Below are 54,499 nucleotides of genomic sequence, written 5' to 3'. Positions count from 1 at the left end.
CAAGATGAACAGCACGTTCGGCCGCGCCGGTCGCTCAAGGCCCGCCACGGCGCGGAAGGGGCGTTCCTGCGCGGACGCGGCGCTCGCCGTGGCCGCCGGCGCGGCGAGCGCCGCCGCACCGACGGTCAGTACGGCCCTTCTGCTGATTCCAGTCACTGGATCTGCCCTTTCGTCAAGGAGTTCGTCAAGGGCCAGAGCGTGGCGGAGTCGCTGTTTACTCTCCGTTTCCTACGCGGCCCGCAGAGTGTCGCCATCGCGCACCACCCATGAACGGCCCGTTCTGAAATGTGGGCGAGGGCGGAAACGGGTGAGGGCCGCCTCTGGCGAGACGGCCCTCACTGCGCTTTACCAGGCGAAAGGCACACCGTACTCGGCGTAGACCTTCTGCTTGAGCTTCCACGCCTTGGGCTCGTAGGCGGCGTAGAAGTCCTCGCCGCACTCGAGGTCATCGAGCGCGGCCTTGATCTCCTTCTTCAGCAGCGGCTTGACCTGCGCCTCGGACACCTTCGGGATCAGGAGCTCCTCCTGGTCCGGGCCGGCCACCCCCTGCTTCTCAGCCATCTCCGTACGCGCTTCGATGACCTCCTTCCGCTTGGCCTCGGCCACGTCCGTCGGCTTGGCGGCCTTCTTGATCTTGAGGCAGGAAGCGAAGGACTTGCTCAGCTTCGCGAGCTTGACGTCCTTGTTCAGCTCCTCCTCCGCCTCGGTGATGGCGAGGTCGATCTGCTTCTCATAGTCCTCCTTGGAGGCCACGTCCTTGTTGAGGACGGTCTTGACCGCCTTGACGAAGCACTGCTCCTGGGCGGCCTTGTATGCCTTCAGCTTCGCCGCGGGCAGGCTGTCGATGATCTTGTCGTTCGGGTGCTCCTTCGTCTCGGCCTCGGTCACCTCCGACCAGATGCCGAAGCCCTCCTCGGCCCGCAGCTGCCGCATGGCCTTGACATCGCCGTTGAGCGCCTTGCGCTCCGTCTCGGTCCGCACCGACTTGACGATGTTGTCCGGCAGGTACTGAAGACCGGCCGCCTTCATGCACGACGCCTGTACCTGCTCCAGCTTCACCGCGTTGCTGTAGGCCAGCTCGTACTCGGCCGGCGGGGCAGCGGGGGCGACGGTCACAGCAACCGCCAGCAGGGCATTGACCAACATGATGGGTGTTTCCTTTTCGGATCGGGAACCAAGGGCGACGGTTCGGCAAGCGCCTCGGCGGCTCCGTCTCAAGCGGAGCGACGGCGCTCGACCGCGCCCTGTCGCATCCGTTGTATCGGCAGCGCGGTTTCGGGACCGTATCGCCGATTCGTCATGCGATCCTTCAGCCCAGGCGGACCGATCCCACGCCTGGAAATGCCTGGCCGTTCTCCTGTGCACGACGGCAGGCGGCGGCCATCCGCGTTACGACGTACGTGCTGAGATGTTCTGCTCCGGCAGTCCGCGGCGGCCGGACCGGGTGAAACGTTCCCGAAACCGCCGCTTCTGTATACCTGTCGTATGAAACGTCCGTCGAAGGGGAGCGATGCCGCGGCTCACCGTACGCCGGCACGTCACACCCCGACGCGCTGACCCTCAACCACCGTCTGCTCCACTCTGACGGCCGCCCAGATCGTTCCGGCGCCGGAAGCAGCACTTCCAGCATCGTCTCCTGCGGTCTCGGCTGGACCGAACCTTCCCCTTCGCGACGGATCGCTTCAGGTACGGCGGGCAGCTACGGGAAGCGTCCGCCGATCACATCCTGTCCTCAGTTAGGAGACTTCATGTTCAAGAAACGTCTCGCGGTGCTCGGCGCGGTGGCCGTACTCACCGTCACCGGCCTCGGTGGCGCCGCTCTGGCCGACGACCACGCGCCCACCGCCGGCACGAAGGTGACCTGCACGACGCCGGATGGCACGACGGTCGAGAACCCCCCCGCTCTGCCGGAAGGCGCCGAGATCGGCTTCAAGCAGGGTGTCGTCGTCTCGCAGGACGGCAAGGTGACGCGTCTCGGCTCGAACGAGACTGGTCAGCCCCAGTCCGGCCTGCCCGGGAAGCCGAACCTGACGACTCCGTCCGACACCCCTGACGTGACGATCCTGCCCGACGGCTCCGAGCAGGCGGCTCCTTCCGGGGAGCCGAACCTGACGGCCCCTTCCGGCACCCCCGACGTGACGATCCTGCCCGACGGATCCGAGCAGACGGCCCCCTCCGGGGAACCGAACCTGACGGCCCCCTCCGGGGAACCGAACCTGACGGGCCCCTCCGGTGAGCCCAACCTGACGGCCCCGTCCGGGAACGGCACCGACGAGCCCGCCAACGTCATCTGCATCAAGTCCGCCGAATAGGAGCCCCGGGCCGGCGACCACCGGCCTGGATGCCCCGTGAGTGACGTGATCGCGCCAGATGAGCCGGTCGAGTCCGAAAAGGCTCGGCGGCGTCACCGACCGCATATCGGTGGTGACGCCGCCGGGCCATTGTTTCCCCCGATGCACATTGCGCATCGGGGCTTTTCCGTTGCTCGTTCCATGCCCGATCGATGAACCGGGCGAATTTGAGACCGCCATCGTTCTCATGCAAACACAGAGGAAACACGTCCTGCTGTAGGACTGTCGCATAACGTTCTAATGTCAGGCTCGGAAAGGGAGAATTCATAATGATGGGCCGAATGAGAGTGGCCGGGCTCGCCTCGGTGGCGTGCGCGGCACTGATCCTGGGCGCGGCCCCACCCGCCACCGCCTCGGCAACCGCCGCCCCCATCAAGGTCGGGGACGTGCAGAAGGCGATGGAAGACCTGGTGAAGACCGGCCACATCGTGGGAGCCATCGGCGCGGTGTACGTGGATGGCAAGCAGGTGGGGAAGGGATCAGCCGGCTCGCGCCTGCTCGACGGCAAGGGCGGCGCGATCCCGGCGACCGCCCGCTACCGGATCGGCTCGCAGACCAAGTCCATGACCGCCACCGCGGTACTACAACTCGTCGAGGACGGCAAGCTGAGCCTGGACGACAAACTCAGCAAGCTTCTGCCGGAGGTGGCGGAGAAGGACCTGGTGGAGCGGGCCGACGAGATCACCGTACGCAACCTGCTCCAACTCACCTCCGGCATCCCCGACTACGTCGGCCCGGACACCTCCGACCCCGACCGCAACTACCGCCCCATCGACCTGGTGGCCGCCGCCCGCAAGAAGGCCCGGCCGGTGGATGTCGGCACCTTCAACTACTCCAACACCAACTACATCCTGCTCGGCATGATCATCGAGAAGCTGACCGGAAGGTCGCTGGCAGCCGAATTCGACCGGCGCTTCTTCTCTCCACTCGGCATGCGCCACACCTACCTGCCCACAAAGTCGAGCGAGGGCATCAAGGGCCCGCATGGACACGGCTATGCCCCGGATGAATCGGGCACCATGCGCGATGCCGACCACATCAACGCCAGCACCCTGCTCGGCGCAGGCGGCGTGGTCTCCACCACCCACGACATCAGCGCCTTTCAGCGCGCCTTCCGCCAGGGCAAGCTCATACCGGCGTCCCTGATGAAGGTGATCACCGACCCGGCCCCCGGCCAATCCCCGCCGCCCGCCGGCGGCCCCTGCGGCGGCAAGCCCGAGTTCGCCGCAGGAGGCGGAGGCAGCGCCCCCGGCTTCACCGCCGCGACCCTCACCTCATCCGACGGCCGCGTGCAGTTCGCCGTCTCCGTGACCCTCGCCATGGACAACGCCGAACGCGGCACCGTATCGACACGCATCACGAACACTCTCAAATCTCTGTTCTGTCCCACGGCATAGCACGCCGAGCACCCGCCTGGCCGCCCGCCGCGGCCAGGCGCCGTGGCGTGCCCTCATTTGGCGGACTTGGGCAAAGCACGTTCGGAAGCAGCGGTTCGAATTGTCATCCGCCGGGACGCGAGCCGTTTCAATTGAGCCATTTCCAGCTTGCCGAACCACGAATTACGTCTAAGATTCCCGGCCATGGACTGGACCCCGCAAATAACAGCTCTCTGCACTCAGCTCATCAATCACTACGTTTTTCCCAAGGTGGCCGAGGAAATCGCCAGGACGCTCCGCAACCGGCTGGTCGAAGGTTTCTACGATGCGATCACCACCGACGAGGCCTTCGCGGCAGCAGTGACCGCGGACCTTCAGCTGATCAACGGCGACAAGCACCTGCGAGTCCTCCACAGCGTGACCGAGGTCCTGGAGGACGACCCCTCCGACGCCGCGCTCTACCGTCAGGAAGTCGCGCTGTCCGGATACGGCATCGCCCGCGTCGAGCGACTGCCGGGCAATGTCGGATACCTCGACACCGTCATGTTCGCCTTGCCGGAATTGGCCGGAGAACGCGTGATAGCGGCCATGACCTTGGTCGCCGACACGGACGTGCTGATCGTCGATGTGCGCCGCAACCACGGCGGAGCACCCGGCACGGTGAGCCTGATGTGCACCTACCTGTTCGGCGCCGGGCAGGAGCAGCAGACGCACCTCAACTCGATCCGCTACCGCTCCGGCAAGACCCAGCAGTTCTGGACTCTTCCCTTCGCACCCGGCCCCCGCTTCGGCCTGGGCAAGCCGATCTACGTGCTGACCAGCGCAACCACCTTCTCCGGCGCCGAGGAACTCGCCTACGACCTGCAGTCGCAGGGTAGGGCCACAGTGGTGGGCGAACGCACCAAGGGCGGCGCCAACCCCGGCGGGCGCTACTGGCTCGGCCCTCATCTCAAGGCGTCCATCCCGTCGGGCAGTGCGACCAACCCGATCACAGGCACCAACTGGGAGAGTGTCGGCGTGATCCCCGACATCGAAGTGCCCGCCGGCGATGCCTTCGACCGCGCCTACGCACTCGCGCTGCGGCATGTGTTGGACCTCGGCGAGGCAGGCTACCGGCGCATCGTCGCCGGCGAGGCTCGCCAGGCCCTGAACGCGCTGTCCGGGAACGCCTGAACGCCTTCGCCAACCCCTTCGAAGGTCACCTGACGACTCCGCTGACCGTGGACGACCACACGCGATCATCTGACCTGGACACACGTCCTGAAGCAGGACGATACGCCGCCGAAACCGCCTTGCCGATACAACAGGCGACCATGGACGATCCCATGAGACTCATCGACCGTGTCTATCTCCTACGTCGCTCGTCCAGGGCCAGAAAGCAGCTGATCGTCGTCGTGGCGGTGTGCTTGGGCGCGATGGCGGGCTTCGCCGGCAGCCCGAAGGCGGACGCCGTGGACGCGCAGCACGCCGCCGCCGAACCCTGCGCCGCACCGGCAGGACCACCAGGAGCGCTCAAGCCCACCACGGTCAGCACCGTCGAGCAGGCCTTCGCCTGCATCCTCGACAAGTCTTACAGCGGGAAGAAGCTGGATCACCGTCTGCTGCTGCAGGCGGCTTTCTCCCGGCTCACTCACGAACTGCACCGGAGGGGGCGTGACGTGGCCGAGGCCACGATGCCCGCCCTGACCGGTGACCGCCAGAAGGACTGGGCCGCGTTCGCCGCCGTCTACGAGCGTGTGATCGACCGGCTGTCCGATGACACGCTCAGCCAGGCGATCGGCGCGGCCGCGATCAACGGCATGGTCGGCGCCCTGCATGACAACCACGCCAGATGGGCCCGCAGCGAGCCGCCGGCCGATGCCGCGGACGCCGTGTACGGCCTGGGGTTCGACACCTCTCCCTTCATGGGGCCGATGCTCAGCGCGCCGTACCAGACCACAGGCCCCCTGTACGTCTCCCGTGTGCTGGGTGGCCCTGCCGCCAAGGAAGGGCTGCGGCCCGGGGACGTCATCCAGTCGATCAACGGGGCGCAGCCGTTCCCCGGAGGCGTCCTTGCCATCGGCGCCGTCACCCCGCTCTTCCAGAGCTACCCGGACCACGATCCGGTCCGGTTGCGCCTGACCCGCCCGGCCACCGGCCGCACCTGGACGGCGACCTTGACGCCCTCCTCGTTCACGGTGGACAAGGAGCACCTGCCTCAGGTGACCTCGCGCCTTGAGGGTGACGTCGCCTACGTCAAGGTCCCCGACTTCGGCCAGGGCAGGGCGGATGCGGCCCTCAAAGCGATCTCCGATCTTGAGGCGACGAAGGAGCTGTCAGGTGTCGTGATCGACGTCCGAGGCAACACCGGGGGCTCCCCCGAAGAGCCCAACCGGCTGTTGAGCGCGTTCGCGCACGGCAAGGTCACCGCCTACCACTGCGACATCGAGGACTCCTGCACGGCGACGCGTACCGACGACACGGTGCCGCTGCTGAACCTGCCTCTGGTGGTACTGGCTGACCGCGACTGCGCATCGGCCTGCGACCACTTCACCGCCGCCGTCAAGGATCTCGAGCTCGGACCCATCGTAGGCACTCGCACCTCCGGTGTCGTCGCGGGCGCCGCGGCTCCATTCCTGCTCGACGACAACAGCATGCTCATCATGCCGCCCCTGCATCACCAGGGGCCCAACCACGAGGTCGTCAACGACATCGGCGTGGCGCCTGACCACTATGTTCCGCTGACCGCAAAGGACATCTCCACCGGAAAGGATCCCGGCCTGGCGAAAGCACTCACCTTGGTCAAGTAACGACAGACATCGAGCCACTGCGCCCCGGGACCCTCTCCTTGGGGCGTGGTAGATCTCGACCTCGTCACACTCGGCGCGCATTCCCAGGCACAGGCACGGGTCGGATCACGGAAGCGGAACCGTGCCCGCCCGTACGGGGTCGCCGATGAGCATCGGGCCAGCGAGTCAGGTGCCTTGGAAGGCTGTAACTGTGCCGTCATGGAGTGCACGCGATGGTGTCGGACCAGGTCAGGATCCCCTGCGTCGTGGTAGACGCGCGAGAGGCGAACGCCCCGACGCTGTGACAGGTCGCCGGGCAACAACCTGGGGAGCCGATTGATGAGGCCAGGTCCGCGTGCGGCTACCGCGCCGGAGAGGTCGCGGAGGGCGGCACGGTTGCGGTTCCAGGTCGCCGGCGCGCCTCGGCCCCACGGCTCAGTGGACGCGGTGCCGATCTCGGTGTCGGTGACATCGGCGAGTGGCCGGTCGCGGCCGGGTCGCTCGATGATGCGATCGATGGCCAGGGCGTAGGGGCGGTGAGTGGATATCAGAGCTCAGTATCACGTACATGGGCCTCGGCTGGCATCGTCACAGACCGCCGGCCGTACGGCCCGGACGGAGACGGAGAGCGCCGCCAATTGTCGAGTGTGGTCGCCACAAGCGCTCAAGATCAAGCTTCTGAAAGGGTGGTTCGCGGGGCGCCGGTGTAGGAGACGCGTCGATACCACTCGTTCGCCAGCATCTGAGCGCGGGCCTGCTCCGGCAGCGACGTGAGCAAGGTCATCGACGCGCCACGACCGACCTCGGACGCGTGCGCATGCATGGCCGCCCACTTGCGCTCGGCCCACTGCCCGACGTCGAGGTGGGTGGTGACCTGCTCGTCGGGGACGCCCGGCAGCTTCTGGTCCGGTGAAGGAAGCGTTCCGAACACCGCCTGCCAGTGTGACACCACGACGGACCGCGGGATGGTCGCCAGATAAAGTGCCCGCGGCCTCCAGGGATCGCCCAGGTCTCGGTAGAGCTGGTCGTACCCCGCCGCTTCGACCGCGGCCATGCTCACCCGGTGGACCTGCATGTGGTCCGGATTTCCGTACGAGCCGTAGCCGTCGTAGGTGAGCACGACATCAGGCTTGAACTGCCTGATGTGCTCAACGACCCGGCCCACCGCCTCGTCGAGCGGCACGTCCAGAAAACGCGGGCTGCCAGGCGCGGAAGCGGGCTTGCGGGCGTCGGCGTAGCCGAGCAACCTCGGTTTGCCGGCGCCGAGGATGTCCAGGGAGCGCTCAAGCTCCGCGGCCCGCTGGGTTCCCTGGGCCCATGTGCACGTGACGACGGCGGTCCTGGCACCCTCGTCGGCGTACTTGGCCAGGGTTCCGCCGGTCCAGATCGCCTCGTCGTCCGGATGCGCATGCACGCACAGCATCCGAAATTCCACTTGCACCTCCATAGTGATCAGCGGCCGGTCATCGTAGCGCCCATGGACCCACTCACATGAGCCGCGGGGCGGGCCTCTCCGTCCGACGACGACCTCTCACATGATCACGAACGTGGAGCCGGATCTGCGGTCGCGGGTGCGTCCCAGATCATGGCGTGCGGGCCCACATTACGGAAGCGGGCGGTGGGGAAGACCTCCCGGTAGGCCCGCTCGAACTGTTCCCGGCTGAGGTAGCGGTCGCTGACCCGATGATCCAGCCACGCTCCGGTGGACAGCCGGAAGATCTCCCACGCCTGCGCCGGGTCCCGCTGGATGAGGTTGCGGAGAAGCTTGCGTACCGCGCCCCCGTAGAGCCACCAACGCGGGTTGGCGGGCCGCGGCGAGACGGTGTCGACGAGCACGGCCCGCCCGCCGGGTGCGACCAGCGTCTTGATGTGGTGCAGGGCGGCCCGCAAGTCAGGAACGTGGTGCAAGGTCGCGACACTGAGCACGACGTCGTAACGGCCCATGCCCTCGACGTCGAGAAGATCCGCTTGCCGGTAGGTGATGTTGTCCCGGGCGCGTTTGGCCTGGGCCAGGGCGATCATCGGACCGGAAAGGTCGACGGCGTCGACGTGCGCGAACCGCTCAGCGAGGACCACCGTGTGCTTGCCCGTGCCACATCCCAGGTCCAGCGCTCGCCGGCCGCCGGCCGGCAGAACTTCCGGCAGCCATTTCCCCCGGTCGTCGCCCTGAAGCTCGTGCAAACGCTCGTACTCTTGAGCGACCCTGTCGAAGGATTGCGCATCGGCGCGGTTGGTCATCCGTGATCTCCTGTCAGCGGCTCGCCCGGTCACTCGGGAGCCAGGGCGGCGGTCCGGTAGAGCGGCTCTCCGATGTCGAGCCGCCAGCGGAGTCCGGTGGCGGCCCTGCTCCCCCGTTCGGATTTCTGGGGCCGCGGCGAGCGACCGGACCCTCAAACGCTCGCGCGCCCCCGCAGTCTCCGAGGGCGCGCTCACTGCTACCGGCCCCACACACAGGTGAGGTGAACGATGCGGTCCTTCCAGTGCTTGCCCTTGACCTTGACCACGTGAGCGGGCAGTTTCCTGCCGGGGACGCTGAGCGACAGCCGGTTCTCCGGCACGACCACGACGCCGTCCTCGACGACGGTCTCGGCCTGCTCAGGGTCGATGACTCTTTCTTCGATCAGCTCGGCCACCTTGGCCTTGGACAGCTTCACGAGCTTGCCGTCGCTCGTCCGGCACGTCAGCCTGCCCTGGAACCGGACATGCTTCTCGTGCGGCTTGACGTGCACGTCGCCGGGCCCGCCGGATCCCGGAACCGGACCGTCGGCGGCCAGCGCGGTGCCGGCCGTGCTGGCGAGCACGCCGCCGAGTCCGAGCGTAACGGCAGTGGCGATGGTTGCGAGACGTTGCTTCAACATGGTTTCCTCCAGACTTTCGAACGGTTTCGACGATGGCCCGCCGTAGCTGAAGCGAGCCTTGAGGCAGCCGAAGTGACCACACGGAGGAATGGCCAACGACCATTCCTCGAGGTACACCGGAACTGGTCAGAGTTGAGCCGGATGGGACACCGCCGAGCCCTCTTCGGCGACCTTGGTACAGATGACGGTGGCCGGCCCGTCAGTGCCGTCCTCGGGCAGGACCGTCACCTCGGAGGTGTCGGACGGGGACGTCATAGTGGGCGTGCCGGACTTCTCCGACAGCCCTGGCATGCTGGACGGAGCAAGCTGGTTGGGCGCGCCCTACGGGGCAGGTTGGGTTCGGACTCGTCCGAACCCAGGTGCGACACTTCGCTGCCGGTCGAGACGACGGCCTCTCGGGAGTCTCCTTTCTGAGGGCACTAGGCCGGCCGGCCCCCTCCAAGACCGGCCCGCCATACCTGAGGCGGTCCAAGGGCGCTGGGGATGGGTTCGGTGAGGCCGCAACGCAAGTGGACGGTGCTTGCGGCGTCGCAACGATCTCGGCGGAGCGGCGGCTGCACATGACACATCATGATCAGCCTTGCGGCTCGTGCCGGCCCGGCACCCGACGGGCAGCGGCATCGCTCCCCTTCGACTGACGTTCATACAACAGATATACAAAGGTGCCGGTTTCGCGAACGTTTCACACGCGCCGGCTTCCTGCGCTCGCGTGCCGACGACCCTACTGGCCCGCGGCTTCAGCCGCCGGTGAGGGCTGCCGCAGGTGGGCGGGTTCGCTGATGAAGCGGGTGCCGACGGCCGAGAGTAGGCACAGCAGGGCGGATATCGCGACGATGGGCCAGACGCGACCACCGGACCAGCCGTCGAGCCAGGCCGCCACGAAGGGGATGCAGCCGCCGACGACGGCGCCGGTGATCTCCCGGGTGAAGGTGACGCCGGTGTAGCGGTAGCGGACGTCGAACAGCTCCGACATCATCGTGGCCTGCGAGGCGAGCGTCAGGTCGTTGCAGAGCGTGAAGATCATCACGAAGGCGGCCCAGATCACGACGGGGGTGCCGGTGTCGAGCATGAAGAAGAAGGGGTAGAACAGCACCGCCGCCGCGACCGACCCCGCGACCATCACCGGGCGCCGCCCGTACCGGTCGCACAGCCAGCCGGCGGTCGGCACGGTGACCAGCTTGACCAGGTTGGCGATCACCACGCCCATCAGGCCGACCCACGACTCGGCGCGCACGTGCGTGGTCAGGTAGGTCAGGGCGTAGACGGACGGCAGGTAGCTGATCACGTTCGGCGCGACGCTGATGAGCATGCCCGGCACGATCTTGTGGCGGGAGGAGGCGAACAGCGCCCGCAGCGGCGCCTGCACCTGCTCGCCGCTCTCCTTCGCCGCGCGGAACTCGGGCGTGTCGGAGATCTTCAGCCGTACGATCACGCCGGCCACGCCGACGAACACGCTGAGCAGGAACGGGATGCGCCAGCCGTACTCGACGAAGGCTTCCTGCGGCATGACGGCGGAGACGAGGAAGAAGACGCCCGTGGCGACCAGCGAGCCGACGGCGTTGCCGAGGGTCGGCGCGCTGGCGTTCAGCCCTCGGGCCCGGGTTTCGGCGTGTTCGGCGGACATCAGCATGGCGCCCGCGTACTCACCGCCCGCGCCGAGCCCCTGCACCACGCGCAGCGCCACGAGCATGACCGGCGCGGCCGGTCCGATGGCGGCATAGGAGGGCAGCAGGCCGATCAGCGTGGAGGCCGCCGCCATCAGCAGCAGGGTGACGAACAGCATCGTACGGCGCCCGATGCGATCGCCGAGGACGCCGATGACGATGCCCCCGACGGGCCGGGCGAAGAACCCGACGGCGAAGGTCGCCAGCGACGACAGCGTCGCCGCCACCGGGTCTCCGGAAGGGAAGAACACCACGGGCAGCACCAGTGCGGCGGCTGTACCGTACAGCGAGAAGTCGTACCACTCGAGTGCGGTGCCGACGGTGGAAGCGATCGTGGCCCGGCTCAGCCGCAGCGTCATCGGTGACTCCTCATCCCAGCTTGCTGTTTGCGCCCCGATATTCGGACCATTAACGTTAATGTGGCGGACACACTACGAGTGGCCTGCTCAGCAGGTCAAGAGTTTCGGCAATCAGGTGCTTACGTGAGCGCTAACGAATGAGGAACAGGCATGGGGCAGCAGTGCGATCCGCGGCTTCCTCTTCCTGGTCCCTGCGCTCATCTCGGTGGATGGGTGACGACGATGCGTGGCTGCTGGTGCGCTGCAGCGTTTCCGGCGAGGCCGGATCGGCTGCCAGACTGCGGATCTACGTGGTGGGCAAGAGCTGAGCCGGAGGGTTGACGGGATGACACGTTCGCAACGGGTGACGCTACGGGACGTCGCCGACCAGCTGGGCCTGTCGGCGAACACCGTCTCCCGGGCACTGGCCGGGAAGGACCAGGTCAGCGAGAGCACAAGGGCGCGGGTGGCGGCCGAGGCCAAGCGGCTCGGGTACGTTCCGAACAGCCACGCCCGCTCGCTCGTGTCCGGCCGGACCATGGTCGTCGGCCTGGTCATCACCAACCCGTCCAACCCGTTCTACGCCGCGCTGATCTCCGCGATCGAGCGGCAGTGCCGCGCGGGTGGCTACTCCGTGCTGCTCCTGGTGACCGAGGACTCCGCGGAGAACGAGGAACGCGCGGTGCAGGAGCTCCTCCGGTTCGGCGTGGACGGCGTGCTCGGCGTCGCCACCGAGTCCAGGAGCGACGTGTGGGACGGGCTGAGGGAGGCCAACATCCCAGTGGTGCAGCTCAGCCGTGACATCGCGGACCGCGGGCTGGACTTCGTCGGCATCGACGTGGAGTCCGCCATCCGCGACGCGGTGGTCCGGGTCGCCTCGTCCGGCACCCGCCGGATCTGGCTGCTGGAGGAGGATCTGCGCGTCAGCACGGTCTCCGCCAGGATCGCGGGTTTCCGGCGCGCGCTCGACGACCTCGGGATCGCCCACGACCGCTCTCCCGTGCTGAAGGTGCCCACTCGCCGGACGAACGGCGCCAGCCTGCCCTGGCGGCCGGATGACGCCTATGCCCTGGCCGCCAGCCTGATCACCCCCGGCAACCACCCTGACCTGGTGATCACCGCGAACGACTACTTCGCGCTGGGCGTCTACCGTGCCATCCGTGAGTGCGGCCTGACCGTACCCGGCGACGTGCGCGTCCTCGGGTACGGCGACCATCCGTTCGCCGCCTACCTCGAGCCGGCCCTGACCACGATCCGGCTGCCGGCCGACGAGGTGGGCACCACCGCGGTCGACCTCCTGCTGCGCAGGATCGTCGACCCGGACGGTCCCCGGGCCTGCATCCGGCTCCCCGCTGAACTGATCGAGCGCAGGTCGACGGGGTGAGAGGCCCCACCGGGGAGATGAGCTGCGCACAGGGCGGCTGCACGGCGGTGCGGCGTCTGCGGCTCGGCGGGGCCCCTTTCAACGCGGACTGCGCTGGGACGCTCGACGCGAGCAACGCTTCGTGCCCCGTACCGGCCGCGAATCGTGGCACGTGGCCGGTTCCCGGCGCGCACTCATCTCGGGGAGATCTCTGAGGGCTCGTGCCGCTCTTCATACAAGGTGCGCGTCTCGAAGAGGCGCATGGCGATGGCCGCCAGCTCCCGGCACAGTTGGTCGGCTCCCAGCGCGGCGCTCTGATGCACGGCGGCGAGGATCGCCACGTGTTCGGCATCCACCCAGGCCAGCGGATCGTGACGAACGTCGCCATCGACGACCTGCGCCTTGGGCCACCAGAGCGGGCTGCGGCCGTACTGCAGATGGCGTTCACCCCCGCACAACTGGAAGTGCGCCTGCCGGGCCAGGGCCAGCCAGCCTCTCAAAGCACGGAGCAGGGCCGCACGGCGATCGGCCTCGGCCTCGTCACACTCGGCCCGTTCCCTGGCATAAAGGCGGGTCAGGTCATGGAAGCGGAAGCGTGCCTGCCCGTGCGGGGCGTGCCGGGCGACGTCGAGCAGCCGGACGTCCACCAGCTCGGCTACGAGATCCTCGGCCTCGGTGCCGGGCACGTCGAGCAGGGCGGCAGCCACCCAGGTGGCGAAGTCCTGCGCGTCCAGCACCCCGAGCAACCGAAACAGCCGCCGGGCTGGAGCCCGGAGGCGGTGGTAGCCCACCGCGAGGCTGGCTCGCACCGCCTGGGAGCCGTGGCAGAGCTGGTCCAGACGGGCGCGGGGGTCGCTCAGCCGGGTGACGATCCGCGCCAGGTCCCAGTGCGGCCGCGCGGCGAGCCGGGCACCGGCGATGCGCACCGCCAAGGGAAGGCCACCGCACAGCTGGACCAGCACGTCGGCGTCCCGGGGCGCCCTGTCCGTGCGGTCGGCCCCGATCAGGCGCCGTAGGAGTTCCAGCGACTCGCCGGGGGACATCATGGGGAGCTCGATCAGCCGGGCCCCGGGCGGGGAGGTCAGCCGGTACCGCGATGTGACGAGCACCGCGCACTCCGGCGTGCCCGGCAGGAGCGGCCGTATCTGCTCCTCGTCAGCGGCATCATCGAGCACGACCAGGTAGCGACCGTTGGCCAGCATGCCCCGGTACAGCTCCGCACGCTCGTCGAGTCCTGTCGGAACGGCAGCGCTCTCCACGCCGAGGGCACGCAGGAACCGCCTCAGTACCTCCTTCGGATGCGTGGGGCGATCACCTGCGCCGTGCAAGTCGACGTAGAGCTGCCCGTCAGAGAACACCTGCCGGAGCCGATGGGCGACATGCACGGCGAGAGCCGTCTTTCCGACACCGGCCTGGCCCGAGACAACGCACACGGGGACGGCCTTGCGCCCACAGGCCGAGTGGAGCGCCTGGACCATCGCCGCCACCTCTGCCCGCCGACCGACCAACTCGGCGATGTCCGGCGGCAACTGGCACACGCTGCCACCTCCGCCGGCAGGGGACGACCCCTGGCCCAGGGAATCGCCGACCACCTCTCGCCCACGGCCAGGGCCCGGCTCGTCCGCCGGCATGGCGCCGGAGAGGAGGGCGGCATGGAGCCGTTGCAGCTCCTCACCGGGCTCCACCCCCAGCTCCGCGACGAGCACCGAGCGCGCGCGCCGGAAGGCCCCCAAGGCTCTGTCGCGTTGGCCGGCTCGTGCGTGGGCGAGCATGAGAAGTCGCCAGGCGCGTTCGTTCAGCGGGTGCTCGGCGATGAACGGGCGGAGCTCTTCGATCACTTCTGCGGGCTGGCCGAGAGCGAGCTTCACCTTGGCCCAGTCGAGTTTCACCGCGGCGAACCGCTCTTCGAGCTCGGTTACTTGGGCGAGCATCGGGCCGGCGAGCCTGGTGCCCTCCGCAGGCCTGCCCCGCCACAGGCCAACAGCTCGCCGGAACTGCCCGTCCGCGGCTTGGAACCGGCCCTGGACGACGTGGTCACGGGCATCCCGTATCGCGGCCTGGAACTGCAGCAGATCCACCTGCTCGTCGCCGCCCTCAAGGAGGTATCCCATCTCGTGGGTCAGCAGCCGGTGGCCGGAGGGCAGTGCCTTGCGTACCTGGGCGACATAAGTGTGCAGGTTCTTGACGGCCGAGGCGGGCGGGCTCTCCCACAGCGCCGCCACCAGGCGCTCCTTCGACACCCGTGTGTTGACGTTGAGAAGCACCGTGGCGAGCACCGCACGTGGCTTGCCGCTGAGATGAACCTGTCGCCCATCGGTCCCGCATACCTGCACCGGTCCCAGGACTTTGAGGATCACATCAGCCACATACGATTCCTCCCAGTACATCGGCTCTCGGCGTCTGCAGGGTGATCACGGTGCCGCGCCGCGGTCAGGCCGACGCGCCGGTAACCCGCCTTCGCCGAACACACGGGTCCAGCCGAAGGCAGGGCTGTGCATGTCCTCTGCCATGGCCAACAGGTGTATCCCGACAACGGTTTCAGGAAGGTATCGCCCTGAATAGGTGGCGGGGCCGACACGGGGAGTGCCATGCTGAGGCCGAAAAGGATGATCAACATGGCCTTCGAAATCGCAGCAGTCGCGGCGCTTTCTTTCCCCGGCCTACGGACACGCTGCGACGCATGCGACCATTTGCAAGATACGGGTGATAGAGCAGCATCCCGTGCTGGAATGGAAAGTGATCCGTCGCTGACCCGGTTATTCCCCGCGGAATCGATTACAGCGGTCGACCGTGAGGACAATTGTACGTTCGAACCATCAAACCCGGTAGTCATTAGTTGACGGATCCTGAACCGCTTCCAGTTTGTTGAGGACCACAAGGCGCTCTACGAAGTGAAGCGGTTGTGCTGGGTGCTGCAGGTGTAGCGCTCAGGCTTCTACCGATGGCTGAACGGCGCCGCGGCGCGGCTGGCCCGCTGCCAGGCCGACGCGCAGCTGGCCGAGCAGGTGCGGCGCATCCATGCCGAGCATGACGGCACTTACGGGTCGCCCGGGTGACGGCCGAGCTGCGCGGCCGGGATGACGGTCAACCACAAGCGGGTGGAGCGGGTGATGCGCGAGTACGGCATCGCCGGGCTGCACCTGCGCAAGAAGGTCCGCACCACGATCGCGGAGGCGGACGCCTCCCCGGTGTCGGACCTGCTCCAGCGGGACTTCATCGCCGAGCGGCCCAATACCCGCTACGTCGGCGACATCACCTACCTGCTCGCGGGCGGCGGCTGGTTCCTCTACCTGGCCACCGTGGTGGATCTGTGCTCGCGTCGGCTGGCAGGCTGGTCGATCGCCGATTGCATGCGCGCACCGAGCTCGTCGTCGACGCGCTGTAGGCCGCGGCGCAGACCCGGGGCGGCCGTTTGGACGGCGCGGTGTTTCACAACGACAAAGGGGCGCAGGGCTGCTCGCGGGCCTGCCGCCGACTCGGCGTCACCCGCTCGCGCGGCGCGGTCGGCACCAGCGCCGACAACGCGGCGGCCGAGTCCTTCAACGCGAGCCTGAAACGCGAGACGCTGCAGGCGCACACGGCTGGCCCGAAGCCCACACCGCCTGCCTGGCCGTCTTCTGCTGGATCATCCGCAACAACACAGTCCGGCGGCACTCCCGACTCGGCCAGCTCAGCCCAATCGACTATGAGGAGACGGTGGAGCCTGCCGCCTGAAATCGGTGTATGCGTTCGAGGGGGAAGCCCCGTCATCCTCCTGGCGAAGTTCATCGCCACACGCCAGCCTGACCGGCTATTCCGCAAAGACTTCGCCGCCGACTTAGACGAGATTGGGCGATGGCTCGGCGAGCCCTATCCGCCCAGGCCAACGCTCGGGGATTCCATCATGCGCTGGCTCCGCCAAGAACATGACAAGTGCGTTGAGCGGCCCGGTAACGTGGAGGCGTGTCCATGAATGCCGTTTGGCGCCGGATGCACCACTGGCAGGCGACCTTCATATCAGAGATCCTCGTACCGAGAATTGTCCGACGTGTGCTCAACGGCGAGACGCCACAGCCCGGCTGGCTCCCTCGCCGGTTGCTGACCGTGATGTCGTATGACCTTGATCTCCACGCAGGTGTCGGCGCGATCTGGCTTGTGTCAGTTCCGGGATCCGCCAGAGCGATAGAGCACACTGCGCTGATCGAGCGCTGCGGACAACAGTGGCGGTGGATCGGCGGCGGCTCGGGAACAGCTGACCTGCTTACGGAGAGATTAGCGGCAGGCAGCCCAGGTCAGATCGGCATGATGGAGATCGGCGGAGGATCAGGCGTGGTGAGCCTCGCCCATCGCCTGCGACATCCACATCTCGGCAGTGCCCCGTGGGTGCGATCCAGCGAGCTTCGAGTGGCAACCGAGGTGGACCATCTCCTCCTGGGCGAACGACGGATCGAGGTACCGGCGCACGGCGCGCTCATCGTCGTCTGGAAGTCCCCGAGGGTGTCGGTCAGGATGCCGCGTTTACGGCCGCCGATCTTTTGGCTTTATGACGGCCCCGTCATAAGGGTCGGCACAACACGAGCTTCGCCCCTCGTGCCAATCCGTGACCATAGCGCACCTGGGGTCCCGGGTAAGCCGGCATGACGAGATTCAGCACGCTCTTTTGTCCCGCCGGCGGGACAAAAGAGCCGGGGAACGGTCCAGGAAAGGACGCGTCCTTTACCTCACCTACGGACCGACACCAAGATCGGCGATTGCCGGGCGGAGCCTGCCCGGCGCTCCTGCCACACCAACAGCCGAAAGCAACCAGATGATTTCGTTTCGCAAGTGGCGCGGGACCGCCGTGTTGACGGCGGCCTTGCTGATCACGGCCAGCGTCGCGACCACCGGACCATCGGCTGCCGCCGTTGCCAGACCGACCGGTTCCACCGTCGAAGGGCCACTGCCGTTCGACCTTCCGGCCACTGGCACGCTGCGCGCCTCCGACAAGAAGGTGTTCGCGCACTACTTCACCCCGTACCCGATTTCCCTCGACAACAAGGAAAGCAGCGCCGACTACTACACCCGCAACTACCTCGCCCCGGACGGCGAGAGCGGCAAGCATGCCGCCTACGGCGGCTTGCTGCGCGACCGGCCGCTGCCGCGCGCGCCGCTGTCCGGCGACTACGCGTTCCAGGACATGCAGACTGAAGTCCGTACGGCCGCCGCGGCCGGCCTGGACGGGTTCACCGTGGACATGCTCTCGCTCACCAGCACGAACTGGACGCGGTTGAAGACCCTGGTCAAGGCCGCGGAGTCGGTCGATCCCGGCTTCGTGATCGTGCCGATGCCGGACATGACGTCGCTGACCGCCGACGCCACGACCCTGGCCGCCTCCCTGGCCGAACTGGCCGCCTCCAAGTCGGTCTACCGGCTGGACGACGGGCGCATGGTGCTCTCTCCATTCAAGGCCGAGGCGAAGTCCGTGGCCTGGTGGAGCGAGCTCATCGGCATCCTGAAGAGCGAGCACGGCATCGAGGTCGCGTTCGTGCCGACGTTCCTGAACTTCTCCGCCAACGCCTCCGCCTTCGCCCCGATCAGCTTTGGCTTCTCCAACTGGGGCAACCGCAGCCCGGCCGGCCAGAGCGGCATCACCGGCAACATCACCAAGGCGCACGGCCTGGGCAAGATCTGGATGCAGCCGGTCTCCGTACAGGACGAACGTCCCAACCAGAGCATCTACGATGAAGCGCTCAACACTGAGAACCTCCGTACCACCTGGGAGAAGTCCATCTCCGGGGGCGCGGACTGGGTACAGCTCACGACCTGGAACGACTTCTCCGAAGGCACCCAGTTCACCCCGTCGGTGCACAACGATCACGCCTACCTGGACATCTCCTCCTACTACCTGACCTGGTTCAAGACTGGCAAGGCGCCGGCGATCGTCCGGGACACCCTTTACCTGACCCACCGCACCCAGCCCGCCGCGGCCAAGCCGACCGGCGGGCAGACGAAACTGATGGCTCCCCGCTCGGGCACCAGCACACCACGAGACAGCGTGGAGATCCTGTCGTTCCTGACCGCCGCCGCGACCGTCAACGCCTCCATCGGCGGCACCGCCAAGACGTACGCGGCCAAGGCAGGTGTGCAGGCCCAGCTCTACCCGCTGGCTCCGGGCGCCAACAAGGCATCCGTGATCCGTTCCGGCAGCGCCACCGCCACCGTCACCTCACCGTGGCAGGTGGTCGCCTCTCCCGTGGTGCAGGACCTGCAGTATCACGCAGTGAGCAGCGGCCGATGAGGGAGCCGGACCAGCGCATCGCGGCTGCCTCGTCACCGACGGCCGGCTGCCCCGACCGTTCGACTTCGCCGTGCTGGTGGCCCGCATCGGTGCGCTGGCCCGGCGCGCCCACCCCGCACGGTGTCCAAGTCCGGCTATCGCGTCTGAGGGGTACATGTCTGTGTCATGTTGGAAGAGGCACAGGATCCGCCGTCCTCGCCGTAGCATCCGGATGCGGCTGACGCTGGTCTATGGCGTGCTCTTCCTGCTGTTCGGCACCGGTCTTGTCGGCATCACCTACGCCTTCGTCGTCCATTCCACCAGCGCGCTCGTCTCCGAGGGCCAGAACGACCTGATAGCCGCCGCCGGCAGCGCTCCGCGAGGCGGGCGCCGCCTGCTGGAGATCCCGGAAGGGCTGACCGCGGAGCAAGTCCGGGCCCAAGCCGAAAGTTTGCGCACCCAGGCCACGCGCCGGCACGAAGGCGAGTTGCGCTCGCTCCTCACCCAGTCGGCCATCGCGCTGGCCATCTTGTCGGTCGTGTCCGTCGTCCTGGGCTGGATCGCGGCGGGGCGTGTCCTGCGCCCCCTGCGCACCATCACCAGAAGCGCTCGCCGGATCTCCGCGACCAGCCTGCACGAGAGGCTGGCGCTCGGCGGGCCCGACGACGAGCTCAAGGAACTCGGCGACACCTTCGACGACCTGCTCGGCAGGCTGGAGGCGTCCTTTACGGCCCAGCGCCAGTTCATCGCCAACGCCTCACACGAACTGCGCAGCCCGCTCACCCGGCAACGAACCGTGGTGCAGGTCGCCCTTACCGATCCCGACGCCCCCGCCGAACGGCTGCGCGCCGTCTGCGAACGGGTGCTGGTGGCCAACGAGCAGCAGGAGCGCCTGATCGAGGCGTTGCTCACCCTGGCCTGTGGCGAGACGGGGGTCGACCACCACGAAGTCTTCGACCTGGCCGAGATCACTGGTCGCGTCCTGCACACCCATCGTCTCGAGGCTTATCGCCAGAAGATCTGTATGGACGCCGTTCTCCTGCCCGCTCCGGCCTCCGGCTCCCCCCACCTCGTAGAGCGCCTGGTGACCAACTTGGTCGACAACGCCGTGCGGTACAACGTGCCCTCTGGCACCGTCCACGTCAGCACCGGCAAGGTGGGCGGTCACGCCACTCTTGCGGTAATCAACACCGGCCCCGTCGTTCTCGAAACCGAGATCGAGCGGTTGTTCCAGCCGTTCCAACGAGCCGGCACGGCCCGGGTCGGCCAGGACGGTGGGCTCGGCCTCGGCCTGTCCATCGTCAAGGCCATCGCCACCACTCATGGCGCCCGTCTCGACATCCGGCCGCAACCGCAAGGCGGCCTGCATGCCACCGTGACCTTTGACAGCGTGGCTCTCTGAGCAATCGGCTGTTCCCACACGGGTTCAGGAACACAAAGGAAGCACCGGGTGCGAGGTGCAGCGAGTGATCGATGAGCTCCCCCGCTCAACCTGGTGATCGTCATCGAGAAGCTCACCGGCAGGACGCTTGGCCAGGAACTCCAACGACGGCTGCTTCACCCCCCGCGAGCTACGCGACACTGACGGCATCAACGTGACGGACTCGTCGGCGGCCGGTGGCGCGATCTCCACCGCGCACGATGTGTCCGCCGCCTTCTACCGCGTTTCCAGCGGGGAAAGCTGCTGCCCGAGGACCTGCGGAAATCCCTAGGACGCGCCCCGACGGCCAACCGGTGGGCCCCGCACGATGTGCCGACTCGTTCCTCGGCGTCGGCCCCGGTTCCTCTGCGCGACCACCGCCTCCCCCGACGGCCGCCTGCAACTCCCCGTGTCCGCCGCCTTCTCCGCCGACCGGCCCAGCCTCGGGCAAGCCCATCGCCGAGACCTCCCAGCTGCACGAGGTGTAGGGCGGAAGCCGGCGTTGCGCCAGGTGATCGCCCGCAGATCGCCGGAGCCCGCGCCGAACGGAGTCCCGCCGTCGGGACAACGGGCCGACTGCGGGAGAGCGAAGTCCGTACTGTGCCGTTCACGTGCTCGTTGCGGGCCGAAATTGTGCCGCGGTGTAGAACCATGGGGCCGCCACGACGACCTGTGGAGTGCATGTGTGAATGCGGTAGAACGCCGGGCCGGCCAGGGGCAGTCGCAGATCCTGGTGACCCGGACCGGCCTCAAGATCCCCGATAGGACGGCCTTCGAGGCGTGGCGGGAGGCCGGGCTGAGGCTCGCGCGGATCGCCGACTCCTCCGTTTGGTGCCTGGGTGATTGGCTGGTGTACGGCCAGGACAGGTACAGCGGTCGTTACCGCGAGGTCGTGGATCTGGTGGGCCTCGACTACCAGACGTTGCGCAACTACGCCTGGATCGCCCGCAGGTTTCCGCTCGATCGCCGCAGGGAGGAACTCAGTTTCCAGCATCATGCCGAGGTCGCCGCCCTGGCTCCCGAACTACAAGCCCAATGGCTGGAGCGGGCACACGCCGAGGGGTGGTCTCGCAACACTCTGCGCAAGCACCTGCGGGGACAGCGCGACCGGTCCGCTACGCCGTCCCTGCCACGTCTGGACGTCCCTCCTGAGCAGGTGGCCCGGTGGCGGACGGCGGCCGCGCAGGCCGAGCGTGACTTCGGCGCATGGATCGTGGACACCCTCGACGCGGGCGCGGCCCACATTCTCCGCCCGCACGACGAGGAAACACAGCGCGGACCGCACTTCGGAACGTGATGGATCCGCGCCGGCAGTGGTGCTTCGCGGGTGAGCCGTGGTTCGTCTTCTGGGACGGCCCCCGCCTACCGCCGTCCGCAGCAGCAGAGCGCGCAAGGCCAGGAAGGCCTTCACCAGGTTGTCCAGCATGACGTAGATCGGGGCGCCGTCCGGGTCGGCGGCCCGGATCGAGCGCAGGGCCGCCCGGGTTTGGTCGATTCCCTTGCGGGCTCGGTTGACGCCCCGCAGGAGGTGCCGCTGACGGAGTAGCAGTCGTGGAAGCAGGTGACGCCGTGGGGTGCGACGGTAGTGGCCGGCAACCGATCCGGGGCCCAGCCCGATCCGGCGGCCGGACGGATGCCAAGCGGCCCGAACGCGTCGAAGGCGAAGGTGCACTCGGTCCGGTGTGCCAGCGCGTCCTCGTGGCGGTGGTGGCCGCCCTCGCGACGAAGTCTTCGTCGTCAGAGCTGAGCTAGCGGGGGCGGCCCTCCTGCCCGCTGAGAGTCCAGGCAGGCCAGCCTGATCTTGGCCTGCCCTGGAACGCGACATGCTCCTCGTTCGCCTCAATCTGCACCTCGCCGCGACTGCCGGCGCCGAGCACACCGCCGAGTCCGAGCCTGAACCGGCCGAACAGACCTCCAGGTGCGGGACCTCGGTGGGCAAGCGCACCGGCCGCTGTCCTCCGGCACCTTGAGCCCGCACTCCTCCAGGGCGCGGGGCGGGCCACGCGGCGCGGAAAGCCCGGCCTCGGCCATGAACCGGTGCTGGCCGCCGATTCTCCCGCGCTCCCGTGTCCGCTGACCGTTCAGCTCTTGGCGGTGAGGTAGATGCGCAGTTTCGCCGACGGATTCACGCCCGCCACCGTGCCACGCAACCGCAGCCATTGACCGAACTGGCCGACCGGCCAGGTCACCAGGCCGGGGCCGGTGACGACCTGCTCGTCGCCGTCAAGGTCGCACCAGGTCAGGCCGTCGGGCGAGATCTGGGTGACCAACCGCACCGAGACGTCGTCGCCGGACGCCGCAAGGGTGTGCACGAACCACCGCGCCTCACCGGCCCACGCCACCTCGTACGGCTCTGTCGCGAAGTCGGAAACGAACGTCGTGTCCCGTTCGAGAACCGCCGTCTGCACCTGCCGCATAAACGTCACCACTCCGTGGAAATGAGTACCGAATCGAGGAACAGGAAATTGCGGACCGTCGAATGGGTCCGTACCGAGAAGTAGAAATTCAGCAGGTTCTCCAGGGAGTCGTAGCGCTCCTTGTACGGCGGGACCGGCACTTCTGACATGTCCATGATCCGGTCGTTGACCTGCAGCTCGACGTTACGTCTGGCGGCGGTGTCGATGACCCAGCGCAGATAGTGCCAGTTGACCTTGGTGGGCACCTCGTTGTAGCAGAGTTCCTGGGGTTCGCCGAACGGACGCCAGTCCTTCGGGTCAGGTGCGGTGAAGTCGGCCCCGTAGGCCAGTTTGACCTTGCCCTCGAGGTGCTCACGCGGCGTCGGTTCTGGCACGATCGGGTACACCCACTGCCGGGACAACGTGTTGTCCAGCGTGGTGTTCAGGTAGCGGGCCACCGTGTGGTAGCGCAGGCCGCCGTCGCCGCACAGGTCGGTCGCCACCGTGAAGCAGCCGAACTGCGCTTCCGACGGGTGCAGGTTGCCGTCCCAGGTGATGTCCCCGAACTGGTCGCCGGCGCTGCCGTCGATGGTCGCCTCGGCCTTGTAGGCGAAGTACGCCTCGATCTGCAGCAGGCCGCGCCCGCTCATGGTGAGCCGCCGGATGGCGGTGGCGGTGTGTCCCCGGTAGGCCCGGGTGGCCAGTTTGAGCGCGTACGACCCCGTCATCGCGCCATGGGTGCCGATATCGAAGAACGTGCAGTTCGAGAGCTGGGGCGGGCGGAAGTCCCGCATGTGGTCATCGACCGTGGACAGATCGCCATTGCCGTTGTAATTGCCCAGCAGCTCGGTCCAGCCGTGGCTTCCTGAGTTGAAGTCGTCGTAGGCCAGAATACGCCGAAGCGGCACGAATTTCGACAGTCTCGGATCCGCCGACAAAATCGCGGCGCGAAGTTCTGCGGCCAGATCGGGCCGCTCCATCATCGTCATACCGAAAGGCTCCCGAGGAGGGTTCAGGCAATACAGAAGTGGCGCATGTCCACGCCGACCCATCCGTTGAGTTGAGTCGCGCGTTGGACGGGGACATTAACGTTAATGTGAGATCATCGTCAACCCTCCCGGCGGCTGGCGTGAGCCGACCTCACCCGGGACCGGGCAGTTCGGTGAGCCGTTCAGGTCCATCGTTTTACCAGGCCACACCCGGTATGCATGAGCCACCGGGCGAGCGTTACCGGTAGCAGTCGCCGACCGGAGCTTGACGGCCAGGACCCTCACCCCTAGCATCAGCGAGCAACCACATTAACGTTAATGTGACTGGCGGTCGGCACACCGCTCGGCTAGCGGCTGACGGCCTGCCTCCTCCGGAAATCACCTCTCCGGGACCGACCCCATGTCGGCCCTTCTCGACCCCTCAACCCGTCACCGCCAGACGTTTACGGCGTCATGGCTCACCCAGGAGTTGCCTGGCGATGCTGAAACGGGACGCCGACCGACAACGATCGGATCGGCCATGACCGCGTACTTCATCCGACGCGCACTGTTCGCCGTCTTCGTGCTGTGGGGCGCCGTGACCATCGTGTTCCTGGTGCTCCGGCTGGTTCCCGGCGATCCGGCGCAGCTCATCCTCGGCTCCGACGCCACCCAGGAGGAGATCGCACAGCTACGCGACCAGATGGGCCTGAACCGCCCCGTCATGGTGCAGTACGGGATCTATCTCAGCGATGTGGTCCAGTTTGACTTCGGCGATTCCTACCGCTACCACGGTGACGCCCTGGGGCTGGTGCTGGACAGGTTTCCGCTCACCCTTCAGCTCGCCGTCGTGGCGATGGTGATCGGCCTGGTGCTCGGGGTCTCGCTCGGCGTGGTCGGCGCGTTGCGGGTGAACCGGCTGGCCGACCGTGTGGTGTCGGTGTTCGCGCTGCTCTCGCAGTCCATGCCGTCGTTCTGGATCGGGATCATGTTCATCCTGGTGTTCGCCAGGCAGCTGCACTGGCTGGCCAGTGGGGGGCACGGCGGCTTGGACCGGCTGATCATGCCGGGGGTCACCCTCGCCCTGCCGCTGATCGCGGTCCTGATCCGGCTGACCCGCAGTGGTCTGCTCGACGTCGTGCACGAGAACTACGTGCAGACCGCGCGGGCCAAGGGCCTGTCCGAGCGGCTGGTCATCTTCGTGCACGCCATCCGCAACGCGCTCATCCCGATCGTGACGGTGGCCGGTCTGGAGTTCGGCAAGCTGCTCGGCGGCGCGGTCATCGTCGAGACGGTCTTCTCCTGGCCCGGCGTCGGGCGGCTGCTCATCGACTCCATCTCGGCCCGCGACTACAACGTGGTGCAGGCCGCGATCCTGCTGATCGCCGGCGGTTTCGTGGTGATCAACCTGGTCGTGGACGTCCTGTACGGCTACCTCGACCCGCGCATCCGGCTGGGACGGTGACGATGGACACGCCGACGGAGAACGTCCTGACAAAGACCGCCGCACCCCCGGCCGGCGACGCCGTCCGCCCGGCGGCGGGCAGGACCAGGATCAGGATCGGGCGGCTGCGCGTCATCGCCTCGTTGTCGGTCATCGCCTTCTACGTGGCCGCCGCGGTGGTCGGGCCGATCCTGCTGAAGTACGACCCGGTCGCCACCGACCTCGGCTCCCGGCTGAAACCGCCTGGCACCCTGTTGCCGAACGGGCACACCGCCGTCTTCGGCACCGACCAGGTCGGTCAGGACGTGCTCGCCCAGATGATGCAGGGGGCGCGGGTGTCGATCACCGTCGGGGTGGCGACACTGGTGCTGGCGGGTGTCATCGGCGTCGCCGCGGGCATCGCGGCAGGGTACTTCGGCGGCTGGCTGGACATGGTCCTCATGCGGCTGGCGGACATCCAGCTCACCTTCCCGTCGATCCTGCTGGCCATCTTCATCGCCTCGATCCTCGGGCCCAGCGTGGTGAACGTCGTCATCGTCCTTTCCATCTCCAACTGGGTGACCTTCGCCCGGGTCACCCGCAGTCAGGTGCTCGGGCTCAAGAGCCGGGACTTCGTCGATGCCACCCGCACGCTCGGCGCACGGACCTGGCACCTGCTGACGCGCAGCATCCTGCCTTCCATGATGGCGCCGATCCTGGTGGTCGCGACCGTGGAGCTGGGGCATGTGATCCTGGCCGAGGCGTCCTTGAGCTTCCTCGGCCTCGGCACCCCGTCCAGCACGCCGAGCTGGGGCCTGACCATCGCCAACGGACGGGACTACCTGTCCAATGCGTGGTGGATCTCGACCATCCCCGGCCTCGGCCTGGCCGCTCTGGTGATCAGTTTCGGTGTGCTGGGTGACGCGCTGCGCGACCGGTTCGACCCACGGCTGAGGAGCATGTGATGGCCGACCCACTGTTGTCAGTACAGGACCTCACGGTACGGTTCCGGACCCGGGCGGGGACCGTGACCGCCGTCGACCGGGTGAGCTTCGATCTGGCCGCAGGGGAGACCCTCGCCATCCTGGGCGAGACCGGCAGCGGCAAGAGCGTCACCGCCCAGGCCCTGATGGGGCTGGTTCCGCGACCGGCGGGACAGGTGAGCGGCGGCCGGATCCTCTATGACGGCACGGATCTGCTGTCCCGCCCGCGATCCGACGCCCGCCGGCTCAACGGGACCGACCTGGCCATGGTCTTCCAGGATCCGCTCAGCTCCCTCAACCCGGTCTTCCGGGTCGGCGCGCAGATCGGCGAGCTGTTCCGGCGCCGTCGTGGCGTCTCCCGTGCCGAGGCGCGGCGCAAGGCGATCGAGCTGATGGACCGGGTGGGCATCCCCGCGGCCGCTCGCAGGGTCGACGACTATCCGCACCAGTTCTCCGGCGGCATGCGGCAGCGGGTGATGATCGCGATGGCGATCGCCCTGCAGCCCCGCGTGCTCATCGCCGACGAGCCCACCACCGCCCTGGACGTCACGGTCCAGGCGCAGGTCATGGCTTTGCTCGCCGAACTGAAGGCGGAGCACCGCATGGCGATGATCCTCATCAGCCACGACCTCGGGGTGGTGGCGGGCGTCGCCGACCGGGTCATGCTCATGTACGCCGGCCGGGTGGTGGAGACCGGCGGGCTGCGCGAGGTCTACGAGCGGACCGGGCATCCGTACACGCGCGGGCTGATGGCCTCGATCCCGGCGCTGGACGGCCCGCGGGAGCGGCTGACGCCCATCAAGGGCTCGCCGCCGGATCTGACGCGGCTGCCCGCGAGCTGCCCCTTCCGGCCCCGGTGCGACTTCGCCACCGACATCTGCGGCAGCGAGCGGCCCGAACTGCTGCCGGTGCCCACCCGGCCCGGCTCGCATCGTGCCGCCTGCCACCATGCGAAGGAGGTCGTCACCGATGTCGTCCCCGGCTGACCCGCTGCTGTCGGTCAGAGACCTGCACACCAGCTTCCCGGTCCGCTCCAACCTGCTGCGGCGCAAGGTGGGCGCCGTCCAAGCCGTCTCGGGCGTCTCGTTCGAGCTGTCCGCGGGCCGGACGCTGGGCCTGGTCGGCGAGTCGGGATCGGGGAAGACGACGCTGGCGCGCACCGTCATCGGGCTGGCGCCGCCGGAGTCCGGCCAGGTGCTTCTCGACGGCCAGGACCTGCTGACCCTGCCCGCGGCCGAGCTGCGGCAGGCGCGCCGGCAGATCCAGATGGTCTTCCAGGATCCGTACGCCTCGCTCAATCCCCGGCTCACCGTCGAGCAGATCATCAGCGAGGCCTGGCTCATCAACCCGGGGGTGGTCCCCCGCGACCGTTGGGCCGCCGAGGTGAAGGACCTGCTGGCCAAGGTCGGGCTGAACCCGGACCACGCCGACCGGTACCCGCACCAGTTCTCCGGCGGGCAACGCCAGCGGATCGGCATCGCCCGAGCCCTGGCACTGCGGCCGCGGCTGGTGATCTGCGACGAGGCGGTGTCGGCGCTGGACGTCTCGGTGCAGGCACAGGTCCTGAACCTGCTCGTCGACCTCCAGGCGGAGCTCGGGCTCAGCTTCCTGTTCATCGCCCACGACCTGTCCGTGGTGCGGCACATCAGCGACGAGGTGGCCGTGATGTACCTCGGGAAGGTCGTGGAGATGGGAACGACGGCGCAGATCTTCGCCGCTCCCGTGCACCCGTACACCCAGGCGTTGTTGTCCGCGGTGCCGGTGCCGCGCCCCTGGGCGGCGCCGCCGCGGCGGCAGATCATCCTCACGGGCGACATCCCGTCGCCCGTGTCGCCGCCGTCGGGCTGCCGGTTCAGGACGCGATGCTGGAAGGCGCAGGATCGGTGCGCCACGGAGGAGCCCGCTCTGTCCGACCGGCTGGGCGAGCACGCTTCCGCGTGCCACTTTCCCGAGCTGCCCGCCTCTCCGGCGGAGCCGAAGTGAGCGGCCGGGTCCGGCTGGTCCTCGTCCGGCACGGCGAGTCGGTGTGGAACGTGGAGGAGCGCTATCAGGGGCAGGCCGACTCGGGGCTCACCGCCGCCGGTCGCGAGCAGGCCGAGGCGGCCGCGGCCGCACTGCTGGACCGCTTCGGAAGGCCCGATCTCGTCGTCTCCAGCGACCTGCCGCGCGCCTGGGACACGGCAACGGCGTACCTGCGCCACCTCGACGTCGAGGCCAAGCAGGATGCCCGGCTGCGCGAGGCCGACATCGGCACCTGGGCCGGCCGGCCCTTCACCGAGATCGCGGAGGAGCACCCGGACGATCTCGCGGCGATCGTCCGCGGGGAGGACCTGCGGCGCGGCGGCGGCGAGACGTTCGCCGACATGCGCCGGCGGGTGTGGCAGGCACTCGTCGACGCCGCCGCCATGACGACCGGTGACGCGACCGTCGTGCTGTTCACTCACGGCGGTCCGATCAGGGTGGCCGCCGCCGCCGCGCTGCGCCTGCCGGTGCCAGGCCACCTCGGCTTCGCCCCGCCGGTGAACGCCTCGCTGACCGTCATCGGCTACGCGGGTGAGCTGAAGAACAACGCGGTGGTCGAGTACAACGCGCCGACCACGTGGGCCGCGCGGGCCGCGCGGGCTGACTGAATCGGGAGGACCAGCATGCTGACCGGATCGTTCACCTTCGTCGCCATGACCTACAACCTGTGGGGCGACTGGCATCTGGAGCAGCGAGAGCCGGCGATCCGCGACCTGTTCACCACCCGGCCGCCCGACCTCCTGGCGGCCCAGGAGCTCCGTCCTCGCTCGCGCGCGGTGGTGGACGAGGCCATGCCAGGACACCAGCGGGTGCACGACGACTTTCCCGGATGGGGCACGCAGAGCAACCTGTGGTGGCGGCGGGAGCTGTTCGACCTCGTGGAGTACGGGACGCGGGACGTCGGCATCCTCGACGCCGACGCCAGGTTGTTCTGGGTACGGCTGCGGCCCCGGACCGGCGGCGCGCGGCCACTGGTGTTCTCCACCGCACACCTGACATGGCCCGGCCACGAGCGGGAGCGGGAGGATCGCCGCAACCTGCGCACCGGGCAGGCCGAGCAGGTGGCCGCGGCCCTGGACGAGATCGCCGGCGACCAGGCCTGCCTGTTCACCGTGGACATCAACGACATCGGGCAACCGCTGTGGGTGCTCGGCAACAGCGGTTTCCTCGATTCGTTCACCGCGTTGGGGCGCACGTCGCCGGTCACGCACCCCGTGTCGCCGCTGCCGTTCGTCACCGGTCACGGCACCCGCCTGTCCCCGCTGGGGTCCCCGTCCAAGGCCATCGACTGGATCTTCTCCAGGGGCCCGATCGCCACCCGGGCCAGCGAGGTCGTCGACTTCTTCTCAGCAGGCAACGCCCCATCGGATCACAAGCCCGTCGCGGCGACCTTCACCCTGCCGTCCATGACGGCCTGAACCAGAACAAGGAGAGGCGATGTTCGCACGATCCCGCGCCACGGGCTGTTTCGCCGCGGTCGCCCTTGTGATCGGCCTCGCGGCCTGCGGCGGCTCCGGCGGCTCCGGCGGCGGGGAGCAGGTGCTGCGCTATGCGCCGCAGCTGTTCCCCGTATCGCTCGACGTCCAGCAGTACCCCGCGGAGGAGGCCGTCCAGACCACCGTCCAGCAAGGGCTCGAGACACTCACCATCATGAAGGACGGGCAGGCCGCCCCGAAGCTGGCCACCTCGTGGGAGAGCCCCGACCCGAAGACATGGGTGTTCCACCTGCGCGACGGGGTGACCTTCAGCGACGGCCGCGCCTTCACCGCCAAGGACGTCAAGGGATCCGTGGAACGGCTGATCAGCCTCAAGGGGTCGCTGGCCCCGCTGCTCGCCTCCATCACCGGCATCGACGCCACCGACGACCGCACGGTGACCTTCCACACCTCGGCGCCGCTGGGCACCCTGCCCAGTACCCTGTCCCTGGTGTTCATCGGCCAGGGCGACAAGGTCACCAGCGACGCGTACTGGCAGAAGCCGATCGGCACCGGACCGTTCAGGTTCGACTCCTTCAGCCCCGACGACAAGGTGGAGCTCAGCCGCAACGACACCTACTGGGGCACCAAGGCCAAGGTGGCGAAGCTGGAGATCCTCAACATGCCGGAGATCTCGGCCCGGATCACCGCGCTGAACAACGACGAGGTGGACGTGCTCGCCTCGATCCCGCCGGACCAGGTGGCCGAGGTGTCGGGCGTGGACGGCATCACGTACGGGACCGGCCCGAGCTTCAACTACTACTTCATCTGGTTCAACCAGAACAACAAGCCGTTCGACAACGTCAAGGTTCGCCAGGCCCTGGTGCACGCGATCGACATCGAGAGCATCGTCGGCGACCTGTTCGGGGACCTCGGCACGGTGGCGCGGTCGCCGATCACCCAGGCGGTCTTCGGATCGACGCGGCTCGAACCGTACTCCTACGACCCGGAGCTGGCCAAGAAGCTGCTCACCGAGGCCGGGTACCCCGACGGCATCACCACCACGATCCAGTGGCCGCTGTCCGGCGGGCCGAACATCAGGGCGCTGGCCCAGGCGTTCATCTCGGCCTGGGAGAAGGTCGGCATCAAGGTGCGGCCGCAAGAAAAGGAGCGGGCGACCTGGCTCAAGGACTTCGGCGCGCTCAAGTGGGGCATGAACCTGCAGACCAACACCACCGGCACCGGCGATGCCGACTTCACCCTGAACCGGCTGTACACCTGTGAGGCCAAGCGGATGGGCTACTGCAACAAGGACCTGGACGCGATCCTGACCAAGGCGCGCGGATCACTGGACCAGAACGAGCGCAAGGCGCTGTACGCCCAGGCCGACAAGATCATCTGGGAGGACGCGGTCGGCATCTTCCCGGTGGATCTGAAGAACAACTACGCCGTCCGCGACAACGTCAAGGGATTGGAGATGCCGGTCAGCGGACGGCCGGACTTCTCGCAGGTGTCCGTCGGATAGCGTCCTCCACCCACCCTCGGCACAGCACAAGGAACCACCCCATGCCTCGAATCCGTCCCCTCCGCCCTGTCGTATTGGCCGGCCTTGCCGCCTTGACCGCCTTGTCCGCACAGACGATCAACGTTCCTGCCGCGCGGGCCGCCCTGCCGGAGCCCGCCCGCAGCGCCTGCCGCAACGCCGCCGAAGTACCGGTCGAGACCGGCGCCGCCTTCAACGACCCGGTCGCCGGCACACCGACCGCGGTCGTGGAACGGATCTGCTCGCTGATCAAGCAGGCCCCGGCCGGATCCTCGATCGAGATCGCCGAGTTCGTCGTCTCGGGCGACGCCGGCGCCGACTACGCGGCGGTGCTGCTCGACGCGTACCACCGTGGCGTCCAGATCCGCATGGTCATGGACGGCTACCAGATCGACAACCCCGCCGCCGCGTCGCTGATCAGCACGCTCGGCACCGACGAGTCGGCCACGTCGTGGGTGCACGTCTGCAGCCACATGAGCCCGGAAGGCAACACCACTTCCTGCCAGGGCACCAAGGGCATGCACAACAAGTTCTCGCTGTTCTCGCAGACCGGTGGCCGCCGCGACGTCGTCGTCCAGGCCTCGAACAACCTCACCGACGTCAACTCCACCAGCTACTGGAACAACCTGGTCGTGCTGCCCGGTAACCGCAAGCTGTTCGAGGGGTACGGGAAGTACTTCGACGACCTCGCCGCCGAGGTGCAGAACCCCGACTATGACACCACCGTCACCGCCGCCGGGCGGGGTGGCCAGGTCACCGCCCAGTTCTACCCGGTCGCCGACCGGGACCCGATCGCTCAGCGGCTCGGCCAGGTCCGCTGCAAGAGCAAGGGCCGCACGCGGGTCGAGATCGGCCAGTCCGAGTGGGACGCCACCCGGCTCGCGATCGTGGACCGGCTCGCGGCGCTGGCGTCAGCGGGATGCCAGGTACGGGTGGTGCACGGCCCGGCCGACGACGCGGTCACCGCCGCGCTTGACGCCGCCGGCGTGCGACGGCGGGTGCTCGACGGCTCGACCCCCGCCGGCCGCATCCACTCCAAGTACATCGTGGTCACCGACCCGGCACCCGGGCGGAGCTGGGTGATGACCGGCAGCCACAACTTCAACGCCACCTCGCTGCGACGCAACGACGAGGCGATGGTCGAACTCTCCGAGCGCAGCGTCGTCGAGGCGTACGCCGCCAACTTCGCACGGGTGTGGGAAGTCGGTGCGGTCCCGGGAGAAGCGGCCGGGTAGCAGAGAACGACGACGGCTGACGGCGCCGGCACGAAACCGGCGCCGTTCCAAAGGGATCAGCGCCGGGCGGTCAGCCCGACGGCCAGACCGCGGTACGGGATGTCAGCTCCGGGGCCTCCTGGTGGAGGAGGTCGACGAAGGCATCCACCGGCGGGGCCGAAACCCTTCCCGCCCGCCGATACAGGCGGATCTCGCGCTGCCACAGCGGCCCCGGCAACGGCCGCGTCACCACGTCGTCCCCGAAGGCCGCCACCTGCGCCGCGAACGCCCCCAGCAGCGCCACCCCCAGCCCCGCCGCCACCATCGCCACGATGGTCGTGGCCTGCGCGATGACCATGATCTCGGCCGGGTCGACGCCGGCCCGGTCGAGCCGGTCGCGGTAGTCGGCCCAGCCGGCGTAGGGATCGCCGGTGACCATGACGGTGCCGCCCGACAGCGACGCAAGGTCCACCGCCGAGCCTGTGGCCAGCGGATGCCCCTTCGGCGTCACCAGCACGATCTTCTCGTGGAACAGGTGTGAGGAGCGCAGGTTGTGGTGCACCTGCGGCACGTCGGAGGTGCGCAGCGCGATGTCCACCTCGCCGTGCGCCAGCCCTTCCTCCAGCTGCATCGGGTCGCCCTCGCGCAGCACTACGGACACTCCGGGGTGAAGCCTCCTGAACTGCTGCATCAGGGGCGCCAGCAGCACCGCGCTCAGCCCCGGATAGCCGCCGACCGTGACGCGTCCTTTGAGCTTGGCGCGTAGTGTGCGGACCTCCTCCATCCCCGCCTGGAGTTCCGCCAGCGCCGCGCGGGCCTTGGGCAGGAACCTGGCTCCGGCCGCGGTGAGCGTGACCTCCTTGCTCGTACGGACGAGCAGCGTGTCACCGACGGCCTGTTCCAGCGCGGCGATGTGCGCGCTGACCCTGGGCTGCGAGCGGCCGAGCGCCCGGCCCGCCGCGGTGAACCCGCCGTGGTCCACGACCGCCACGAAGGTCGTCAGCCAGGTGAGCTGCAGATCCATGCGTTCGATCATCCGTAAAACGTATGGTTATGAGTCGCACCATGGCAATAGACGAATGGTTACCGCCCGCATAGATTCGCCCGCATGACGAGCGAGACTGTCGAATTCGACGCGGGAACCATGACCCGCGGGCAGCGCCGCATAGCGCTCACCGCCATCGGCGGTTACTACGTGGACGGCTACGACCTGCTGGTCCTGTCCGGCGCCCTGCTCGGCGTAGTGCCCGAGCTGTCGCCGGACCCCGGCATCCTCGGCCTGGTGGGCGCGTCGGCGTTCATCGGCATGGCCCTCGGCTCACTGCTCACCGGGCCGCTGACCGACCGGCTCGGCCGCCGCCCGGTCTTCTTCACCTCGATGGCGGTCTTCGTCCTGGCTTCGCTCGGGTTCCTGCTCGTCAACGACCTGTGGCAGCTCATCGCGCTGCGCTTCTTCGTCGGCTTCGCCATCGGTGCCGACATGCCGGCCTCGGCCGCGCTGATCGCCGAGTTCATTCCGGCCAGGCGGCGCGGCACCTTCACCGGCCTCGGCGGCGTGGCGTGGATGCTGGGTGCGCTGACCGCCATCGCCGTCACCCTGCTGATCTTCACGGCCGCCGGAGTGGAGCACTGGCGGTGGGTGATGGCCACCGGGGCGCTGGCGGCGGTGCTGCTGCTGTTCCTGCGCCGCCGTACGCCCGAGTCGCCGTACTGGCTGCGCGCTCACGGCCGGCACGAGGAGGCGCTGGCCGCGTGGCGTTACGCCACCTCCGGCGAGAGCTCCGGCCCGGAGCCCGCTCCGGCCACGCACGGCGGCGGGCAGCCGGCGTCCATCCGGCTGCTGCTCCGCAAGCCGCTGCTGGTCAGCCTGGTCATGCTCTGCGTGTACTGGGGGTTCAACAACCTGTACGGCTCGGCCATCCTGCTCTACCAGCCCAGCCTGATCAACCGCATCGTCACGCCGAGCACGTTCACCTCGCTGCTGTTCACGGCCTCCACCACGGCGCTGGCCGTGGTGCTCGGCCTGGTGGTCTGCCTGTGGGTGATCGAGTCGATCGGCCGGCGCTTCATCGCGATCACCGGCACTGCCGTCGCGGCGGCGTGCACGTTCCTCATCTGGGCTGCGTTCGGCACCTCGTGGGTGGTGCTGGTGGCCTTCGCCGTGACGATCGCGGTCATCAACGGTGGCACTTCCCTGGCGTTCTACTCCTGGGCGCCCGAGTTGTTCCCCGCCTCCGTCCGAGGCCGCGCCGTCGGCATCGTGAACATGGTCGGCAAGAGCGGCAGCGTGGTCGGCACGCTGGCGCTGCCCAGCATGTTCGACGCGCTCGGTGGGGCGTCGTTCCTGGTGATCGCCGCCCTGGCCCTGGTCAACGTGGCGGTCACCGCGTGGCTCGCCCCCGAGACCCGCGGCCTGACCCTGCGCCAGCTCGAAGAGAGGATCTACGCATGACGACCGGACACGTAGGGCGCACCTATCAGGACTCCACGCCCTGGTGGCCGCAGCCGCCCACGCCGCGCGAGGGCGCGCCGGACGTGATCGTCATCGTCCTCGACGACGTCGGCTTCGGCAGCCTCGGCTGCTACGGCGCGGAGATCAGCACGCCCACCATGGACGCGCTGGCCGCCTCCGGCGTGCGCTACACCAACTTCCACGTCACGCCGCTGTGCTCGCCCACCCGCGCCTCACTGCTCACTGGCCGCAACCACCACTCCGTCGGCATGTCGTTGCTGTCGAACGCCGACAGCGGCTTCCCCGGCAAGCGCGGCACCGTCACCCACCGCGCCGCCACGCTCGCCGAGGTGCTGCGCGACACCGGCTACAACACCTACGCCCTCGGCAAGTGGCACCTGGCGCCGATGGACCAGACCAGCGCACTCGGTCCGTACGACCAGTGGCCCCTCGGCAGGGGCTTCGACCGCTACTACGGCTTCCTGGAAGGCATCAGCGACCAGTACTTCCCCGAGCTTGTCCAGGACAACCACCGGGTGGAGCCGCCGCGCACCCCCGAGGAGGGCTACCACCTGACCGAGGACCTCGTGGACCGGGCCATCGCCTACATCTCCGACCACAAGTCGGTCGGCCCGGACAAGCCGTACCTGCTCTACCTGGCCATGGGCGCCGGGCACGCGCCCCACCAGGCGCCCGAGGAGTATTTGCGCCGCTACCGCGGCCGCTACGACGAGGGCTGGGACGTGATCAGGCAGCGCCGGCACGCCCGCCAGATCGAGCTCGGCGTCATCCCGCCCGGCACCGCGCTCGCCCCGCGCAACGACGGCGTGCGCCCTTGGGACGAGCTGCCCGAGGACGAGCGCCGCGTCGCCGCCCGGCTGCAGGAGGCGTTCGCCGCGATGATGGAGCACACCGACGCCCACCTCGCCCGGCTCCTGGCCCACCTCGACCGGATCGGTACCCGTGAGAACACCCTGATCGTGCTGCTGTCGGACAACGGCGCCAGCCAGGAGGGCGGCCCGCTCGGCAACACCAACTCGATCGCCTACGAAAACGGCGCCGAGGTGCCCCACGCCGACAACCTGGCCCGCCTCGACGAGATCGGCGGGCCCCGCTGCCACGGCAACTATCCATGGGGCTGGGCGCAGGCCGGCAACACCCCGCTCAAGCGGTACAAGCAGAACACGCACGCCGGCGGCGTCCGCGCGCCGCTCATCGTCTCCTGGCCCGGCCACACCCCGCCGGGCGGCGTGCGCGAGCAGTTCCACCACGTCATCGACGTGACCCCCACCATCCTGGACATCGTCGGCGCCGAGATGCCCGCCGCGTACAAGGGGATCGCGCAGCTCCCGGTGCACGGCATCTCGATGCGCTACACCTTCGCCGACCCCGACGCTCCCACCCGCCGCACCACCCAGTACTTCGAGATGTACGGCCACCGCGCGATCTGGCACGAGGGCTGGAAGGCCGTGGCCTACCACGAGCGCGGCACCTCCTACGACGACGACCGGTGGGAGCTGTACCACCTGCACGACGACTTCTCCGAATGCCACGACCTGGCGGACGAGCGCGCCGACGTGCTGCACGAGCTGATCGGCCGCTGGTGGTCCGAGGCCGACCGGTACGACGTCTTCCCGCTCGACGACCGCAACTTCGCCGAACGCGCCGCCATCTACCACAGCGCCGCCTCCCCCAGACGACGGCGCAGTTTCGTCCTCTACCCCGAGATGAGCCGCATCCCCGGCGGCGTCACGCCGCTGATCTACGACCGGTCGTACCGCATCGACGCCGAGGTGCGCCTGAGCGACGGCGACAAGGGCGTGCTGCTGTCGCAGGGGGACGTGAACGGCGGGCACGTCCTCTACCTCGCCGCAGGCCGCCTGCACTACGAGTACCACCACCACGGCACCCGCTACCGGATGCGTGGCGACCGCGACGTGCCGCCCGGAGAGCGTACGCTGTCGGTCGTCTTCACCAGGACCGGCCCCTGCCGGGGCGAGGCCGTCCTGGCCGTGGACGGCCTCCCGGTCTCCGGCAAGGAGCCGCTCACCACCGCCCGCTACCTGATCGGCTGGCAGGGCCTGGTGCTGGGCCGGGACGCGCTCTCCCCGGTGAGCTGGGACTATCCACGCGGCTTCCCCTTCACCGGCACCATCGATCGCGTGAGGATCGAACTGGACGACGACATTCCGCCCACCGTCTTTGAGGTCTTCGACTGACATCGGAAGACACGGCTCACCGCGGCAGCACGCGAGCAGGAAGGATCGGGTGAACCTCAGATGCACAGCCCGTCGAGGCGACCACGGCTGCCCACGCGACGATCGCCACCCGCGATCCGGCTGGATGTGCTCGCCGACCGTCGGGCCGACACCATGACAGGCGTGGCCGCGCGCTCACCCCGGCCGCTCGGGCGACCCGAGCAGGGCGGCCGGGGCGTCCCGCATGATCAGGTCGACGACGTCGCGTCCCAGCCGACGTTCGAGGCGTGGCAGGAAGGCCCGGCCGAGCACGTCCATCCCGGGCGCTCCCCCGTAGGCGCGGAGCATGGAGCGGCGGCCGACATCCGTGCCCAGGCAGAGGTGATCGGCCAGTCCCGCGCCGGCCATGCCTTCGATGAGGTCGAGGATGCGCGTGTCCGGCCCGTACTTGACCCGGCCCACAGTGTCGTAGACCAGGTAGGCGCCGCGTGAGACGAGCTCGCGGTGCAGCTCCAGGTCCGGGTTGCGGTCGAGGTGGCACAGCAGGACGCGTGAGGCGGCGACGCCCGATTCGGCCAGTCTGTCGAGGATCTCGTGGCCCGCCGTGCCTGTCTCGCAGTGCACGGCCACCGGCACCCCGGTTCGCACGGCGGCCTGCGCGCCCGCCCGGAACCAGCGGTCCTCGTCGGCCGTGATGCGCTGGTAGGAGGCGCCGAGCTTCACGATCCCGGCACGGACGGTCGTCGGCACGGGGCGCGGGCCCGCCCAGTCACGCCCGTCGATGCCGCTGGTGAGGTCGGTGAGCACGATGTCGAGGAGCAGGTCGTCGCTCACCTCACGGGCCCAGTGCGAGGCGAGGTAGTGGGCCGAGCGGTGGTAGCCCGTGGCCGCCACGATATGCAGCCCCGACGCGACGGCCAGCTTGGCCAACTCGGCCGGGCGGCGGCCCAGGCCGATGGGTGTCAGGTCCACGATGGTGCCGATGCCGCCGGCGCGGACCTGCCTCGCCTCGGCCGTGGACTTCGCCTCGTCCAAGAACTCGTCGCCGGGCAGCGCCGGGGTGCGAAGGAACAGGTGCTCGTGCGCGTCGACGTAGCCGAGTTCCGCAGCGGCCACCGGCCCGAGGACCGTCATGACCTCGCTCACGTCAGATCCTCCGCTCGCTAGCGCGCCAGTGTGACGTGGAAGACGAACTCGTCTCCCAAGTAGCGCGTCTGGGTCTTCTCCAGGGGCTGGCCGTTCTGGTTGACGATCAGCCGTTCCTCGACGAGCAGCGCCGCGCCCGGCTCGACCTGGAGCAACTCGGCGTCCTCCGCGCCGGCGTTGGCGGCGACGAGGGTTCCGGTGGCACTGGTGGGGATCTCGCCGAGGGTGCGCAGCGCCTCGTGCAGCGAGCTGTGTTCGAGGTCCTCGTTCAGCACGGCGCTGCAGGACATGGGCAGCACGACGTTCTCGATGGCCACGGGTTTGCCGTCGGCCAGCCGTAGCCGGCGTACGTGCGTCACCATCGAGCGCGGGGCCAGGTGCAGCGCGGCCAGCTCATCGGCCGTGCCGGCACGCAGCTCGGCCGACAGCACCCGGGAACCCGCGACCGCGCCGCGCCGCGCCATCTCCTCGGTGAACGAGCGCAGCCGCGCCATGTCGCGATGCACCTTGGGCTCGGCGACGAAGGTGCCGACACCGGGCACCCGGTAGATGAGCCCCTCATCGACCAGGCGCTGCGCGGCCTGCCGCACGGTCATCCTGCTGACGTTGAACAAGGCGGACAGCTCGGAGTCGGACTCGACCGCGTCGCCGGGGCGGAGGTTGGCGATGCGGCTACGCAGGTGTCGCTCGACCGCCTGATGTCGAGGGATCGATTTGCGCGTCATGGCCGCCCCATAGCTGCTCGTCCACGAATCATGCGAGCCAGTCTAGACGGGTTGCCAAGGCCGCAAGACCCCTTGACGGAGCCCAGATCCGAAAGCTACCTTCAGGCACCAATCTAGACAGGTTATACCGGTCGATACGGGAGCTTGAGCGTGGACGAAGAAGGCGCGGTTCTCGGCGTGGACGTCGGCGGCACTCAGATCAAGTGGGTGCTCTGGTCCCCCGGAGCCGGAGTGCTCGGCCACGGCGAGCTGCGGACGCCGCGCTCGGGCCCGCCCGCCGTGCTGGCCGCGGTCGCCGAGCTGATCGGCGACGGCAAGGCCGGGGCCGCCGGAGTGGCCGTGCCCGGACACCTGACCGACGATCTGCGTGCCGTCCGCCTTCTGCCGAACCTGCCCGGCCCGTGGGAAGGGCTGCCCTTCGCAGCCGAGCTGGAGTCCAGGACCGGTGTGCGCGTACGGCTCGTCAACGACGCGCGGGCCTTCGCGCTGGCCGAGCTCACTCTCGGGGCGGCAAGAGGGCGGCAGGACGTCTTGTTCGTGACGATGGGCACCGGCATCGGTGGCGCGCTCGCGCTCGGCGGGCGCGTCCTGCGGGCCGGCGGCGACCGCGTGGGCGAGTTGGGGCACATGATCTGCCGCCCCGGCGGGCCCGCGTGCGGTTGCGGCTCCCGGGGCTGCCTGGAGGCCGTCGCGGGTGGCTCCGCGCTGGTCACCGCGGTACGCGCCGGCGGCGGCCGGGCCAGGACCCCCGAGGAGGTGGTCCGCGAAGCCGGACGATCCGGCGGTCTGGAGCGGTCGGTGCTGGAGACCGCCGGCAGCGCGCTCGCCCTGGTCCTGGGCAACGTCGTGGCCTACTCGGGTGTCTCGGCCGTCGTCGTCGGCGGCGGGGTGGCGCCTGCCTTCGCGTTCATGAGGCCGGCCGTTGAGGCAGAGCTGGCTGCCCGCGTGCGACTGGTGGGACGAGTAGATCTCCGCCTGGCCGAGCTGGGCTCCGGAGCCGGTGCGCTCGGAGCCGCCCTTGCCGCGACAACTCGTGCACCTCACCCGACCAACGGAGAGATCTGATGACTTTGAGCTGGATTTCCGCGGCCATGAAGGTGCTGGAAGAGGTCCAACGCACACAGGAGGACGCTCTTGCCCGGGCGGCGGAGTTAGCGGCGCGCTCTATCGCGCGTGACGGTGTCGTGTACGCCTTCGGCACCGGCCACTCCCGGATGCCTGTGGAGGAGATCTTTCCTCGCTACGGGTCGTTCCCGGGATTCCATCCCATCGTCGAGCTGTCGATGACCTTCCACAACCAGGTCGTCGGCGCCAACGGGCAGCGCCAGGCCATGTTCATCGAGCGCGTCGCAGGACTCGCCGACCAGATCCTGGCCAACTTCCGGCTCCGGCCGCAGGACAGCCTGATGGTCTTCAGCGTCAGCGGCCTGAACGCCGTCCCGATCGAGATGGCGATGGGCGCCAGGCAGGCCGGCCTTCCCGTGATCGCCGTGACCTCCCTCGCCGAGACACACGCGAGCCCGGCCCGCCATCCGAGCGGGACGCGCCTGGCCGACCACGCCGACGTCGTGATCGACCTGTGCTCGCCGGTCGGCGACGCGCTGTGCCACGTTGACGGGGTGGCCGAGCCGATCGGCCCGGTCAGCACGCTCACCGCCGTGGCGGTCGTCAACGAGATCAAGGTGCGCTCGGCCCGCCTTCTGGCCGCCGGTGGCGGCGTCCCGCCGATCATCACCAGTTCCCGCCTGGTGGGTGACGCGCGCAGCTCCGAGCTGTTCGAGGCGGCCTATCACGACTTCGCCCGGCGCGCGGCCGCGACGCTGCGCGGGGCCGGTGAGGAGGTGGGTGATGCGGGTTCTCGTGGCCGGTGACCAGGGAGGCATCGGCAGGGCGTGTGCCGAGTCCGTACGGGAGTCGGGCGGCCAGGTGCACGGCGTGGACGCCGGCACGACGGACATCACCCTTCCCGGCGGTGCGGAGGCGGCCGTCGAGCAGGCGCACGCAGCGCTCGGCGGGCTCGACGGCGTCGTGCACGCGATCGGCATGTCGGGCCGCCGGCTCGGTGACGGGCGCGTCACCGAGTGCACCGACGAGGCATGGGCGCAGGTGCACCGGGTCAACCACGAGTCCGTCTTCCGCCTGCTGCGGGCCTCGATCCCGAGGCTGGGGAGCGGCGGCTCCGTCGTGATCGTGGGCTCGGTGCTGGCCACGTCCCTGGACCGGGACTTCCGCACCGTGGCGTACGCCAGCGCGAAGGGCGCGCTGATCCCTTTGGTGCGCTCGGCGGCCTACGACGCCGCGCCGGCGGGGGTCCGGGTGAACCTGGTGGCCGCCGGGCTGGTGGACATCCCCATGGCCAGGCGCGCGCTGGGGTCGGAGCGGATCGTGGCGCGGATGGCCGAGCTGATGCCACTCGGCGGCACGCCTTGCACGCCACAGGAGGTCGCGGACGTCGTGACCTGGCTGCTGTCACCGGCGGCCGGCCGGACGACCGGCGCGGTCGTCCCCGTGGACGGAGGGTGGCATCTGCGATGAAGGATCTCTGGCAGGGCGACGTGGTGGTCGTCGGTGGCGGGTCGGCCGGCTGCGCCGCCGCAGTCGCCGCGGCGCGGTCCGGCGCCCGTACCCTGCTCGTGGAGGCCGCCGGGTTCCTCGGCGGGACCGGCGCGGCCGTGCTCGACACGTTCTACGGCTTCTATGCCCCCGGCCGCGCCGACCGGGTGGTCGGCGGGATCGGCTGGGAGCTGTGCGAGCGGCTGCTGGGCTGGGAGCAGGCGTTCGAGCGGCCCAACACCTACGGCGCGGGCACCGGCGTGACGTACGAGCCGGAGGCACTCAAGCTGGCCTGGGACGAGCTGGCCGGCGAGGCGGGCGCCGAGACGCTCCTGCACGCCACGGCCTGCCGGGTCGTCATGGACGGCGACCGGATCGCCGGGCTCGTCGCCGAGACCAAGGCGGGCAGCGGGCGGATCACCGCGAACGTGTTCGTGGACGCCAGCGGCGACGCCGAGATCGCCTGGCGGGCCGGCGCCGCGGTGGAGCGGCCCGACGGCGAGCAGCGGGTGCAGCCGCTGACCGCCACCTTCCGGCTGGGCGGCGTGGACCTGACGGCGACGCCCACGGCGGAGTTGCACCGGCTGATGCGCGAGGCCGCGGAGTCCGGCGAGTACGCGTTGCCGCGGACCGAGGGTTCGGCTCACCGCACGGTGTTGCCGGGCGTGGTGCACACGAACATGACCCGCGTCAGCGACGTCAACCCGCTGGACCCCTGGGAGTTGTCCGAGGCCGAGCGGGAGGGCCGCCGCCAGGTCCGGGAATACGTGCGTTTCTTGCGCGAACGCGTCCCCGGTTACGAGCGGGCGTACCTGATGGGCGTCTGCGCCCGCATCGGCGTGCGCGAGAGCCGCCGGCTGATCGGCCGTCACGTGCTGACCCGCGACGACGTGCTGTCCGGCCGCCGCTTCCCGGACGAGATCGCCCAGTGCGGCGCCCCCATCGAGGATCACGCCGCCGGCTCCTCGACGATCTGGCGCTATGTCGGCGGCGAGCCCGCCGGGCTGACCTACGGCGTGCCGTACCGATGCCTCCTGCCCCTGGACGTCGCGGGGCTGCTCGTCGCGGGGCGGTGTCTGTCGGCCACCCACGACGCGCACGCCTCGGTCCGGTCGATGGCGCAGTGCATGGCCATGGGACAGGCCGCCGGGACGGCCGCGGCCATCGCGGCCGGATCCGGCCGCCCGCCCGCCGGCATCGACGTGGCCGAGCTCCGCACCGTGCTGGAAACCGACGGCGCACTGCTCGACCGGCCTTATTCCGCTCACGTGGACGGGAGATTTCCGACGTGATCATCCATTGTCTCGCGCGGGTCACGCGATGCTGACCCTCGTCATCCGCCGCCTGCTGGCCGGGGTGGTCGTGTTGTGGGGCGCGGCCACGCTGATCTTCCTGATCGTGCGCGTGGCCCCCGGCGACCCGGCCACGGTGCTGCTGGGCCCGGACGCCGAGCCGGCCCAGATCGCGGCCCTGCGTACCAGGCTCGGGCTGGACCGGCCGATCCTGCTGCAGTACGGGGACTACCTCGGCCAGACCCTGCACCTCGACTTCGGCGATTCCTACCGCCTGGCGACCTCGGCGATGAACGCGGTGTTGTCCCGGCTGCCGGCCACGATCGACCTGACCCTCACCTCGGCGGTGATCTCCGTCTTCGCCGGGCTGCTGCTGGGCTCGGCCGCGGGCATCCGGGCCGGCTCCGGGCAGGATCGGATCGTCACGACGCTGACCATCGTGCTGCAGTCGTTCCCGACGTTCTGGATCGGCATCATGCTGATCCTCGTCTTCGCGCTGGGGCTGCGCCTGCTGCCGACGTCGGGGGCGCAGAGCCTCAGCAGCCTCGTACTGCCGGCGGTGACGTTGTCGTTCCCCTTCACGGCGATCGTGGCCAGGGTGGCGCGCAGCGGCATCGCGGAGGCGATGGCGGAGCCGTACGTGCAGACGGCCCTGTCGAAGGGGCTCACACCGCGGGAGGTCCTGACCGGGCATGTCCTGCGCAACGCGCTCATCCCGGTGACCACGGTGGTCGGGCTGCAGATCGGCGCGCTGCTCGGCGGCGCGGTCGTGGTGGAGAACGTCTTCGCCTGGCCGGGCCTGGGCACGCTCGTCGTCGAGTCGGTGGGCAACCGCGACTACGCGGTCGTGCAGGCGGCGACGCTCACCATCGCCGCCATCATCGTGCTGCTCAACCTCGTCGCGGACCTGCTGTACGCGCAGCTGGACCCGCGGATCAGGGCGGCGTCATGACGGTCATGCCCGCTTTCGTCTCCGGTCTCGTCGCGGCCCGGCGCGCGCGGCGGCGCAGCGGGCTCATTCCGGCCCTCGTCATCGGCCTGTACCTGCTCGTTGCCGCGGCCGGTCCGTTGCTCATCGCCTACGACCCCGTGCGCACGCCCCTGGAGGACCGGCTGTTGCCGCCCGGGGCGGCCACCTCCTCCGGGGGCACAGCCCTGCTCGGCACGGACGCGCTCGGCCGCGACGTGTTCGCCCAGGTCGTGTACGGTGCCCGCACCTCGGTCCTGATCGGCCTGACCACGGTCGCGGTGTGCCTGCTGGCCGGCGTGGCGATCGGCTGCGTCGCGGGCTACTACCGGGGCTGGGTGGACTCGGTGCTGACCCGGCTGGTCGACATCCTGCAGGCCTTCCCCGGGATCCTGCTGGCCATCGTCATCGCCGGGGTGTTCACGCCGAGCCTGTGGGTGATCATCCTGGCGTTGTCGGTCACCGGCTGGATCTCCTTCGCGCGGGTGGCCAGGAGCGTCGTGCTGAGCGTGCGCGAGCGGCATTGGGTAGACGCCGCCAGGCTCATCGGCGTACGTCCCCGGCGCCTGCTCGGGCGGCACATCATGCCCTTCACGGTGGGCCCGCTGGTGGCGATGGCCACCCTCGAGTTCGCCCTCGTCGTCCTGGCCGAGGCCGGCCTGAGCTTCCTGGGGATCGGGCTGCCGGCGTCCTCGGTGTCGTGGGGCCAGACCGTCGCGAACGGCAAGGAGTATCTCAGCTCGGCGTGGTGGATCTCCGCGGCGCCTGGCCTGGCCCTGTCCGTCCTGGTCGTCAGCGTGGGCCTGCTCGGCGACACCCTCACCGCCCGGTACGGCCGCGCCCGATCCCGGTAGTGCACGAAACCCCCCGAATTCCTGGAGCAAGCTCATGTCCATCACTCCATTCCTGCGAGCCGCCGGGCTCCTCGCGATCGCCCTGACCCTGCCCGCCTGTTCGATCGGCAGCGGCGGCGGGGCCGGGCGGAACGCCGCCAGTCAGGCGATCGTCGCCAGCGGCACGTTCGTCATCGACAACATCGACCCCGGCTCCGCGCAGGGCGGCTCGGCCGGCAAGGAACTGGCCGGCCAGCAGATCTACGGCCGGCTGGCCAAGCCGGACGCCACCGGCAAGCTCGTGCCCGACCTCGCCGAGGCGTGGAAGCCGAGCGCCGACGCCAAGAGCTGGGACTTCACCCTGCGCGGCGGGCTGAAGTTCTCCGACGGCAGCCCGCTGACCTCCGAGGACGTGGTCGCCTCGTTCGACCGGCTGATCGACATCAATGGCCCATACGCCGCCAACTACAAGGGCGTGAGCGCCAAGGCGGGCTCGGACACCGTGGTCACCTTCACCTCGCCGGCCCCCGATCCCGCCCTGCCGAGCAAGTTGACGACGCTGTTCGTGTTGCCGTCGGGGGTTCCGGCGGACGCCGCGTCGTACTTCGCCAAGCCGGTCGCCTCGGGGCCGTTCATGGTGGAGTCATTCACGCCGAGCTCCGAGCTCAAGATGGTGCCCAATCCCCACTACTGGGGCGGTGCACCCAAGGTGAAGTCCCTGACGATCCGCAGCATCCCGGACGTGGCCGCCAAGCTCGCGGCGCTGCGGACCGGCGAGGTGGACGTGGTCTGGGGCGTGCCCGACGACCAGATCCCGGCGCTGCGGTCTGACGCCTCGCTCAAGGTGGAGGCGGTGCCCAGCAACGGCAACTTCACCATGTGGTTCAACTCCGGCATCCCGGCGCTGAAGGAGGCCAAGGTCCGCAAGGCTTTGTGGCAGGCGGTCGACTTCGGCACGATCATCAAGCAGCTCTACCCGGTGACCGGCCAGCCGGCCGACTCGCCGCTGGCGCCGACGGTCTTCGGCTACGCGCCGCAGACGCCCGTCGCCTACGACCCCGGCGCTGCCAAGAAGGCGCTCGAAGAGGCGGGCTACCCCTTCGACAAGCCTCTGCGCCTGCAGTTCGGGCAGGCCCAGTTCAAGCCGTTCCTGCAGGCGGTGGTCTCCTCCTGGGCGAAGATCGGGGTCAAGGCCGACCTGCTGCAGAAGGAGCAGGCGGTCTTCATCGAGGACCTGCTGGCGTTGAAGTGGGACGTCAACTTCCAGCTCCTCGGCACCGCCGGCTACGACGCCGCCACCAACCTCGGCCGCCTGTACCCGTGCGCCGCCAAGCGCACCGGTTACTGCAACCCCGACCTGGACGAGCTGCTGGCCAAGGCGGGCTCCGCGACCGACCAGAACGAGCGGAAGGAGCTGTACACCCAGGCATCCAAGATCATCTGGGATGACGCGGTCGGCATGTTCCCGATGACGTCGAAGGTCTCCTACGTGTGGAACAAGAACGTGTCCGGCTTCACCCTCGACGCCCTGGGCTACCCGGACTTCTCCAAGGCCGTCGAGTCGGGAAGCTGATGAACGACCTGCTCAAGATCACCAGCCTGTCGGTGGACCTTCCGGGCCCGGGCGGCCCGGTGCGGGTCATCGACGAGGTGTCCTTCGACGTCCCGGCGGGCCGCACCGTCGGCCTGATCGGCGAGACCGGCAGCGGCAAGACGATGATCGCGATGTCGGTCATCGGCCTCCTGCCCGAGGGGGCGGCCGTCGGCGGGGCGATCTCGTTCGCCGGCACGGACCTGCTCACCTGCGGCCCGCAACGGCTGCGCGCCCTGCGCGGTCACGAGATTTCCATGATCTCCCAGGACCCGATGGCGTCGCTGAACCCCACCCAGCGCATCGGCCGTCAGGTGGGCGAGGTGCTGCGGCGCTCGGGGGCGCCGCGGGCCGAGGTGCGCGACAGAGTCGTCGAGATGCTCGACCGGGTCGGCATCCCGGATGCGGCTCGCCGCGCCCGCGACTACCCGCACGAGTTCTCCGGCGGGCTGCGGCAGCGCGCCATGATCGCCATGGCGATGATCGCGCACCCGTCCCTCGTTCTCGCCGACGAGCCGACGACCGCGCTCGACGTGACCGTGCAGGCCCGCGTCCTGGGGCTGCTGCGCAAGCTGCAGGTCGAGGAGGGCGCGGCGATGCTGCTGGTCAGCCACGACCTGCGGGTGATGTCGCACGTCGCGCAGGACCTCGTCGTCCTGTACGCCGGCCGCGTCGCCGAGCGCGGCAGCACCGCCTCCGTGCTCGGCCGCCCCGCACACCCCTACACCAAGGCGCTCGTCCGTAGCGTGCCCGCGGTCCGCACCAAGACCGCGATCGCCGACCCGCTGCCCGGCACCTCCGCCGTGCCCGCCCGGCGGCCATCCGGCTGTGCCTTCCATCCGCGCTGCCCCCTCGCGACCGGCCGCTGCCGCTCCGAGATCCCCCGGCCGCGCGAGGTCGCCCCCGGGCGGTGGAGCGCCTGCCACGAGGCCGAGAAGGTGCTGTCATGACGGTATTGGCCGTGGAAGGCCTGCGCGTCACGTTTCCTGTACGGGGCTCCCTGTTGCGCAGGAGCCGGTTCACCGCCGTGGAAGACGCGGCCTTCACCGTCGGCGAGAACGAGATCGTCGCCGTGGTCGGCGAGTCGGGGTCGGGCAAGACCACGATCGCCCGGTGCGTGGTCGGTCTGCGGCGTCCCGATGCGGGGGTGATGACGTTCGAGGGCGCTCCGCTGCCCGCCCGCCGCCCACCCGAGCTGAAGCGGGCGATCCAGATGGTGTTCCAGGACCCTCGGTCGTCGCTCAACCCCCACATGAGGGTGGGCGCGATCATCGAGGAGGCCTGGCTCACACATCCGTCGGTCGCGCCGCCGGGGCCGCGCGCGGACGCCGTCGAGGCCGCGCTCGCGGGCGTCGGCCTGGACGGCGAGGCCGCCGCCCGCTACCCGGCCCAGTTGTCGGGCGGCCAGTGCCAGCGGGTCAGCCTGGCCCGCGCGCTGGCGCTGTCGCCGCGGCTGCTCGTCTGTGACGAGGCCGTGTCCGCGCTGGACGTGTCGGTGCAGTCGCAGGTGCTGCGGCTGCTGGTCGAGCTGCGCGCGACGCGGCGGCTGTCGATGCTGTTCATCAGCCATGACCTCGGCGTCGTTCACCAGATCGCCGACCGCGTGGTGGTCATGCGGGCCGGCCGGATCGTCGAGCAGGGCCCCGCCGACACGGTGTTCGCAGACCCACGGCACGAGTACACCCGGGCGCTGCTGGACGCGGCCCTGGAACTGAACGACATAGGGATGACATGACGCACTACGCAACCGTCCAAGCCTCGCTCGCCCGGGGCTGGAACACCTGGGACACGCGCAGCGTGCTCACGCAGGTCCGCCTTCCCGACGCGCTGGGCCTGTCACTGGGCCTGAAGGAGTACTACCGGGGCACGTCCCTGCGCACCGTGCAGATCGGCCGCCGCACCGACGGCGCCGAGACCGTCACCCTGGGCCGGCACGCCTACGACGGCCGCTACACGGAGACGATCGTGAGCTGGGCCGGCATCACGATCCGCGTCCAGACCGCGCATGCGGGCGACGACCTTGTCGTGCTGGTGACCCCCACCGCCAATCAGCCCAAGAGCGCGCTGCTGACCGTGGCCGCCGGCTACCTGTGGAACCGGCCGGGCACCGTCAGCCGCGAGGGCGGGCGGCTCACCACCGAGGGTCCCGGCGGGACCGTCACCATCCATGGCACGGCCGCGCACGTGGACGACCCCTACGCCGACATCGACGGCCCGTACCTGGCGATGGAGCTGACCGGCGCGCTCGGGATCAGCACCGGCCGCGCCCGCGACCTGCCGGAGATCGCGCGGATCGTCGCTCGGGCCTCCGCCGCTCTCGGCGAGGCCGGCGCGGACCCGCTGGCCCAGCACCGCGAGATCGTCAGGGACGCCATCTCCTGGAACACCATCTTCGAGCCGGCCAAATCCAGGGTGGTCACCACCGTCAGCCGGCTCTGGAACGTCGGTAAGCGCGGCGGCTACGCGCTGTTCTGCTGGGACGCGTTCTTCAATGCGCTGCTGGCGGCCGTGTCGAGCAGAGAGCTGGCCTATGTCAACACGATCGAGATGCTCAGGGCACTGACGCCCGAGGGTTTTGTCCCGAACGTCGAGCAGGGCACGGGCCGCAAGACCTACGACGGGTCGCAGCCGCCGGTGGGCTCGCTGGTGGTCCTGGAGCTCTACCGCCGCTTCGGTGACAGATGGTTCCTGGAGGAGACCTTCGCTCCACTGCTGGCCTGGAACCGCTGGTGGTGGCGAGTACGCCGGGACGGTGACCTGCTGTGCGCGGGCTCCACCTACTTCGACCCCGAGTTCCCCTCGCCGCAGGACATTCCCCGTATTCACCAGCACTTCGGTGCCACGTGCGAGACGGGCTGGGACGGGCACCCGGTCTTCGACGACGTACCCTTCGACACCTCCAAGAGCCTGCTCGCCGCCCATGACGTGGGCCTGAACAGCCTGTACGCGGCCGACTGCGAGGCGCTGGCGGCCATCGCGGACGTCCTCGGCGTGCGGGAGGCCGCCTCCGAGCTACGCGAGCGGCACGCGACCGTGACCGCGAGCATGGAGTCGCTGTGGGACGAGTCGAGCGGCATCTACCGCAGCAGGCGCACCGACACCGGCCTGCACACCGAGCGGCTGTCCACGATGAGCTTCTACCCGCTCCTGGCCGGTGTCGGCCTGGGCGAGCGGGCCGCCCGGATGGTGTCCGACCATCTGCTGACCGAGGACGGGTTCGGCGGCGAGTGGATCCTTCCGTCCTCCCCGCGCCATGAGCCGGTCGACCTCAGCGACGGTAGCTACTGGTCAGGGCGAGCCTGGCCGCCGGTGAACTTCCTGGTCTACCTGGGACTGCTGCGGGCCGGGGAGCGCGGCGCGGCCGAATGGCTGGCCGAAGGCAGCTCACGGCTGGTGCTGAAGGAGTGGAACCAGCATCGCCACGTGCACGAGAACTACTCCAGCATCCACGGCGGCGCGTGCGACAAGCCGAACAGCGAGCCGTTCCAGACCTGGGGCGCCCTGCTCAGCCTCATCGTCCTGATGGAACGCGGCGAGATCGACTTCTTCACGAAAGGCGGTGCGGCATGAGGGAGGCTCGGGCTGACGTCCTGGTGGTCGGGGGTGGCATGGGCGGGGTCGCCGCGGCGCTGGCCGCGCTGCGGCGCGGCCGGACCGTGCTGCTCACCGAGGAGAGCGACTGGCTGGGCGGGCAGCTCACCAGCCAGGGTGTACCACCGGACGAGCATCCGTGGATCGAGCAGTTCGGCGCGACCCGCTCCTACCGCCGGCTGCGCGATTCCATTCGCGAGCACTACCGCACCTGGTATCCCCTGACCAGGGAGTCCCTGGCCGCGCCGGACCTGAATCCCGGCCGCGGCACGGTCAGCAGGCTCTGCTGCGAGCCCCGGGTGGCGGCCTCGGTGCTGGCCGCCATGGTCGGTCCCTACCTCGCGGCGGGCCGGCTGACGGTCCGCTACCGGCACCGGCCGGTGGCGGCGGACGTGGACGGCGACCGGGTCACCGGCGTGAGCTTCGCCGGCCCGGACGGGGAGTGCTTCCACGCGCGGGCGCCGTACGTGCTGGACGCCACCGAGCTGGGCGACCTGCTGCCGCTGGCCGGGATCGAGCACGTCACCGGCTTCGAGTCCGGCAAGGAGACGGGCGAGCCCAGTGCCCCCGGCAAGGCGCAGCCGGCCAACATGCAGGCATTCTCCTGGGTGTTCGCCGTGGAGCACCGCGACGGGGAGGACCACACCGTCGACCGGCCGCACGACTACGCCTTCTGGCGCGACTACCGGCCGCCGTTCTGGCCCGACCGGCTGCTCAGCCTGGTCGCGCCCGACCCGCGCACGCTGGAGCCGAAACCGCGCAGGTTCGTGCCGAACGCCGGCGCCGGTCCGGTCGTCGCCGACCAGAGCCGCGACCCCGGCGACACGGACCTGTGGGTGTTCCGGCGCATCGTGTGCCGCGAGGTGTTCGAGCCGGGCTTCGCCGCCAGCGATGTCGTCATCGTCAACTGGCCGCAGATCGACTACCTGCCCGGCCCGCTGATCGGGGTGACGGACGAGGAGCGGGACGCGCACCTGGCAGGGGCCAGAAGCCAGTCCCTCAGCATGCTGTACTGGCTGCAGACGGAGGCGCCCCGGCCTGACGGCGGCACCGGCTGGCCGGGACTGCGGCTGCGTCCCGACGTCATGGGCACCGCCGACGGCCTGGCCAAGGTCCCCTACATCCGCGAGTCGCGGCGTATCCGGGCCCGCCGCACGATCGTGGAGCACGACCTGTCGCTGGCGGTGCGCGGCGAGCACGGCGCGGTCACCTATCCCGACAGCGTCGGCGTCGGCATGTACCGCATCGACCTGCACCCCTCCACCGGCGGTGACAACTACATCGACGTGGCCAGCTGTCCCTTCCAGATCCCCCTGGGAGCGTTGTTGCCCGAACGGGTGCGCAACGTACTGGCCGCCGGCAAGAACCTCGGCACCACGCACATCACCAACGGCTGTTACCGGCTGCACCCGGTCGAGTGGAACGTCGGCGAGGCCGCCGGCGCGCTGGCGGCGCACTGCCTTGAGCACGGGCTGGAGCCCGAACAGGTGCACGAGGACCCCGTGGCACTCGAACGTTTCCAGCGCGAGCTGGCCGCCGACGGCTTCGAGCTCGCCTGGCCCCAGGTGCGGGGGTACTGATCGTGGCAGGACTGCTCGGCGGGCTCGTCGTCCCGCTGGTCACCCCCATGAGCGAGCCGGGCCTGCCGTCGGCGGAGGCCGGGGAGCCGCTGCTGCGGGCCATGGCACACGCCGGGGTGCGGCGGCTGATGCTGCTCGGCAGCAACGGCGAGGGCCCGCTGATCCCGGCGAACCGGGCGCGCGCGTTCGTCGCCGGAGTGACCAGCCGCTGGCGTGACCTCGTTCCCGGCGGATCGATCCTGGTGAACGTCACGGCCGCGGGCACCGACGAGGCCCGGCGGCGGGCCGCGGACGCCGCCGCGGCCGGGGCCGACGCGCTCGTGCTCAGCCCGCCGACGTACTTCCGGCACCGCGAGGACGAGGTCGTCACCCACTACGCGGCGATGGCCGAGCAGGGGCTGCCCGTCGTGGCGTACAACGCGCCGCGCTACGCCACGCCGCTCACCCCGGCGGTCGTGGCGGCCCTGGTCGACCTGCCGCACGTGGTCGGCATCAAGGACTCATCCGGCGACCCGGACCTGCTGACCCGGCTGATCGCGGCGGCCCGCCGCCGGCCCGGCTTCCAGGTGAGCCAGGGTGACGAGCGACGCCTGGCCGACGCACTGCGGGCCGGCGCCCACGGCATCACGCCCGGCACCGCCAACCTGGCGCCCCGCCTGGCCCTGGACCTGGTCGCCGCCCGTGACGACGGCGCCGAACTCGACCGGCTACAAGACCTCACCACCCGCCTCACCCACATTCACGGGGTACGCCCCGGCGTGCCGTCCGTCAAAGCACTCCTGGCGATGCGCGGGCTGTGCCCGCCGCACTCCGCCCCGCCCCTGGCTCCCTGCACACCGGACGAGATCGAGGAGCTCGCCCGCGTCGTGGAACCGCTGACCCCCCACCTCCTCACCGACCCCGGGAGCACCACATGACCGACCCCGTCATCGGCCGCAGGGCCTTCACGCTGGGAATCGTCGCCGGCGCGGCCCTGGCCGGCACCGCCGCGCCGGCCGCCGCGACCGGACTGGCCGAGCCGTTCTTCGAGGAGGCCACCCTGTGGGACTCCTCTGCAGGAACGCTGGCCAACTACCACGTGCACGGGCTCACCGTGCTGCGGGACGACACGATTCTCGCCTTCTGCGAAGGCCGCCACGAGGTCTGCGACGCGGGCCCGCGCGACCTGCTGCTGCGCCGCAGCAGCGACCAGGGCAGGACGTGGAGCCCGACACAGGTGGTGGTGCCGTCGGTCGATGGGCAATCCTGGGGCAACCCCGCGCTCGTCCACGACCGCACCACGGGCGAGGTGTTCCTGTTCTACAACCTGTCGGCGCGTCTGCCGGAGAACACCTCCTGCTCCGGCGACACCGGCAGCCTGCACCTGATCTCCAGCACCGACGGCGGGCTCACCTGGGGTCAGCCACGCGTGCTCGACGACCTGTTCACCCGCTTCGACTACCAGTGGGCGCTGCACTCCCCCGGCCCCGGCCACGGCATCCAGCTCGACAACGGGCGGCTGCTGATGAACGTCGCCCACCGGCGGGTCATCGTCGGCAACAGCGTGGCCGAGCGGATGTACGGAATCGCGTCCGTCTACAGTGACGACCACGGACGTAGCTGGCAGGCCACAGGCGCGGTGCCGGTCTCCGCCGACTATCCCATCAACGAGGCCCGGCTCGTGCAGCGCGCCGACGGGTCCGTGCTCGTCAACGGACGGGCCGCCGCGGGCGGCAACCGGCAGCGGATCGTCTCGGTCAGCCACGACCGCGGGCTCACCTGGTCGCCGCCGAAGCTGGACGGCTCGACCGGGCAGTTCAACGCGGTGGACGCGGGCCTGCTCGGCTACTCCCAGGACCGCATCCTGTTCAGCCGCCCGGACGCGCCGGTGCGCTACAACATGACCGTCTCGGTCAGCTACGACGGCGGCCACTCCTTCCGCTACCACCGGGTCGTCAACCCCGGCCGCTCCTACTACTCCGACCTCGCCCGGCTGTCCAACGGCACCATCGTCCTCATCTACGGCTGTGACGGCGACATCGCCAGCTTCCCGCTCAAGGTGAACGTCTGCCGCTTCAACCTGGAATGGCTCACCCAGGGACGCGACAGCACGGTGGCCGGCCCGCGCATCAGCGAGCAGGCCGTCGACCTCGCCCGCCTGGCGGGCGTCCGGCCCTCGGACGGCTCTGTCGCGGTCGTCAGGGAAGCGACGGCTCGCGGCGGCGCCCGCGTGGTCTTCACCCCGGCCGCCGTCGGCGACCACCTGGAATACCCTGTCACCGTCCCCCGGCGGGCGGAGTACGACCTCCTCCTGCGCTACTACCGCTCCACCGGCGGCGGCCTGATCGACGTGACCGTGGACGGCACGCGCCCCCGCAACCACGTCATCGACACGACCTCGGAGCACGCGGAAGGCTATGACGTGCTGCTTCTCGGCACGATGCGGCTGGCCCCCGGCCGGCACACCGTGCGCTTCACCCTGGCCGGCGCGGGCCGCGGCGGCGGGCAGTCCCTGTCCCTGGACGAGCTGAGCCTCATCCAGGCCCCGGCCCGGGCCGACGCCGACGACGACATCACCGTCGACAACGGGGCGCTCGGCTACGCGGTGGTCTCCGGCACCTGGGCCTCGGGCACCGGCGTAGCCGGTTTCTACGGCGGCAACTACGCCTCCCATGCGCCCGGCGACGGCACCGCCACGGTCCGCTGGCGCCCGGCCCTTCCGGCCGCTGCCCGCTACGAGGTGAAGGTCTCCTACACCGCCGCCTCGAACCGCTCCCGCACCGCCACGTACGTCGTTCACCACTCCGGAGGCAGCACGCCCGTCGCGGTGGACCAGACGGTCCGCGGCACGCCCGACGCTCGCGGCGGCGAGTGGGTGTCGCTGGGCACGTTCGACTTCGCGGCGGGGATCGGCGGTGCGGTCGAGCTCAGCGACACCGCGAGCGGCTACGTCGTCGCGGACGCCGTCCGCTTCTCACGCCGAAGCTGACGCGACCTCCTCCCCGCCCGGGCCCGGCGCAGGTCCGGTGATCAGGGATGGCATCCCGTCGCCGCACCGGCTCGAACGCGGTGGCGGGCGGATGGCGCCGCGGCCCCGCACCACCCGGCCGGTGTGCAGGACGCGCATCAGCGTCGGCGAGGGCTTGGCCTGCCTGGGTGAGGGCCTGGGTGGGGGTGGTGGCGGGCATGGTGTCTCCGTGGGCGGCCTGGGTGCGGGTTGGCCCGAGGAGGCATTCCCGTGGCCGGCAGGGCCGA

Annotated in this window: 43 protein-coding genes and 1 pseudogene; 32 read left to right on the top strand and 12 right to left on the bottom strand. The window is 69.6% G+C overall.

Going from position 1 to position 54,499, the window contains the following annotated elements; translation table 11 throughout:
* Positions 1 to 345 precede the first annotated feature (345 nt).
* Positions 346 to 1,146: a hypothetical protein gene (locus tag HCN51_RS50065; protein ID WP_168019674.1), complete on the bottom strand. Its 801-nt coding sequence runs from the start codon at positions 1,144 to 1,146 to the stop codon at positions 346 to 348.
* 602 nt (positions 1,147 to 1,748) lie between these two features.
* Between HCN51_RS50065 and HCN51_RS50060 the strand changes: the two genes are divergently transcribed.
* The 4 genes from HCN51_RS50060 to HCN51_RS62760 all read left to right on the top strand — a co-directional run bounded on the left by HCN51_RS50060 (position 1,749) and on the right by HCN51_RS62760 (position 6,516).
* A complete protein-coding gene (locus HCN51_RS50060; RefSeq protein WP_168019672.1) occupies positions 1,749 to 2,312 on the top strand; it encodes a hypothetical protein in 564 nt (187 codons plus the stop codon).
* Positions 2,313 to 2,632: 320 nt separating this feature from the next.
* Positions 2,633 to 3,748 (top strand): serine hydrolase domain-containing protein, encoded by a 1,116-nt coding sequence (locus tag HCN51_RS50055; protein WP_168019670.1) that lies wholly within the window; start codon positions 2,633 to 2,635, stop codon positions 3,746 to 3,748.
* 183 nt (positions 3,749 to 3,931) lie between these two features.
* Positions 3,932 to 4,900 carry a S41 family peptidase gene (locus HCN51_RS50050; RefSeq protein ID WP_168019668.1) on the top strand — a complete coding sequence of 323 codons (969 nt, stop codon included), beginning with the start codon at positions 3,932 to 3,934 and terminating at the stop codon, positions 4,898 to 4,900.
* Between the two features lie 47 nt (positions 4,901 to 4,947).
* Positions 4,948 to 6,516, top strand: coding sequence for a S41 family peptidase (locus HCN51_RS62760; protein ID WP_168019666.1), 1,569 nt, complete (start codon positions 4,948 to 4,950; stop codon positions 6,514 to 6,516).
* 649 nt (positions 6,517 to 7,165) lie between these two features.
* On the opposite strand, the gene HCN51_RS50040 is transcribed toward HCN51_RS62760, so the two are convergent.
* The 5 genes from HCN51_RS50040 to HCN51_RS50020 form a co-directional block, all read right to left on the bottom strand.
* Positions 7,166 to 7,930: a PIG-L family deacetylase gene (locus HCN51_RS50040; RefSeq protein WP_206068835.1), complete on the bottom strand. Its 765-nt coding sequence runs from the start codon at positions 7,928 to 7,930 to the stop codon at positions 7,166 to 7,168.
* Positions 7,931 to 8,034: 104 nt separating this feature from the next.
* Positions 8,035 to 8,733, bottom strand: a complete 699-nt coding sequence (locus HCN51_RS50035; protein WP_168019664.1) for a class I SAM-dependent methyltransferase — start codon at positions 8,731 to 8,733, stop codon at positions 8,035 to 8,037.
* Positions 8,734 to 8,930: 197 nt separating this feature from the next.
* Entirely contained in the window at positions 8,931 to 9,449 is a 519-nt protein-coding gene (locus tag HCN51_RS50030; protein WP_168019662.1) for a hypothetical protein, read from the bottom strand.
* Between the two features lie 30 nt (positions 9,450 to 9,479).
* Positions 9,480 to 9,644 carry a hypothetical protein gene (locus HCN51_RS50025; RefSeq protein WP_168019660.1) on the bottom strand — a complete coding sequence of 55 codons (165 nt, stop codon included), beginning with the start codon at positions 9,642 to 9,644 and terminating at the stop codon, positions 9,480 to 9,482.
* A gap of 430 nt (positions 9,645 to 10,074) precedes the next feature.
* Positions 10,075 to 11,376: an MFS transporter gene (locus HCN51_RS50020; protein WP_168019658.1), complete on the bottom strand. Its 1,302-nt coding sequence runs from the start codon at positions 11,374 to 11,376 to the stop codon at positions 10,075 to 10,077.
* A 325-nt stretch (positions 11,377 to 11,701) separates the two neighbouring features.
* On the opposite strand from HCN51_RS50020, the gene HCN51_RS50015 reads away from it, so the two are divergent.
* Positions 11,702 to 12,739 carry a LacI family DNA-binding transcriptional regulator gene (locus tag HCN51_RS50015; protein WP_168019656.1) on the top strand — a complete coding sequence of 346 codons (1,038 nt, stop codon included), beginning with the start codon at positions 11,702 to 11,704 and terminating at the stop codon, positions 12,737 to 12,739.
* Positions 12,740 to 12,912: 173 nt separating this feature from the next.
* Here the strand turns inward: HCN51_RS50015 and HCN51_RS50010 are convergent, their stop codons facing one another.
* Positions 12,913 to 15,084, bottom strand: coding sequence for a BTAD domain-containing putative transcriptional regulator (locus HCN51_RS50010; protein WP_168019654.1), 2,172 nt, complete (start codon positions 15,082 to 15,084; stop codon positions 12,913 to 12,915).
* A gap of 477 nt (positions 15,085 to 15,561) precedes the next feature.
* Here HCN51_RS50010 and HCN51_RS60710 point away from each other — a divergent pair.
* The 4 genes and pseudogenes from HCN51_RS60710 to HCN51_RS60705 all read left to right on the top strand — a co-directional run.
* Positions 15,562 to 16,432, top strand: a pseudogene (locus HCN51_RS60710) (IS3 family transposase); the annotation flags it as partial.
* Positions 16,433 to 17,297: 865 nt separating this feature from the next.
* A complete protein-coding gene (locus HCN51_RS50000; protein ID WP_346434090.1) occupies positions 17,298 to 18,974 on the top strand; it encodes a glycoside hydrolase family 71 protein in 1,677 nt (558 codons plus the stop codon).
* A 211-nt stretch (positions 18,975 to 19,185) separates the two neighbouring features.
* Positions 19,186 to 20,355 (top strand): sensor histidine kinase, encoded by a 1,170-nt coding sequence (locus HCN51_RS49995; protein ID WP_168019650.1) that lies wholly within the window; start codon positions 19,186 to 19,188, stop codon positions 20,353 to 20,355.
* 703 nt (positions 20,356 to 21,058) lie between these two features.
* Positions 21,059 to 21,670 (top strand): LmbU family transcriptional regulator, encoded by a 612-nt coding sequence (locus tag HCN51_RS60705; RefSeq protein WP_168019648.1) that lies wholly within the window; start codon positions 21,059 to 21,061, stop codon positions 21,668 to 21,670.
* Positions 21,671 to 22,454: 784 nt separating this feature from the next.
* On the opposite strand, the gene HCN51_RS49985 is transcribed toward HCN51_RS60705, so the two are convergent.
* Together HCN51_RS49985 and HCN51_RS49980 are read right to left on the bottom strand one after the other, a co-directional pair.
* Positions 22,455 to 22,790 (bottom strand): hypothetical protein, encoded by a 336-nt coding sequence (locus tag HCN51_RS49985; protein ID WP_168019646.1) that lies wholly within the window; start codon positions 22,788 to 22,790, stop codon positions 22,455 to 22,457.
* Between the two features lie 5 nt (positions 22,791 to 22,795).
* Positions 22,796 to 23,758, bottom strand: coding sequence for a DUF6772 family protein (locus HCN51_RS49980; RefSeq protein WP_206068833.1), 963 nt, complete (start codon positions 23,756 to 23,758; stop codon positions 22,796 to 22,798).
* A gap of 520 nt (positions 23,759 to 24,278) precedes the next feature.
* On the opposite strand from HCN51_RS49980, the gene nikB reads away from it, so the two are divergent.
* From nikB to HCN51_RS49940, 8 genes are all read left to right on the top strand, one after another.
* Positions 24,279 to 25,202 (top strand): nickel ABC transporter permease, encoded by a 924-nt coding sequence (nikB, locus tag HCN51_RS49975; protein ID WP_168019644.1) that lies wholly within the window; start codon positions 24,279 to 24,281, stop codon positions 25,200 to 25,202.
* Positions 25,203 to 25,204: 2 nt separating this feature from the next.
* Positions 25,205 to 26,125 carry an ABC transporter permease gene (locus HCN51_RS49970; RefSeq protein WP_168019642.1) on the top strand — a complete coding sequence of 307 codons (921 nt, stop codon included), beginning with the start codon at positions 25,205 to 25,207 and terminating at the stop codon, positions 26,123 to 26,125.
* Positions 26,125 to 27,129 carry an ABC transporter ATP-binding protein gene (locus tag HCN51_RS49965; RefSeq protein WP_168019640.1) on the top strand — a complete coding sequence of 335 codons (1,005 nt, stop codon included), beginning with the start codon at positions 26,125 to 26,127 and terminating at the stop codon, positions 27,127 to 27,129. The genes HCN51_RS49970 and HCN51_RS49965 overlap by 1 nt, the downstream gene beginning before the upstream one ends.
* Positions 27,113 to 28,126, top strand: coding sequence for an ABC transporter ATP-binding protein (locus HCN51_RS49960; RefSeq protein WP_168019636.1), 1,014 nt, complete (start codon positions 27,113 to 27,115; stop codon positions 28,124 to 28,126). The genes HCN51_RS49965 and HCN51_RS49960 overlap by 17 nt, the downstream gene beginning before the upstream one ends.
* A complete protein-coding gene (locus HCN51_RS49955) occupies positions 28,123 to 28,773 on the top strand; it encodes a histidine phosphatase family protein (protein ID WP_168019634.1) in 651 nt (216 codons plus the stop codon). The genes HCN51_RS49960 and HCN51_RS49955 overlap by 4 nt, the downstream gene beginning before the upstream one ends.
* Positions 28,774 to 28,788: 15 nt before the next feature.
* Positions 28,789 to 29,583 carry an endonuclease/exonuclease/phosphatase family protein gene (locus HCN51_RS49950; RefSeq protein ID WP_168019632.1) on the top strand — a complete coding sequence of 265 codons (795 nt, stop codon included), beginning with the start codon at positions 28,789 to 28,791 and terminating at the stop codon, positions 29,581 to 29,583.
* 19 nt (positions 29,584 to 29,602) lie between these two features.
* Positions 29,603 to 31,105, top strand: a complete 1,503-nt coding sequence (locus tag HCN51_RS49945; RefSeq protein WP_168019630.1) for an ABC transporter substrate-binding protein — start codon at positions 29,603 to 29,605, stop codon at positions 31,103 to 31,105.
* Between the two features lie 92 nt (positions 31,106 to 31,197).
* The gene (locus HCN51_RS49940) at positions 31,198 to 32,358 is read left to right on the top strand and encodes a phospholipase D-like domain-containing protein (RefSeq protein WP_206068832.1); all 1,161 of its coding nucleotides are present in this window, start codon (positions 31,198 to 31,200) and stop codon (positions 32,356 to 32,358) included.
* A 70-nt stretch (positions 32,359 to 32,428) separates the two neighbouring features.
* On the opposite strand, the gene HCN51_RS49935 is transcribed toward HCN51_RS49940, so the two are convergent.
* The gene (locus tag HCN51_RS49935) at positions 32,429 to 33,373 is read right to left on the bottom strand and encodes a LysR family transcriptional regulator (protein WP_168019626.1); all 945 of its coding nucleotides are present in this window, start codon (positions 33,371 to 33,373) and stop codon (positions 32,429 to 32,431) included.
* Between the two features lie 72 nt (positions 33,374 to 33,445).
* Between HCN51_RS49935 and HCN51_RS49930 the strand changes: the two genes are divergently transcribed.
* Together HCN51_RS49930 and HCN51_RS49925 are read left to right on the top strand one after the other, a co-directional pair.
* Positions 33,446 to 34,789, top strand: a complete 1,344-nt coding sequence (locus HCN51_RS49930) for an MFS transporter (protein ID WP_168019624.1) — start codon at positions 33,446 to 33,448, stop codon at positions 34,787 to 34,789.
* Positions 34,786 to 37,008 carry an arylsulfatase gene (locus HCN51_RS49925; RefSeq protein ID WP_168019622.1) on the top strand — a complete coding sequence of 741 codons (2,223 nt, stop codon included), beginning with the start codon at positions 34,786 to 34,788 and terminating at the stop codon, positions 37,006 to 37,008. The genes HCN51_RS49930 and HCN51_RS49925 overlap by 4 nt, the downstream gene beginning before the upstream one ends.
* Before the next feature lie 174 nt (positions 37,009 to 37,182).
* Here HCN51_RS49925 and HCN51_RS49920 read toward each other — a convergent pair whose 3' ends face one another.
* Together HCN51_RS49920 and HCN51_RS49915 are read right to left on the bottom strand one after the other, a co-directional pair.
* Positions 37,183 to 38,133 carry a phosphotriesterase family protein gene (locus tag HCN51_RS49920; protein WP_168019620.1) on the bottom strand — a complete coding sequence of 317 codons (951 nt, stop codon included), beginning with the start codon at positions 38,131 to 38,133 and terminating at the stop codon, positions 37,183 to 37,185.
* Positions 38,134 to 38,150: 17 nt separating this feature from the next.
* On the bottom strand, positions 38,151 to 38,858 hold the full coding sequence (locus HCN51_RS49915) for a GntR family transcriptional regulator (protein ID WP_168019617.1): 708 nt from the start codon (positions 38,856 to 38,858) through the stop codon (positions 38,151 to 38,153).
* Between the two features lie 150 nt (positions 38,859 to 39,008).
* Between HCN51_RS49915 and HCN51_RS49910 the strand changes: the two genes are divergently transcribed.
* The 13 genes from HCN51_RS49910 to HCN51_RS49850 are packed head-to-tail and all read left to right on the top strand — an operon-like array spanning position 39,009 to position 54,233.
* Positions 39,009 to 39,923, top strand: coding sequence for an ROK family protein (locus tag HCN51_RS49910; RefSeq protein ID WP_168019615.1), 915 nt, complete (start codon positions 39,009 to 39,011; stop codon positions 39,921 to 39,923).
* Positions 39,923 to 40,729 carry a sugar isomerase domain-containing protein gene (locus HCN51_RS49905; RefSeq protein ID WP_168019613.1) on the top strand — a complete coding sequence of 269 codons (807 nt, stop codon included), beginning with the start codon at positions 39,923 to 39,925 and terminating at the stop codon, positions 40,727 to 40,729. The genes HCN51_RS49910 and HCN51_RS49905 overlap by 1 nt, the downstream gene beginning before the upstream one ends.
* The gene (locus HCN51_RS49900) at positions 40,707 to 41,393 is read left to right on the top strand and encodes an SDR family oxidoreductase (RefSeq protein ID WP_168019611.1); all 687 of its coding nucleotides are present in this window, start codon (positions 40,707 to 40,709) and stop codon (positions 41,391 to 41,393) included. Before HCN51_RS49905 ends, HCN51_RS49900 begins: the two co-directional genes overlap by 23 nt.
* A complete protein-coding gene (locus HCN51_RS49895; protein WP_168019609.1) occupies positions 41,390 to 42,703 on the top strand; it encodes an FAD-dependent oxidoreductase in 1,314 nt (437 codons plus the stop codon). The genes HCN51_RS49900 and HCN51_RS49895 overlap by 4 nt, the downstream gene beginning before the upstream one ends.
* Positions 42,704 to 42,731: 28 nt before the next feature.
* Positions 42,732 to 43,655 (top strand): ABC transporter permease, encoded by a 924-nt coding sequence (locus HCN51_RS49890; protein WP_168019607.1) that lies wholly within the window; start codon positions 42,732 to 42,734, stop codon positions 43,653 to 43,655.
* Between the two features lie 5 nt (positions 43,656 to 43,660).
* Entirely contained in the window at positions 43,661 to 44,524 is an 864-nt protein-coding gene (locus HCN51_RS49885; RefSeq protein ID WP_168019604.1) for an ABC transporter permease, read from the top strand.
* A 34-nt stretch (positions 44,525 to 44,558) separates the two neighbouring features.
* Entirely contained in the window at positions 44,559 to 46,076 is a 1,518-nt protein-coding gene (locus HCN51_RS49880) for an ABC transporter substrate-binding protein (RefSeq protein ID WP_168019602.1), read from the top strand.
* Positions 46,076 to 47,044 (top strand): ABC transporter ATP-binding protein, encoded by a 969-nt coding sequence (locus HCN51_RS49875; RefSeq protein WP_168019599.1) that lies wholly within the window; start codon positions 46,076 to 46,078, stop codon positions 47,042 to 47,044. Before HCN51_RS49880 ends, HCN51_RS49875 begins: the two co-directional genes overlap by 1 nt.
* Positions 47,041 to 47,829, top strand: a complete 789-nt coding sequence (locus tag HCN51_RS49870; RefSeq protein ID WP_168019597.1) for an ATP-binding cassette domain-containing protein — start codon at positions 47,041 to 47,043, stop codon at positions 47,827 to 47,829. The genes HCN51_RS49875 and HCN51_RS49870 overlap by 4 nt, the downstream gene beginning before the upstream one ends.
* The gene (locus tag HCN51_RS49865) at positions 47,826 to 49,664 is read left to right on the top strand and encodes an MGH1-like glycoside hydrolase domain-containing protein (RefSeq protein WP_168019595.1); all 1,839 of its coding nucleotides are present in this window, start codon (positions 47,826 to 47,828) and stop codon (positions 49,662 to 49,664) included. The genes HCN51_RS49870 and HCN51_RS49865 overlap by 4 nt, the downstream gene beginning before the upstream one ends.
* Positions 49,661 to 51,265, top strand: a complete 1,605-nt coding sequence (locus tag HCN51_RS49860; RefSeq protein ID WP_168019593.1) for an FAD-dependent oxidoreductase — start codon at positions 49,661 to 49,663, stop codon at positions 51,263 to 51,265. Before HCN51_RS49865 ends, HCN51_RS49860 begins: the two co-directional genes overlap by 4 nt.
* Before the next feature lie 2 nt (positions 51,266 to 51,267).
* Positions 51,268 to 52,182 carry a dihydrodipicolinate synthase family protein gene (locus HCN51_RS49855; protein WP_168019591.1) on the top strand — a complete coding sequence of 305 codons (915 nt, stop codon included), beginning with the start codon at positions 51,268 to 51,270 and terminating at the stop codon, positions 52,180 to 52,182.
* Positions 52,179 to 54,233, top strand: coding sequence for a golvesin C-terminal-like domain-containing protein (locus tag HCN51_RS49850; RefSeq protein WP_168019588.1), 2,055 nt, complete (start codon positions 52,179 to 52,181; stop codon positions 54,231 to 54,233). Before HCN51_RS49855 ends, HCN51_RS49850 begins: the two co-directional genes overlap by 4 nt.
* The last annotated feature ends 266 nt before the right edge of the window (positions 54,234 to 54,499 follow it).

The organism is Nonomuraea composti (assembly GCF_012034275.1).
GTDB classification, from domain to species: Bacteria; Actinomycetota; Actinomycetes; order Streptosporangiales; family Streptosporangiaceae; genus Nonomuraea; species Nonomuraea composti.
This window is presented reverse-complemented; position numbering and strand designations above follow the sequence as displayed.

What these genes read in the sequence shown, in the direction of transcription:
- HCN51_RS50035 (WP_168019664.1), bottom strand. Translation starts at nt 8,733, where the DNA reads ATGACCAACCGCGCCGATGCGCAATCCTTCGACAGGGTCGCTCAAGAG.
- HCN51_RS50025 (WP_168019660.1), bottom strand. Translation starts at nt 9,644, where the DNA reads ATGCCAGGGCTGTCGGAGAAGTCCGGCACGCCCACTATGACGTCCCCG.
- HCN51_RS49960 (WP_168019636.1), top strand. Translation starts at nt 27,113, where the DNA reads ATGTCGTCCCCGGCTGACCCGCTGCTGTCGGTCAGAGACCTGCACACC.
- HCN51_RS49980 (WP_206068833.1), bottom strand. Translation starts at nt 23,758, where the DNA reads ATGACGATGATGGAGCGGCCCGATCTGGCCGCAGAACTTCGCGCCGCG.
- HCN51_RS49965 (WP_168019640.1), top strand. Translation starts at nt 26,125, where the DNA reads ATGGCCGACCCACTGTTGTCAGTACAGGACCTCACGGTACGGTTCCGG.
- HCN51_RS50020 (WP_168019658.1), bottom strand. Translation starts at nt 11,376, where the DNA reads ATGACGCTGCGGCTGAGCCGGGCCACGATCGCTTCCACCGTCGGCACC.
- HCN51_RS49985 (WP_168019646.1), bottom strand. Translation starts at nt 22,790, where the DNA reads ATGCGGCAGGTGCAGACGGCGGTTCTCGAACGGGACACGACGTTCGTT.
- HCN51_RS49950 (WP_168019632.1), top strand. Translation starts at nt 28,789, where the DNA reads ATGCTGACCGGATCGTTCACCTTCGTCGCCATGACCTACAACCTGTGG.
- HCN51_RS49860 (WP_168019593.1), top strand. Translation starts at nt 49,661, where the DNA reads ATGAGGGAGGCTCGGGCTGACGTCCTGGTGGTCGGGGGTGGCATGGGC.
- HCN51_RS49870 (WP_168019597.1), top strand. Translation starts at nt 47,041, where the DNA reads ATGACGGTATTGGCCGTGGAAGGCCTGCGCGTCACGTTTCCTGTACGG.
- HCN51_RS49880 (WP_168019602.1), top strand. Translation starts at nt 44,559, where the DNA reads ATGTCCATCACTCCATTCCTGCGAGCCGCCGGGCTCCTCGCGATCGCC.
- HCN51_RS49875 (WP_168019599.1), top strand. Translation starts at nt 46,076, where the DNA reads ATGAACGACCTGCTCAAGATCACCAGCCTGTCGGTGGACCTTCCGGGC.
- HCN51_RS49935 (WP_168019626.1), bottom strand. Translation starts at nt 33,373, where the DNA reads ATGATCGAACGCATGGATCTGCAGCTCACCTGGCTGACGACCTTCGTG.
- HCN51_RS49850 (WP_168019588.1), top strand. Translation starts at nt 52,179, where the DNA reads ATGACCGACCCCGTCATCGGCCGCAGGGCCTTCACGCTGGGAATCGTC.
- HCN51_RS49895 (WP_168019609.1), top strand. Translation starts at nt 41,390, where the DNA reads ATGAAGGATCTCTGGCAGGGCGACGTGGTGGTCGTCGGTGGCGGGTCG.
- HCN51_RS50065 (WP_168019674.1), bottom strand. Translation starts at nt 1,146, where the DNA reads ATGTTGGTCAATGCCCTGCTGGCGGTTGCTGTGACCGTCGCCCCCGCT.
- HCN51_RS49925 (WP_168019622.1), top strand. Translation starts at nt 34,786, where the DNA reads ATGACGACCGGACACGTAGGGCGCACCTATCAGGACTCCACGCCCTGG.
- nikB (WP_168019644.1), top strand. Translation starts at nt 24,279, where the DNA reads ATGACCGCGTACTTCATCCGACGCGCACTGTTCGCCGTCTTCGTGCTG.
- HCN51_RS49890 (WP_168019607.1), top strand. Translation starts at nt 42,732, where the DNA reads ATGCTGACCCTCGTCATCCGCCGCCTGCTGGCCGGGGTGGTCGTGTTG.
- HCN51_RS50060 (WP_168019672.1), top strand. Translation starts at nt 1,749, where the DNA reads ATGTTCAAGAAACGTCTCGCGGTGCTCGGCGCGGTGGCCGTACTCACC.
- HCN51_RS49930 (WP_168019624.1), top strand. Translation starts at nt 33,446, where the DNA reads ATGACGAGCGAGACTGTCGAATTCGACGCGGGAACCATGACCCGCGGG.
- HCN51_RS49905 (WP_168019613.1), top strand. Translation starts at nt 39,923, where the DNA reads ATGACTTTGAGCTGGATTTCCGCGGCCATGAAGGTGCTGGAAGAGGTC.
- HCN51_RS49945 (WP_168019630.1), top strand. Translation starts at nt 29,603, where the DNA reads ATGTTCGCACGATCCCGCGCCACGGGCTGTTTCGCCGCGGTCGCCCTT.
- HCN51_RS50015 (WP_168019656.1), top strand. Translation starts at nt 11,702, where the DNA reads ATGACACGTTCGCAACGGGTGACGCTACGGGACGTCGCCGACCAGCTG.
- HCN51_RS49885 (WP_168019604.1), top strand. Translation starts at nt 43,661, where the DNA reads ATGCCCGCTTTCGTCTCCGGTCTCGTCGCGGCCCGGCGCGCGCGGCGG.
- HCN51_RS49970 (WP_168019642.1), top strand. Translation starts at nt 25,205, where the DNA reads ATGGACACGCCGACGGAGAACGTCCTGACAAAGACCGCCGCACCCCCG.
- HCN51_RS49865 (WP_168019595.1), top strand. Translation starts at nt 47,826, where the DNA reads ATGACGCACTACGCAACCGTCCAAGCCTCGCTCGCCCGGGGCTGGAAC.
- HCN51_RS50050 (WP_168019668.1), top strand. Translation starts at nt 3,932, where the DNA reads ATGGACTGGACCCCGCAAATAACAGCTCTCTGCACTCAGCTCATCAAT.
- HCN51_RS49915 (WP_168019617.1), bottom strand. Translation starts at nt 38,858, where the DNA reads ATGACGCGCAAATCGATCCCTCGACATCAGGCGGTCGAGCGACACCTG.
- HCN51_RS50055 (WP_168019670.1), top strand. Translation starts at nt 2,633, where the DNA reads ATGAGAGTGGCCGGGCTCGCCTCGGTGGCGTGCGCGGCACTGATCCTG.
- HCN51_RS49900 (WP_168019611.1), top strand. Translation starts at nt 40,707, where the DNA reads ATGCGGGTTCTCGTGGCCGGTGACCAGGGAGGCATCGGCAGGGCGTGT.
- HCN51_RS49995 (WP_168019650.1), top strand. Translation starts at nt 19,186, where the DNA reads ATGCGGCTGACGCTGGTCTATGGCGTGCTCTTCCTGCTGTTCGGCACC.